At 69.1% G+C, this 57671-nt stretch carries 30 protein-coding genes and 2 pseudogenes (2 of these 32 running past the window's edge); 25 read left to right on the forward strand and 7 right to left on the reverse strand.

Going from position 1 to position 57671, the window contains the following annotated elements; translation table 11 throughout:
- The 10 genes from HQ308_RS04060 to tuf form a co-directional block, all read left to right on the forward strand.
- Positions 1-1740, forward strand: the 3' portion of a protein-coding gene (locus tag HQ308_RS04060) for a biotin carboxylase N-terminal domain-containing protein (protein WP_222645503.1). It extends 231 nt beyond the left edge of the window; the window shows 1740 of its 1971 coding nt (coding positions 232-1971); the start codon falls outside the window, past its left edge; the stop codon is at positions 1738-1740.
- A complete protein-coding gene (locus HQ308_RS04065; RefSeq protein WP_222645504.1) occupies positions 1737-2897 on the forward strand; it encodes an acyl-CoA dehydrogenase family protein in 1161 nt (386 codons plus the stop codon). Before HQ308_RS04060 ends, HQ308_RS04065 begins: the two co-directional genes overlap by 4 nt.
- Positions 2897-3745 carry an enoyl-CoA hydratase family protein gene (locus tag HQ308_RS04070; RefSeq protein ID WP_222645505.1) on the forward strand — a complete coding sequence of 283 codons (849 nt, stop codon included), beginning with the start codon at positions 2897-2899 and terminating at the stop codon, positions 3743-3745. The genes HQ308_RS04065 and HQ308_RS04070 overlap by 1 nt, the downstream gene beginning before the upstream one ends.
- Before the next feature lie 5 nt (positions 3746-3750).
- Positions 3751-4425 (forward strand): TetR/AcrR family transcriptional regulator, encoded by a 675-nt coding sequence (locus tag HQ308_RS04075; RefSeq protein ID WP_051613166.1) that lies wholly within the window; start codon positions 3751-3753, stop codon positions 4423-4425.
- 65 nt (positions 4426-4490) lie between these two features.
- Positions 4491-5024 (forward strand): DUF3558 domain-containing protein, encoded by a 534-nt coding sequence (locus HQ308_RS04080; protein ID WP_222631750.1) that lies wholly within the window; start codon positions 4491-4493, stop codon positions 5022-5024.
- Positions 5021-5542, forward strand: coding sequence for a DUF3558 domain-containing protein (locus HQ308_RS04085; RefSeq protein WP_222645506.1), 522 nt, complete (start codon positions 5021-5023; stop codon positions 5540-5542). The genes HQ308_RS04080 and HQ308_RS04085 overlap by 4 nt, the downstream gene beginning before the upstream one ends.
- A gap of 291 nt (positions 5543-5833) precedes the next feature.
- Entirely contained in the window at positions 5834-6208 is a 375-nt protein-coding gene (rpsL, locus tag HQ308_RS04090) for a 30S ribosomal protein S12 (protein ID WP_027504614.1), read from the forward strand.
- A gap of 1 nt (position 6209) precedes the next feature.
- The gene (gene rpsG, locus HQ308_RS04095; RefSeq protein ID WP_027504615.1) at positions 6210-6680 is read left to right on the forward strand and encodes a 30S ribosomal protein S7; all 471 of its coding nucleotides are present in this window, start codon (positions 6210-6212) and stop codon (positions 6678-6680) included.
- A 90-nt stretch (positions 6681-6770) separates the two neighbouring features.
- Positions 6771-8873: an elongation factor G gene (gene fusA, locus HQ308_RS04100; RefSeq protein WP_027504616.1), complete on the forward strand. Its 2103-nt coding sequence runs from the start codon at positions 6771-6773 to the stop codon at positions 8871-8873.
- 98 nt (positions 8874-8971) lie between these two features.
- Positions 8972-10162, forward strand: coding sequence for an elongation factor Tu (gene tuf / locus HQ308_RS04105; protein WP_027504617.1), 1191 nt, complete (start codon positions 8972-8974; stop codon positions 10160-10162).
- A 61-nt stretch (positions 10163-10223) separates the two neighbouring features.
- On the opposite strand, the gene HQ308_RS04110 is transcribed toward tuf, so the two are convergent.
- Together HQ308_RS04110 and HQ308_RS04115 are read right to left on the reverse strand one after the other, a co-directional pair.
- Positions 10224-10889, reverse strand: coding sequence for a hypothetical protein (locus HQ308_RS04110; protein ID WP_027504618.1), 666 nt, complete (start codon positions 10887-10889; stop codon positions 10224-10226).
- A gap of 100 nt (positions 10890-10989) precedes the next feature.
- A complete protein-coding gene (locus HQ308_RS04115) occupies positions 10990-11274 on the reverse strand; it encodes a hypothetical protein (protein WP_027504619.1) in 285 nt (94 codons plus the stop codon).
- A 113-nt stretch (positions 11275-11387) separates the two neighbouring features.
- Between HQ308_RS04115 and HQ308_RS04120 the strand changes: the two genes are divergently transcribed.
- Genes HQ308_RS04120 through HQ308_RS04130 form a run of 3 tightly spaced genes read left to right on the forward strand, consistent with a single transcriptional unit; the run spans position 11388 to position 14565 of the window.
- Complete coding sequence (locus HQ308_RS04120; RefSeq protein ID WP_222645507.1) at positions 11388-12152, forward strand: glutamate racemase; 765 nt, start codon at positions 11388-11390, stop codon at positions 12150-12152.
- Between the two features lie 50 nt (positions 12153-12202).
- The gene (locus tag HQ308_RS04125) at positions 12203-13420 is read left to right on the forward strand and encodes an MFS transporter (protein WP_308115664.1); all 1218 of its coding nucleotides are present in this window, start codon (positions 12203-12205) and stop codon (positions 13418-13420) included.
- Positions 13421-13464: 44 nt separating this feature from the next.
- Positions 13465-14565, forward strand: a complete 1101-nt coding sequence (locus HQ308_RS04130) for a HoxN/HupN/NixA family nickel/cobalt transporter (RefSeq protein WP_222645508.1) — start codon at positions 13465-13467, stop codon at positions 14563-14565.
- A 10-nt stretch (positions 14566-14575) separates the two neighbouring features.
- Here the strand turns inward: HQ308_RS04130 and HQ308_RS04135 are convergent, their stop codons facing one another.
- Positions 14576-16078 carry a UDP-N-acetylmuramoyl-L-alanyl-D-glutamate--2,6-diaminopimelate ligase gene (locus HQ308_RS04135; protein WP_308115665.1) on the reverse strand — a complete coding sequence of 501 codons (1503 nt, stop codon included), beginning with the start codon at positions 16076-16078 and terminating at the stop codon, positions 14576-14578.
- A gap of 65 nt (positions 16079-16143) precedes the next feature.
- Here HQ308_RS04135 and HQ308_RS04140 point away from each other — a divergent pair, with 65 nt between their 5' ends.
- Positions 16144-16653, forward strand: a complete 510-nt coding sequence (locus HQ308_RS04140) for a GNAT family N-acetyltransferase (protein WP_222639331.1) — start codon at positions 16144-16146, stop codon at positions 16651-16653.
- Entirely contained in the window at positions 16650-17396 is a 747-nt protein-coding gene (locus HQ308_RS04145) for a GTP pyrophosphokinase family protein (protein WP_081821128.1), read from the forward strand. The genes HQ308_RS04140 and HQ308_RS04145 overlap by 4 nt, the downstream gene beginning before the upstream one ends.
- On the opposite strand, the gene HQ308_RS04150 is transcribed toward HQ308_RS04145, so the two are convergent.
- Together HQ308_RS04150 and HQ308_RS04155 are read right to left on the reverse strand one after the other, a co-directional pair.
- Positions 17370-18956 carry an NCS1 family nucleobase:cation symporter-1 gene (locus HQ308_RS04150; RefSeq protein WP_056441786.1) on the reverse strand — a complete coding sequence of 529 codons (1587 nt, stop codon included), beginning with the start codon at positions 18954-18956 and terminating at the stop codon, positions 17370-17372. The genes HQ308_RS04145 and HQ308_RS04150 overlap by 27 nt on opposite strands.
- A gap of 133 nt (positions 18957-19089) precedes the next feature.
- Positions 19090-19791 (reverse strand): GntR family transcriptional regulator, encoded by a 702-nt coding sequence (locus HQ308_RS04155; RefSeq protein ID WP_056441789.1) that lies wholly within the window; start codon positions 19789-19791, stop codon positions 19090-19092.
- Between the two features lie 437 nt (positions 19792-20228).
- Between HQ308_RS04155 and mftF the strand changes: the two genes are divergently transcribed.
- The 4 genes from mftF (at position 20229) to HQ308_RS04175 (ending at position 25195) form a co-directional block, all read left to right on the forward strand.
- Positions 20229-21635 carry a mycofactocin biosynthesis glycosyltransferase MftF gene (gene mftF, locus HQ308_RS04160; protein ID WP_027504628.1) on the forward strand — a complete coding sequence of 469 codons (1407 nt, stop codon included), beginning with the start codon at positions 20229-20231 and terminating at the stop codon, positions 21633-21635.
- Positions 21636-21753: 118 nt separating this feature from the next.
- On the forward strand, positions 21754-23016 hold the full coding sequence (locus HQ308_RS04165; RefSeq protein WP_222639572.1) for a transcriptional regulator: 1263 nt from the start codon (positions 21754-21756) through the stop codon (positions 23014-23016).
- A 104-nt stretch (positions 23017-23120) separates the two neighbouring features.
- Positions 23121-24644, forward strand: a complete 1524-nt coding sequence (adh, locus tag HQ308_RS04170) for an aldehyde dehydrogenase (RefSeq protein ID WP_027504630.1) — start codon at positions 23121-23123, stop codon at positions 24642-24644.
- Between the two features lie 56 nt (positions 24645-24700).
- The gene (locus tag HQ308_RS04175; protein ID WP_037184728.1) at positions 24701-25195 is read left to right on the forward strand and encodes a DUF779 domain-containing protein; all 495 of its coding nucleotides are present in this window, start codon (positions 24701-24703) and stop codon (positions 25193-25195) included.
- Between the two features lie 21 nt (positions 25196-25216).
- Here HQ308_RS04175 and HQ308_RS22395 read toward each other — a convergent pair whose 3' ends face one another.
- Both HQ308_RS22395 and HQ308_RS22400 read right to left on the reverse strand, forming a co-directional pair.
- Positions 25217-25759 carry a DUF559 domain-containing protein gene (locus HQ308_RS22395; protein ID WP_308115695.1) on the reverse strand — a complete coding sequence of 181 codons (543 nt, stop codon included), beginning with the start codon at positions 25757-25759 and terminating at the stop codon, positions 25217-25219.
- A gap of 195 nt (positions 25760-25954) precedes the next feature.
- Positions 25955-26080 (reverse strand): annotated as a pseudogene (locus HQ308_RS22400) (type IV toxin-antitoxin system AbiEi family antitoxin domain-containing protein); the annotation flags it as partial.
- A 175-nt stretch (positions 26081-26255) separates the two neighbouring features.
- Between HQ308_RS22400 and eat the strand changes: the two are divergent.
- From eat to HQ308_RS04210, 6 genes and pseudogenes are all read left to right on the forward strand, one after another.
- Positions 26256-27685: pseudogene (gene eat / locus HQ308_RS04185) on the forward strand (ethanolamine permease).
- Positions 27682-29094, forward strand: a complete 1413-nt coding sequence (locus tag HQ308_RS04190) for an ethanolamine ammonia-lyase subunit EutB (protein ID WP_222645510.1) — start codon at positions 27682-27684, stop codon at positions 29092-29094. The pseudogene eat and the gene HQ308_RS04190 overlap by 4 nt, the downstream one beginning before the upstream one ends.
- On the forward strand, positions 29091-29816 hold the full coding sequence (eutC, locus tag HQ308_RS04195; protein ID WP_222645511.1) for an ethanolamine ammonia-lyase subunit EutC: 726 nt from the start codon (positions 29091-29093) through the stop codon (positions 29814-29816). The genes HQ308_RS04190 and eutC overlap by 4 nt, the downstream gene beginning before the upstream one ends.
- Positions 29817-29842: 26 nt before the next feature.
- The gene (locus HQ308_RS04200) at positions 29843-31348 is read left to right on the forward strand and encodes an amidohydrolase (protein WP_222645512.1); all 1506 of its coding nucleotides are present in this window, start codon (positions 29843-29845) and stop codon (positions 31346-31348) included.
- Between the two features lie 625 nt (positions 31349-31973).
- On the forward strand, positions 31974-40649 hold the full coding sequence (locus HQ308_RS04205) for an amino acid adenylation domain-containing protein (protein WP_222645513.1): 8676 nt from the start codon (positions 31974-31976) through the stop codon (positions 40647-40649).
- Between the two features lie 211 nt (positions 40650-40860).
- Positions 40861-57671, forward strand: partial view of a non-ribosomal peptide synthase/polyketide synthase gene (locus HQ308_RS04210; protein ID WP_222645514.1) — the 5' portion only. Its footprint extends 9697 nt past the window's final position; 16811 of the gene's 26508 nt are visible here — the first part of the coding sequence; its start codon is at positions 40861-40863; the stop codon falls past the right edge of the window.

A 57671-nucleotide genomic window follows, 5' to 3' on the forward strand; every position in this document is an offset into this window, starting at 1 on the left:
GCGATCCACCCCGGTTACGGGTTCCTGTCCGAGAACGCGGAGTTCGCGCGCGCCGTGCAGGATGCGGGCCTCACCTGGATCGGTCCGCCGGTGAAGGCGATCGAGTCGATGGGGTCGAAGGTCGAGTCCAAGGCCATGATGCAGAGCGCCGGTGTGCCGGTGCTCGATCGGCTCGACCCCGCGTCCGTCACGCAGGACGATCTGCCGGTGCTCGTGAAGGCGTCCGCCGGTGGTGGTGGTCGCGGTATGCGCGTGGTGCGTGAACTCGACGCCCTGCAGGACGAGATCGACGCGGCGTCGCGGGAGGCGCTGTCCGCCTTCGGTGACGCGACGGTCTTCTGCGAGCGCTATCTCGAGACGGGCCGCCACATCGAGGTCCAGGTCATGGCGGACCGCCACGGCACGGTGTGGGCGGTGGGCGAGCGGGAGTGCTCCATCCAACGACGCCACCAGAAGGTGGTCGAGGAGGCGCCGTCTCCGCTCGTCGAGCGCGTTCCGGGTATGCGGGAGAAGCTGTTCGAGGCGGCGCGCATCGCCACAGAGGCGCTCGACTACGAGGGGGCCGGCACCGTCGAGTTCCTCAGCGACGAGCGCGGCAACTTCTACTTCCTCGAGATGAACACGCGCCTGCAGGTCGAGCACCCGGTGACCGAGTGCACCACCGGTCTCGATCTGGTGGCACTGCAGATCCACGTCGCCGCGGGCGGCGCGCTCCCGGCCGAGCAGCCCACCACGCGCGGACACTCGATCGAAGTGCGTCTGTACGCGGAGGATCCGGCGCGCGACTGGCAGCCGCAGAGCGGCGTCGTGCACCACGTCGAGTTCGACGGAGCGCGAGAGTTCGAGGTGCTCACGCGGACAGGCCTGCGGGTGGACTCGGGCATCGTCGACGGCAGCGTGGTGGGGACCCACTACGACCCGATGCTCGCCAAGGTGATCTCGTACGCGCCCACCCGGGAGCAGGCGGCCGGAATCCTGGCGAAAGCGCTGCTGCGCGCGCGCATTCACGGGGTGCGCACCAACCGCGACCTGCTCGTCACGGTGCTGAGACACCCCGCGTTCCTCGCGGGCGACACCGACACCGCGTTCTTCGCGACGCACGATCTCGCGGTCCTCGCTCGGCCGCTCGTCGACTACCGGGGTGTGCGGCTGTCCGCACTCGCCGCAGCGCTCGCGGACGCCACCCGATCGAGAGAATCGGCGACGGTGGGCCGATCCCTCCCCAGCGGCTGGCGCAACCTCGCCTCCGTGCCGCAACGCAAGACGTACGCGGTGAACGGCACCGAGATCGTCGCCGAGTACCGGCTGTCGCGCGGAACGCTCGTCACCGACGTCGACGACTGCGCGCTGGTCCGGGCCGAGTCCGACCGGGTGGTGCTGCTGGCCGACGGTGTGCGACGCGAGTTCCACGTCGCGGTCCACGGCGACGCCGTGTTCGTCGACTCGTCGCTCGGACCGATACGGCTCGAACGGGTTCCGGTGTTCGTCGATCCGAGCGAGATCGTCGCCGCCGGATCGCTGCTGGCACCGATGCCCGGCAGCGTCGTGCGGATCGGTGCTGCCGTCGGCGACACCGTCACCGCCGGCCAACCGATCCTGTGGCTCGAGGCCATGAAGATGGAACACACGATCACCGCACCCGCGGCGGGCGTGCTGACCGAGCTCACGGTCACTGTGGGACACCAGGTGGACGTCGACGCCGTACTGGCGGTCGTCGCAGCAGAAGGAGATCAGGCATGAGCTTCATCGAGACGGATGAGCAGAAGAGCCTCCGCGCCGCGGTGGCCGGACTGGGCAAGCGCCACAACTACATCGACTATGTGCTGCCCAAGGCACGCAAGGGTGAGGCACTCACCGAACTGTGGCACGAGGCCGGGCAGTTGGGCTTCCTCGGGGTGAACCTCCCCGAGGAGTACGGCGGCGGCGGTGCCGGCATCTACGAGCTCGCACTGGTCCAGGAGGAGATGTCCTCGTTCGGTGCGGGCCTGCTGCTCGTGGTCGTCAGCCCGGCGATCTGCGGCACCATCATCGCGAAGTACGGCACCCCCGAGCAGAAGCAGTCCTGGCTGCCCCGCCTCTCGGACGGCTCCGCGATCATGGCGTTCGGCATCACCGAGCCCGACGCCGGCTCCAACTCCCACCAGATCACCACCACCGCGCGACGCGACGGTGACGAGTGGGTGCTGCGCGGCAGCAAGATCTACATCTCCGGCGTCGACCAGGCCGACGCGGTGCTCATCGTCTCCCGTACGGAGGACGCGAAGACCGGGAAGCTCGAGCCGGCGCTGTTCATCGTGCCGACCGATGCACCGGGCCTGAACAAGACGCAGATGCGCATGGACATCATCGAGCCCGATCATCAGTTCACGCTCTTCCTCGACGACGTCCGGCTGCCGGCCGAGGCGCTGGTCGGCGAGCCCGACGCGGCGTTGATGCAGTTGTTCGCGGGTCTCAACCCCGAGCGCATCCTCGGTGCGGCAATGGCCGTCGGCATGGGCCGCTACGCCCTCGACGCCGCGGTGAAGTACGCGAACGAGCGCACCGTGTGGAAGAGCCCCATCGGGGCGCACCAGGGGATCGCGCATCCGTTGGCGCAATGCAAGATCGAGCTCGAACTGGCGAAGCTGATGATGCAGAAGGCCGCGGTGCTCTACGACAGCGGTGACGATTTCGGTGCGGCGGAAGCGGCCAACATGGCGAAGTACGCGGCCGCCGAGGCCAGCATCAAGGCCATCGACCAGGCCATCCAGACGCACGGCGGTGCAGGCTTGACCGAGGAGTACGGTCTCGCGTCCATGCTCGGTGCGGCGCGCATCGCCCGCGTGGCTCCCGTCAGTCGGGAGATGATCCTGAACTTCGTGTCCCAGCACTCGCTGGGCCTGCCGAAGAGCTACTGATGGCGGGCAGGCCGGAGGCGGGGCGGGGCCCGGGCAGGCCGGAGGCCGGTCGGGGCGACGGACCACCTGTGCGGGTCGATCGGTCGGAGGGCGTGGTGACTCTGACACTCGACACCCCGCACAATCGCAACGCCCTCTCCACCGCCCTGGTCGACGACCTGACGGCGGCGCTCCGCGACGCGGGCGCGGATCGGGACGTCCGCGCCGTGGTCCTCACCCACACCGGCGGAACATTCTGTGCAGGTGCCGATCTCACGGAGGCGGGCAGTTCCGTCTCCTCACGCACCGAGCAGATGCTGACGCTGCTGCGGGCGATCCTCGAGACGCCGAAGCCGGTGATCGGCAGAATCGACGGGCATGTGCGTGCCGGCGGTATGGGCCTCGTGGGCGCGTGCGATCTGGTGGTGGCCGGGCCGAAGAGTTCGTTCGCGCTGACGGAGGCGCGGCTGGGGTTGGCCGCGTCCATCGTCTCCTTGACGGTGGTGCCGAGGATGACCTCGCGTGCGGCGAGCCGGTACTTCCTGACGACGGAGACGTTCGGCGCGCACGAGGCGGAGGCCATCGGGCTCGTCACCGAGGCTGCGGCCGACACCGCGGCCACGGTGGCCGAACTCGTCGCGGCGATCCGTCCGTCGTCACCGCAGGGTCTCGCGGCGTCGAAACGCCTCACCACCGCCGCGATGCTCGAGGAGTTCGACCGCCGGGGCGCGGACCTGGCGGAGGAGTCCGCGAGGCTGTTCGCTTCGGACGAGGCGCGGGAGGGGATGATGGCCTTTCTGCAGAAGCGCAGCCCGTCGTGGGCCGCACCGGCGGAGTCGTCCGGTGCCGCTGTGGGGAAGGAGACGTGACGGCCATGACCGTGCCCACTCGTCACCGGGTCGGTGACACCCGCAGCCCGAAGCAGGATCGCAGCCGCGCCACGCGACTGCGTCTGCTCGAGTCCACGATCGACGCGCTCGCCACCGAGGGATGGGCGGCGACGACGGTCGCCGTCGTGGCCGAGCGGGCCGGCGTCTCTCGCGGTGCCACCCAGCATCACTTCCCGACGCGGGAGGACCTCATCACCGCGGCGCTCGAGTACATGTTCGACACGCGCATGGGGGAGGCGCGAGCCGAGAGCAGTGCGCTCCCGCAGGGCGCCGGGCGGACCGAGGCCGTGGTCACCCGGCTGGTCGACTACTACACGAGCCCCATCTTCCGTGCCGCGCTGCAGGTCTGGACCGCCGCGGCCGCGGATCCCGAGATGCGAGCCCGGGTCCTGCCTCTCGAGGAGAAGTTCGGTCGCGTGGCGCACCGCACGGCGGTCGATCACCTCGGCGCCGACGACAGTGATCCGCGCACCCACCGACTCGTGCAGGCCACCCTCGACCTGGCCCGCGGGCTAGGTCTCGCCGACGTGCTCAGCGACGATTCGCGCCGCCGCGCCGAGATCGTGAAGGTGTGGGCCTCGGTGCTCGACGCGTCCCTCGCCCTCGATACCCCCACCACCAGCACCAGCACCCCCGCGAGTACGTCCGAACTGTCGTGATCGGCGCTCGCATCACGGCACTTTCGGCGTACTCGCGACAGTCCGCACTCCGATAAGCTGCCGCCATGAACTCCGTGCGGTGGGCCGGCGTGGCAGCAGTGGTGCTGCTCGGGCTCACCGGTTGCGGATCCGACTCCGACGCCGCCACCGACGACGCGCCGTCCACGTCCGCGTCGCAGGGACCCGGCCCGTTCTTCGGCGTCTGCGGCGGTCTGTCCGACGAGGAGGTCCGCACTGCGTTCGCCGTGCCGTCGTTCGCGATCGTGACCCGCAACTCGGTGGGCTGCGAGTGGGAGGTGTCGGGTCCGACCGGCCCGTCGGTCAGCTTCTCCTGGTACCGCGGGAGCCCGATCGGGCGTGAGCGCATGGGGTCGGAACTGATCGGCCGACCGGCAGCGGACATCGAGATCGAGGGTCGGCCGGGGTTCGAGGCGCGATCCGAGAACGCGACGGGTGTGACGTACCTCTGCGAGAACGGTCTGCAGTACGGCGACGACTTCGTCCACTTCTCCGTCATGTACGCCGACAGCGCTCCCACCGCGGATCCGTGCGCCGTCGCCGAGAGTCTGATGACGCTCGTCGCGGAGCGCGCGCAGTGAGGGCCGGACGCGTTCTGGCGGCGCTGTCGGTCACCGCGGTGCTCGCCGGATGCGGGTCGACCATCGAGGGCACGCCCGTGGCGGCGGGCGTGAGTGGCGCGGACGGCGAGTTCCGCTCGCTCCTCGAGGAGTGCGACACGGTGACGCCGGAGCAGATCGCCGACGTCGTGGGCGGCGACGCCATCGACCAGGGCTTCATCGGGGCCATCTGCCGGTGGGACCTGACCGGCCCGGGCGGCGCGGTCAAGGTGACGTTCGACTGGTTCGAGACGGGGTCGCTCGCGGCCGAGCGCGAGGCGAACGAACGTATGGGGTGGACGGTGAGCGACGTCGAGGTGTCCTCGCGGAAGGCCCTCGAGATCCGTCAACCGGACGATCCGGCATCGTGCGGCGTGGCGGCGCAGTCGCCCGATTCCGGGGTCATCGGCTGGTGGGTGCAGTATCGGCCGGGGAACCCGACCGACCCCTGTGAGTCGGCCACGCGGTTGATGCAGCTGTCGCTCAATCTGTCGGCGTGACGACGGAAGGGTGAACTCCTGTACCCGATGCAGGGGCGTTTTGACCATCAGGCGCGCCGCCGGGTACCGTTACAGGTCGTGCCCGGCCCAGCCGGTACGTCTGTGTGCCTATGCGAGGTACAGCCGTGTTCGAGTTCACCATCGAGCAAGAACCGCGGCTGCCGTGTGGGGGTATGCGACACACCCGACCGCGGGGTGCACGAAGCCCGCGGAAGCACTACTGGGTGAGGGGCAGCGTTCTCTTGCCCCAACTGCTAGATCCCTGTTTCTCGACACGAAGAAAGCCGGTTCATGCCAACAATCAACCAGCTGGTCCGCAAGGGTCGCACCGACAAGGTCGCGAAGCTGAAGACCGCTGCCCTGAAGGGCAGCCCGCAGCGCCGTGGTGTGTGCACTCGCGTGTACACCACCACCCCGAAGAAGCCGAACTCCGCGCTTCGTAAGGTCGCTCGCGTCCGCCTGACCACGTCCGTCGAGGTCACCGCCTACATCCCCGGTGAGGGCCACAACCTGCAGGAGCACTCCATGGTGCTCGTGCGCGGTGGTCGTGTGAAGGACCTCCCGGGTGTCCGTTACAAGATCATCCGTGGCTCGCTCGACACGCAGGGCGTGAAGAACCGCAAGCAGGCTCGCAGCAAGTACGGCGCCAAGAAGGAGAAGAGCTGACATGCCACGTAAAGGCCCAGCACCCAAGCGCCCGCTGATCAACGATCCCGTCTACGGTTCGCCGCTGGTCACCCAGCTGGTCAACAAGATCCTGCTGGACGGCAAGAAGTCGACCGCGGAGCGCATCGTGTACCAGGCTCTCGAGCAGGCACGCGAGAAGACGGGCACCGATCCCGTCGTGACGCTCAAGCGCGCACTGGACAACGTCAAGCCGGCCCTCGAGGTCCGCAGCCGTCGTGTCGGTGGCGCCACCTACCAGGTTCCGGTCGAGGTTCGTCCGGGCCGCTCCACCACGCTGGCTCTGCGCTGGCTCGTCTCGTTCTCCCGCGCTCGTCGCGAGAAGACGATGGTCGAGCGTCTGGCCAACGAACTCCTCGATGCCAGCAACGGTCTCGGCGCAGCAGTCAAGCGTCGCGAGGACACGCACAAGATGGCGGAAGCCAACAAGGCATTCGCGCACTACCGCTGGTGATCGCGTCTCGGGGGCGCCGGGAAACATCCGGCGCCACCCGAGCGTTGAACCTTCGACTCACTTCTTCCAACACCAAGGCGGGATGAATTCGTGGCACAGGACGTGCTGACCGACCTGAACAAGGTCCGCAACATCGGCATCATGGCCCACATCGATGCCGGTAAGACCACCACTACCGAGCGCATCCTCTTCTACACCGGTATCTCGTACAAGATCGGTGAGGTCCATGACGGCGCAGCCACCATGGACTGGATGGAGCAGGAGCAGGAGCGTGGCATCACCATCACGTCTGCTGCCACGACGTGCTTCTGGAACGACAACCAGATCAACATCATCGACACCCCCGGGCACGTCGACTTCACGGTCGAGGTGGAGCGTTCGCTCCGCGTCCTCGACGGTGCCGTCGCCGTGTTCGACGGCAAGGAGGGCGTCGAGCCCCAGTCCGAGCAGGTGTGGCGTCAGGCCGACAAGTACGACGTGCCGCGCATCTGTTTCGTCAACAAGATGGACAAGCTCGGTGCGGACTTCTACTTCACCGTGCAGACCATCAAGGATCGCCTCGGCGCCAAGCCGTTGGTCATCCAGTTGCCGATCGGCGCAGAGGACAGCTTCGAGGGCATCGTCGACCTGATCGAGATGAACGCGAAGGTCTGGCGCGGAGAGACGAAGCTCGGCGAGACCTACGAGACCGTCGAGATCCCCGAGGAGCTGAAGGAGCGGGCCGAGCAGTACCGCACCGAGCTGCTCGAGACCGTCGCCGAGTCCGACGAGGCACTGCTGGAGAAGCACTTCAGCGGTGACGAGCTGACCATCGACGAGGTCAAGACCGCGATTCGCAAGATGACGGTCAACTCCGAGCTGTACCCGATCCTGTGCGGTTCCGCGTTCAAGAACAAGGGCGTCCAGCCCATGCTCGACGCGGTCATCGACTACCTCCCGTCCCCGCTCGACGTCGCCGAGACCATCGGTCACGCCGTGGGCGACGAGGAGAAGGAACTCACCCGCAAGCCGTCCGCCGACGAGCCGTTCGCGGCGCTCGCGTTCAAGATCGCGACGCACCCGTTCTTCGGCAAGCTGACGTACGTGCGCGTGTACTCGGGCAAGGTCGACTCCGGCTCGCAGGTCATCAACTCGACCAAGGGCAAGAAGGAGCGTCTGGGCAAGCTCTTCCAGATGCACTCCAACAAGGAGAACCCGGTCGCGACCGCCAGCGCCGGCCACATCTACGCCGTGATCGGTCTGAAGGACACGACGACGGGTGACACGCTCTGCGATCCGCAGAACCAGATCATCCTCGAGTCGATGACGTTCCCGGACCCGGTCATCCAGGTGTCGATCGAGCCGAAGACGAAGTCCGACCAGGAGAAGCTCGGCACGGCCATCCAGAAGCTGGCCGAAGAGGACCCGACCTTCTCGGTCAAGCTCGACGAGGAGACCGGCCAGACCGTCATCGGCGGCATGGGCGAGCTCCACCTCGACATCCTCGTCGACCGCATGCGTCGCGAGTTCAAGGTCGAGGCCAACGTCGGCAAGCCGCAGGTGGCCTACCGCGAGACGATCACCAAGATCGTCGAGAAGCAGGAGTTCACCCACAAGAAGCAGACGGGTGGCTCCGGCCAGTTCGCGAAGGTCATCATCGGCCTCGAGCCCTTCATCGGCGAGGACGGCGCGACCTACGAGTTCGAGAACAAGGTCTCCGGCGGTCGTATCCCGCGCGAGTACATCCCGTCCGTGGATGCCGGCGCGCAGGACGCGATGCAGTACGGCGTTCTCGCCGGCTACCCGCTGGTGAACGTCAAGCTGATCCTGCTCGACGGCGCGTACCACGACGTCGACTCGTCCGAGATGGCGTTCAAGATCGCGGGTTCGCAGGCCTTCAAGGAAGCTGCCCGCAAGGCCGGTCCGGTCATCCTCGAACCGCTCATGGCGGTCGAGGTGATCACGCCCGAGGAGTACATGGGCGACGTGATCGGCGATGTGAACTCCCGCCGTGGCCAGATCCAGGCCATGGAGGAACGCAGTGGTGCCCGTGTCGTCAAGGCGCTGGTTCCGCTGTCGGAGATGTTCGGTTACATCGGTGACCTGCGGTCTCGCACCCAGGGCCGAGCGAACTACTCCATGGTCTTCGACTCCTACGCAGAGGTTCCCTCGAACGTCTCGAAGGAGATCATCGCGAAGGCCACCGGAGAATAGTCTCCGAAGCTGGACCCGGTACCACCGTCACACCGCACCACCCGTAAGTACATCCGTAATGCTGCATAACGCAGGCAATAACAGTCCAGGAGGACACAGTGGCCAAGGCGAAGTTCGATCGGACCAAGCCGCACGTCAACATCGGCACCATCGGTCACGTTGACCACGGTAAGACGACGCTGACGGCTGCAATCACCAAGGTTCTGCACGACAAGTTCCCGGACCTGAACGAGGCGTCGGCCTTCGACCAGATCGACAAGGCTCCGGAGGAGAAGGCTCGTGGTATCACGATCAACATCTCCCACGTCGAGTACCAGACCGAGAAGCGTCACTACGCACACGTCGACGCTCCCGGCCACGCCGACTACATCAAGAACATGATCACCGGCGCGGCACAGATGGACGGCGCGATCCTCGTCGTCGCAGCGACCGACGGCCCCATGCCCCAGACGCGCGAGCATGTCCTGCTCGCTCGCCAGGTCGGCGTGCCGTACATCCTCGTCGCGCTGAACAAGGCCGACATGGTGGACGACGACGAGATCATCGAGCTCGTCGAGATGGAGGTGCGCGAGCTCCTCGCCGCACAGGAGTTCGACGAGGACGCTCCCGTCGTCAAGGTCTCCGCTCTCAAGGCCCTCGAGGGCGACGAGAAGTGGGCCGAATCGGTTCTCGAGCTCATGCAGGCAGTGGACGACTCGGTTCCGGACCCCGTCCGTGAGACCGAGAAGCCCTTCCTCATGCCCGTCGAGGACGTCTTCACCATCACCGGTCGCGGCACCGTCGTCACCGGCCGTATCGAGCGTGGCTCGGTCAACGTCAACGAGGATGTCGAGATCGTTGGCATCAAGGAGAAGTCGACCAAGACCACGGTCACCGGCATCGAGATGTTCCGCAAGCTGCTCGACTCGGGCCAGGCGGGCGACAACGTCGGCCTCCTCGTCCGCGGCATCAAGCGCGAAGATGTCGAGCGTGGACAGGTCGTCGTCAAGCCCGGCACCACCACTCCCCACACGGAGTTCGAGGGCCAGGCATACATCCTGTCGAAGGACGAGGGCGGTCGCCACACCCCGTTCTTCAACAACTACCGCCCGCAGTTCTACTTCCGTACCACGGACGTGACGGGCGTCGTGACCCTCCCCGAGGGCACCGAGATGGTCATGCCCGGTGACAACACCGAGATGTCCGTCGTGCTGATCCAGCCGGTCGCCATGGACGAGGGCCTGCGCTTCGCGATCCGCGAGGGTGGCCGCACCGTCGGCGCCGGTCGCGTCACGAAGATCAACAAGTAAGACCACCTCACACCGAACGGCGCTCACCCTGCGGGGTGGGCGCCGTTCGGCGTGTGTGGAATCAGGGCAGCACGACGACGTCCGCGGGAGAGCGCGGATCGATCTCGTAGTGGTCCTCGTACTGGCTGCTCATGCCGGTGACGCGCAGTGTCTGCCCCGCGCGGATCGCGCTCACGTCGATGCCCGTCTGCGTGTTGACGAAAACGGTGGTCTCCCCGGTCCGGTCCGCGATCGTGAACTTGTACCCGTACGGCAGATCGTCCACCACGGCGCTCGTGACGCGTCCGACGACCGTCACCAGCGACGCCTCGGTGGACTCGCCGACCACGCGGACCACCACCGGTCTGGGTGCCACCGCATCGACCGGTCCCAGCGACACGATGCTCGTCGGTCGCACCACCAGAAGTCCGGACTGGTCCGCGAGCGACCCCGTGACACGCACCGATGTACCCGGCACGACGTCGGTGGGCGCCGAGGCGCTGATGTAGATGCCGGCGGTGCGGTCCTGGATTCCGAACCCGACGTCGAGGAAGCTCGATGCGAAGGCGCCGGGCGGTGTGGTGACCGTGCCGACCACGGTGACCGTGGCGCCGGCGGAGAGAGTGCGCACCTGCGCGATGGGCGGAGCACCGCCCGGAGCGGCCGATGCAGGGGATGCTCCGAGCGTGAGTGCCACGAGGGCGGTGAGGGTCGTGCCGACAGTGCGGCGAAGGATCGTGCGCATCATGTGAGTTCCGTTTCCGCGCCGATCCCGCGTCGGCGCGCGCGCAACCCTCGTCCTCTCGGGTCGCGACGGCAACCGTGCCGAAAAGCGTTGTGACGCCGACTCACTCGACGGCGAAATCCTCCACCGTGACCACAACGGGAATCCGGACGACACGCGCGAGCGTCTCCTGGACGGCGTGGACGACGGAGTCGGGATCTCCCGGACAGCGGACCGTGATGTGCACGGCGCAGGACTCGTGCCCCACCACCACGCCCTCGATGCGTCGACCCGGCAGCAGCGTCACGGCCTCACCGAAGAGGCCGGAGTGCAGGCCGGCCACACCGGGGACCGCGAGCACCGCTGCGGCGATGAGGTCGGCCTCATCGGGCTCGAGCGGAGCGGTCATCCGCTCAGTCTGCGCTCTGTCACATTCCGACCGGCCTCCGGCCTTCCCGCATCCATCGTGGCCGCGCGCCGACGTCCGGAGGTCGGCCGGTGCCGGGGCGGTAGATTGTCACCGTGAACGTCGCGCTGATCGACTCGGGCCTGGGGTCGTTGCCCACGGCAGCCCACCTGCGTCGACTGCGCCCGTCGCTCGACCTTCATCTGTACCTCGACCCGGACAACGCGCCGTGGGGGCCCAAGCCCACCGCGTGGACGGAGGCACACGTCGTGGAGACGGCGCGGCGCGCCGTCGACGGTGGAGCCGAGGTGGTGGTGCTGCCGTGCAACACCGCCAGCGTCATCGCGCTCGACGCGACCCGCGCGGCCCTGGGGTCAACCCCCGTGGTCGGGACGGTTCCGGCCATCAAACCCGCTGCACTGCAGTGTGACTCGATCACGGTGTGGGCGACGGCGGCGACCACCGCGTCGTCGTATCAGGCGCGCTTGATCGCGGAGTTCGCGTCGGGTCGCACGGTGTCGACCGTCGCGTGCCACGGGCTCGCCGATGCCATCGACCGCGGTGATCTCGCGGCCGTCAGCGCGGCCATCGCGTCGGCAGCGGCGCGGACGCCGGACGACGTGCAGGGCATCGTCCTGGGGTGCACCCATTATCCGCTGGTGGCGGACGAGATCATGGCAGCGCTGCCGCCGGGTGTGCGGATGTTCGACAGCGCCGAGGCCGTCGCGGCCCAGACTCTGCGCCGCCTCGACGAGGTGCCGTCGCCGCGTGAGGGACACGGGAGCGTGTCGGTGACCCTGTCGGGGCGCGACGGTTCCCTCCCCGACAGTGCGTTGCGCTTCGTGGCCGGTCGGTCGCTCGCGGTGCCCGCGACGCTCTGACGCCGTCACCGTGCGGGAATGAGGAGTCGGCGGGGGGAGTTGGACCCACGGTGACGACGACCGAGGTGCGACCCCAGTCCTGGATGACCCCCGTTCGCTCGTTCTGGGTGGTGGCCCTCGTGTTCTTCACCGTCATGGGATCGTCGGCGGCGCCGTCCCCGCTGTACCCCGTGTACCAGTCCCGATGGGGATTCGGCGCGTCGACGCTGACCATCGTCTTCGCCGTGTACGTCTTCGCACTACTCGCCGCCCTGTTGACCGTCGGGTCGCTGTCCGACCACCTCGGCCGTAAGCCCGTGATCGTGACGTCGCTGCTCGTGCTGATCGCCAGCCAGGTCGTCTTCGTGTTCGCCGACGGGGTCGGCTGGCTCATCGCCGCGCGCGTCGTGCAGGGTCTGGCGGCCGGCGCGGCCATGGGTGCCCTGACCGCTGCGATCATCGATCTGCAGCCGACCGACCGTCTCGGCCCCCTGGTGAGCTCGGTCGCACCGGCCTTCGGGCTGGGAGCAGGCGGTATCGCGGCCGGACTGCTGGTGCAGTTCGCGCCGTTCCCCACCACGCTCGTGTACGTCGTGATGATCGTCGCGCTGGTCGTCCTCACGGCGCTCGTCGTGGCGGTGCCGGAATCCGCGGTCCGGGCAGGCTTCGACGACCGTCGACACGTCGTGCGGGTGCTGACGCCGACCCTCGGTCTGCCCGTGTCGATCCGTGCCCACTTCTGGCCGGTCGTCCCCGCGCTCGTCGCGACGTGGTCGCTGGGCGGGTTCCACCTGTCGCTGGGGCCGTCCATCATGGGCACGGTCTTCGATCTCCGCGGTGCCGTCGTGGGCGGGCTGGACATCTTCACGATGTTCACGGCCGGAGCGATCGGTGCCGCGTCCGCTCGTACTCTTCTCCCGCGCACGGCCATGACCGCCGGTGCACTCACTCTCGCCGCGGGCATCGTGGTGAATCTCGTCGGGCTGCACATCGCGTCGGCGCCGCTGTACTTCGTCGGGACCGCGGTGTCCGGGTTCGGCTGGGGCGCGACGTTCCTCGGCGCGATGAGCATCATCGGCGCTCTCGCACCGCCGGAGCATCGCGGCAGTGTCTTCGCCACGACGCTCGTGCTGAGTTACCTCGCCTTCAGCGTGCCGGCCATCGTCGCGGGTGTGGCGATCCACTCGGCCGGTCTCCTCGTCACCGCGACGGTCTACGGAGCGGTCATCGTGGCGCTGGCGTCGGTTGCCGTCACGACGACGGCGCTCCGTTCACCCGTGCGCGTCTGACCCAGCACTGCGCGGACGGGCTCCATGAGGAATATTGGTGTCCCATGACGTCTGCCGACACCGTGACCGGACGTGCGCGTTTCACCCGCGACGAGATCCCCCGGCTCCTGGGCCTGGCAGCAGTGCTCGTGGCGCTGCACGTCGTCGGGTGGGGCCTGTTCCTGCACTACGACTCGATCCCGGCGATCCACGGCCTCAACCGCGCGGACGGCACTCTCGTCTACGCGGGCGCCGGGGTGTTGGCCTACACGTTGGGCATGCGGCACGCCTTCGACGCCGACCACATCGCGGCCATCGACGACACCACCCGACTGCTGCTGCAGAAAGGCAGGCGGCCCCTGGCGGTCGGACTGTTCTTCTCGCTCGGGCACTCGACGGTCGTGTTCGCGTTCGTCGCCGCGATCGCGTTCGCCGCATCGCGCGCGACGGATTTCCGGGACGCCTTCGCGGACACCGGCGGCATCATCGGCACCCTCGTCTCCGGCACGTTCCTCTACCTCATCGCGGCCCTGAACCTGGTCGTCCTCGTCGGCATCGTGCGCATGTGGCGTGCCGCGCGGCGCGGACAGTTCTCCGACGAGACGCTCGACGATCTCCTCGCACGCAGAGGACTGCTCAATCGGATCTTCCGCGGCCGCTACGACCGGATGATCAGCCACTCGTGGCAGATGTATCCGCTGGGGCTGCTCTTCGGCCTGGGGTTCGACACCGCCACGCAGGTCGGTCTGCTCGCCGTGGCGGGCACCAGCGCCATCGCCGGTGGCCTGCCGCCGATGGCCATCATCGCGCTGCCGGTGCTGTTCGCGGCCGGCATGTCGACGATGGACACGCTCGACGGCGTCTTCATGTCCAAGGCGTACGGCTGGGCCTTCGTCACGCCGGTCCGGAAGATCTACTACAACATCACGATGACGGGCCTGTCGATCTTCCTCGCCCTCGTGGTGGGCACCGTGCAGATCCTGTCGTTGCTCGGTGAGGAACTCGGACTGTCCGGCGGCATCTGGGACGCGGTGGCCGCAGTGGATCTCACCCTGGCGGGGCAGATCGTGGTGGTCGTGTTCGTGGTGGTCTGGATCGGCTCGATCGTCTACTACAAGGCGGCGCGCATCGACGACCGGTTCGAGCGGGAGACGCCGGCGAGCTGAGCCGCGGGAGTCACCGGGCGACGATCGCGTCGTGCAGTTCGGCGTGATCGTCGAAGTACACGGTTCGACTGCCGAAGTGCTGCCAGGTGTCGCTGCCTCGCCCCGCCACGACGACGGTGTCCCCGGCCGCCGCGTCCGCCACGGCGTGGTGGAATGCTGCGCGCCGGTCCGCGATCTCCACCACGCGGACGCCCCGATCACCGGACCGGGCGCCGCGGACGACGTCGGCGCGAATCGAGTGCGGATCCTCGCCGTTGGCGCTCTCGTCCGTGACGACGATGTCGTTCGCATAGGCCGCGGCGACCGTGCCCAGCTCGACGCGCTTGCCCACGTCACGGTCACCGGTCGCCCCGATGACCAGGATCAGGCGCCCCGGGGTGATGCGCCGCAGGTACGGCAGGATCGCGCGCTGGCCGGACACGTTGTGCATGTAGTCGACGAGGGCGGTGAAGTCCTGGCCGGCCGACACGGTCTCGCACCGGCCCGGAATGCTGTGCAGCGCCGAGATGCCGGCGGCCGCACGCTCCGCGTCCACCCCACCGGAGAGGAGGGAGGCGAGTGCGACCAGAGCGTTCGCCACCTGGTGGGGGCCGAGAACCTGCAGTGAGAGCGGGATGTCGCCCACCGGGGTCCGGGCGAGGAATCGGGTGCGATGCGTCGTGCAGTCGATGCGATCGGCGCGGAAGTCCGCCGAAGGATCGGACACCGAGCACGTCACCGTCGGCACCGCGCACTCCGACGCGAGCCGCCGCCCGTACTCGTCGTCGATCATGACGACGGCCCGTCCGGTGCGGTCCGGGGTGAACAGTGAGGCCTTGGTCCGGTAGTACTCCTCCATCGAGCCGTGGAAGTCGAGGTGGTCCCGGCCGAGATTGGTGAAGGCGGTGACGGCGAACTCCACTCCGTCGACGCGGTGCTGGGCGATGGCGTGCGAGGACACCTCCAGGGCGGCGGCCGTGCATCCGTTGTGGACGAACGTCGACAGCGTGCGTTGGAGCACCGTCGCCTCGGGAGTGGTGCGCACCGGGGCCTCGTCGCTGCCGGCGCCGCTGACCGCCACCCCGGAGATCATCCCCGCACGATGACCCGCGGCGCGCAGGCCGGCGTGGTGGAAGTGCGTCGTGCTCGTCTTGCCGTTGGTGCCCGTCGCTCCGAACACGGCCATCGACGAGGACGGGCTCCCGTGGAACCATGCGGCCAGCGGACCGACGACGACCCGCGGATCCGCGACCACGATGCTCGGCAACCGGGTGCCGGGCCGATCGCTGAGCACGGCCACCGCGCCGGCGCGCTGGGCGTCCTCCTCGAAATCGAGACCGTGCCAGCGTGTTCCGGGGAGCGCGACATACAGATCGCCGGGCCGCACCGCACGCGAATCGTCACAGAGATCGTCCACCGTGACCGGCTCGGCGGGGCCTGCGACCGATCCGCCCGCGCGGTCGGCGACGTCGACGAGGGACCTCGCCCCCTGGCCACCGGCATGCCGGATCGGACGGCGGGACACGACACTCACCAGGATGCGGTACCCGAAAGTAGAACGCTCAACCACCTCGGTGCGGCACCCGGGACACTGGAGGGGTGAGCGCAGCCGACGGAGACTCCACGCAGGCCCGAGTGGTGCTGAGGACCATGCCCGACGATCGACTTCCCGAATGGGTCGAGCGCAGCCGCGGCGACTACCGCGCCGATCGCGTCCGGGCGGGTGACACCCTCGAACAGGCGACCGACAACGCCGAGCAGAGTTTCTCCGCCTACTTCCCCGACGGTCGTCCGGCACCGCATCATCAGGTGTACGACGTGCTGGACGGCGAGACCGTGGTGGGGTCACTGTGGATCGGGCCCCAGTCGATCGCGACCACGACCGACTGGTGGGTCTGGGACGTCGCCATCGACGAGCGGTACCGGGGTCGCGGTCTCGGCCGGGCGGCGATGCTCCTGGCGGAGGACGCCGTGCGGGAGAACGGCGGAACGGTGCTCGGGCTCAATGTCTTCGGCTTCAACACGGCGGCGCGTCGGCTGTACGAGTCGCTGGGGTACGACACCGCGTCCCTCCGGATGCAGAAGGTTCTCCGGGAGGACGCGCGATGAGCGTGGACGAGCCGGTGGTGTTCGACCTCACCGCGGCGCGCGACGAGTTCACCCGCTTCATGATGTCCTACCGCTTCGGCATGCAGGAGCTCACCACCAAGATCGACATCCTGAAGGACGAGTTCACGCACCTGCATTCCTACAGTCCCATCGAGCACGTGGTGTCGCGGCTGAAGACGCCGCGCAGCATCGCCGAGAAGGCCGTGCGCAAGGGGATTCCGTTGACGTTCCAGGCGATTCGCGCCGGTCTGTTCGACATCGCCGGCGTCCGGATCACCTGTAGTTTCATCGCCGACACCTATGCGGTGAAGGAGATGCTGGCGTCGCAGAGCGACATCCGAGTGCTCGAGTTCGAGGACTACATCGCGAATCCGAAGCCCAACGGGTACCGCAGTCTCCACCTCACCATCGAGATTCCGGTGTTCCTGTCCGACCGCACGGAGCACGTCTTCGTGGAGCTGCAGATCCGGACCATCGCGATGGACTTCTGGGCGAGTCTCGAACACAAGATCTTCTACAAGTACGACGGTGAGGTGCCGCAACGCCTGCGGGACGAGTTGCGCGAGGCGGCGATGGCCGCGGGCACGCTCGACATCACGATGGAGCGACTGCACGCCGAGGTGGTCCGTCTCGGCGACGCCCGCACCGACGCCGGCCCCGACTACGAGGAGCTGTTCCTGCGCTCGCTCATGCCGGGACTGGCGCCGGATCCGCGGTCAGGCGGGGACGTTCCGCACCCGTAGCGAGGTCTTCGTGGCCAGCACCCAGTAGAGGGCGAAGCCGATGCCGCAGCCGATGAACCAGCTGTACTGCGCCGCGGTGTGCATTCCGGTGAGGGTGCCGCCCGTGAGCACGGGGAACATCGCGAAGACGGCACCGACGGCGGTGGCGATCAGCGCGGCCGGGTTGTAGCCCTTGGCGTAGTGGTACGTGCCGCTCTCGTCCATGGTGAACAGGTCGTCGACGATGACCTTCTGCTTGCGGATGAGGTAGTAGTCCGCGATGAGGATGCCGAACAGCGGTCCGATGAACGCTCCCAGGGTCTCGAGCGTGTAGTGGATGACGTCGGGATTGTTGTAGAGGTTCCACGGCGTGATGAGCACGGAGCCGACGGCGGCGATCATGCCGCCGGCGCGCCAGCTGATCTTCTGCGGGCTGACGTTGGAGAAGTCGAAGGCCGGCGAGATGAAGTTCGCGACGATGTTGATACCGATCGTGGCGATCGTGAAGGTCAACGCGCCCAACACGATCGCGAAGGTGCTGTCGATGCGCGCCACCGTCGTGACGGGGTCGGTGATGAGCTCGCCGAAGACGGGAACGGTGAGGGACGCGGTGACGACGACGAGGATCGAGAAGAGCAGGAAGTTGACGGGCAGGCCCAGGAAGTTGCCGCGCTTCACGGCGGCGTAGCTCTTTCCGTAGCGCGAGAAGTCGCCGAAGTTGAGCATCGGACCCGAGAAGTAGGAGACGACGAGCGCGATCGCGCCGAGCATGACGGGCACCGCGGCGAACCCCGTGTAGGTGACGTCGCCGAGGTTCAGGTCGATGGCGCTCCAGCCGGCTTCGTGAATCAAGTAGCCGCACAACAGGAACATGACGACGTAGACGGCCGGGCCGCAGAAGTCGATGAACTTGCGGATGGACTCCATGCCGCGCCAGAAGACCGCCGCCTGCAGGACCCACAGGAGCATGAAGCTGCCCCACCCCAGAGTGGACAGTCCCGCGAACCCGTGGAGGTCTCGGTCCGCCCACGGACCGAGCGCCGGGAACAGCTTGATCAACACGATGTCGAGCGCGGCGGAGGCCAGGAAGGTCTGGATCCCGTACCACGCCACCGCGATCAGTCCTCGGATGATGGCGGGAACGTTGGCCCCGAGGACGCCGAAGACCGATCGACAGATCACCGGGTACGGGACACCTGCGACCTGACTGGGCTTGGCCACCAGGTTGCAGAAGACGTAGACGATCGAGATGCCGACGAGGAGACAGACGAGCACCTGCCAACTGGCCAGTCCCAGCGCGAAAAGGCTGCCCGCGGTGACGTATCCGCCCACGGAGTGCACGTCGGACATCCAGAACGCGAAGATGTTGTAGGACGACCAGGTCTGCTTCCGCAGCGGGGCGAGGTCCTCGTTGGTGAGCCTCGGGTCGTACCCCTCCTTGATCACTCCACCCCCCACCGGATGTCCCTCTGCTGTCGACCCGCCTCCGGCGTACCCGTGTGCCTCGATCAGATCGTTCACACCGGAGCGGGACCCGGGAGGCGGGTCGAACGGGCCGGTGTGCGGAATGGTGTCGGTCATCGTGTCTCCGTCGCTGGTGCGGACCGTGGTCGGTGCTGCGGAGAAGTCTGAGCCCGTTGTATTTCCGTGTCGTGACGAAACCGATATATCTCTTTACCGGCAGGTTTCCGGGTCCGGTCTGTCCGGTTCCGGCTCAGGAGAGCAGGCCGGAACCCGCCGGAAGCGTCGCGATGACGTCGTTCAGCCGCTCGTTGTGGTGCCCTGCCGCCGCCAGGAGTGCCGCCGAGTCGCGGTCGACGAACGCGCGGACCATGACGCTGTGATCGTCGTTCAACGCCGCGCGGTCCGCACCCTTCACGTGCACCATCGGTTGGACCGGCTCCGTGACGTTCCACGCGACGTCGAGCATGTGGAGCAGGCGGTACATCCGGGACGGCGCGGTGAGGGCGACGTGGAACTCGCGGCTCAACCGGTGGTAGCGCTGGGGATCGTCGTCCGCGATCGAGGATCGGAGGTCTCGCTCGATCTGTTCGGCACGACGCCGTTCCCCGTCGGTGGCGGCCTCGGCCGCCACCGCGAGGGCGGCGTTCTCGAGCACCTCCCGAACGATGTACATCTCGCGCAGTTCCTGAGACGTCAACTGCGCGACCGTGTATCCGAGGTTGGGTCGATGCGACACCAGATTCTCGCCGATGAGGGTCTTCAGCGATTCGCGCACCGGGATGCGGCTGACTCCGAACACGTCGGCGACGTCGCCCAGGGGAATGGGCGTTCCCGGCGGGGCGTCACCCGACAGGATGACCCGGCGGAGTTCGGTGAGGATCTCCTCCTGTGAACCACCCGCGACGTCGCGGGACAGTTTCGCGAGCAGGGCCGAGCGGCGACGCGGCGGCATCGTGACCCCTTCTGCGAACCGGGACGGGACATGGCGACTCTAACCGGGGGAGTCGTCGGACGCTCGCGTGTCGCCGCATCGGTGCGACGAGAGTTGGTGAACGTTCACGTCGGCGGACGCCGGTCGATCGATCCGCTGCCGGGCAGTCGGCTCGCCTGCCCGAGCTCGCGGCGCGGGCTCCCCGGTGCACGTCGATCTGCCGTGGACGATCAGGTCGGCGGCTGCTCGATCCGAGCGAACCTCAAGTCTCGCTTGACAGTCGAGACCGGTCACACCGACCGGCCGGGGTCACGGCGCGCCGAGCAGCGCCGATGCACGGTGCGCGCGGGGCGGGTGTCCCTCGAACGGACCACAGCGCGATTCCCGCGTCGGCGGGTGTTCGGGCCGATCCTGCCCGACTTATGACAAATACCGAGAAAGGCCCTTACGATGACCCGATGCGCGACGGTCGTCTTCCCGATGGATTCGGAGTGCGTATCGATCCTCGAGTGCGGACTCTCTCGAACGGTCGAGTTCTCCTCGGCGGATCGCCCACCAGGATGGTGATGCTGGCACCCGCCGCGGCCGCGATGATCGGCGACGGATTCCTGCGGGTGTCCGATCCCGACTCCGCCACGGTGGCGCGTCGACTGCTCGACTCCGGTGTCGCGAACCCCCGGCCGATGAGCACTCCGTCCGCCGCGGACGTGACGGTCGTGATCCCGGTCCGCGACAACCACGAGGGACTGCTGCGGCTGATGCGCGCGCTGCGTGGACTCCGCGTGATCGTCGTGGACGACGGGTCCCGCGTTCCCGTCCGGCACGCCGAGATCGCCGTGGACGAACTGTGTGCCTCGGTCGCGGTGGTGCGGCACGACGCCCCGCGGGGACCGTCCGCGGCGCGCAACGCCGGCCTCGCCGCGGCCACGACCGACTTCGTCGCGTTCCTCGACTCCGACGTGGTGCCGCGCAAGGGCTGGCTCGAAGTCGTCCTCAGTCATTTCTCCGACCCCTCCGTCGGGCTGGTCGCTCCGCGCATCGTGGCGCTCGAGCCGGAGGGCAGTGCGCTCGCCCGCTACGAGCGCGCACGGTCCTCCCTCGATCTCGGTCGCCGGGAGGCCCCGGTGTTCGCGGGTGGCCCGGTGTCGTACGTCCCCAGTGCGGCGGTCGTCGCCCGGCGACGGGCCGTGCTCGACTGCGGAGGCTTCGACGAGGCGATGCACGTGGCCGAGGACGTCGATCTGTGCTGGCGACTGCAGGACGCGGGATGGCGCCTGCGGTACGAGCCGGTGGCCCGCGTCGCCCACGATCACCGCGTCACTCTGCGAAAGTGGTTCGGCCGCAAGCTATTTTACGGTACCGGTGCCACCGAGCTGGCCTCCCGCCACCACGGGAAGGTGCCGCCCGTGGCCATGGCGCGGTCGACCCTGCTCGCACTGCTGCTGGCCGCCTCGGGGACGCGTGCGGGCATGGTCGGTGCGCTGGTCACGCTGATCACCACGGTGGTCCGCCTACGGCGCCTGTTCGTCGATCTGGATCACCCCACTCGCCTCGCCGCGGTGTTCGCGGCACGCGGAACCGTCGGGGGCGCTTGGCAGTTGGCCTCCGCGGCGGTGCGGCACTACTGGCCGGTCACGCTGGTGGCCGTGCTGTTCTCCCGGCGCATCCGACGTCTGGCGCTGGCCATCGCGGTGGCGGAGGGTGTGCGGGACTGGGTCGAGCACCGGGAGCCGGGCGGCCTCGGTCCGGTGCGCTACGCGGCGTACAAGCGCATCGACGACGTCGCCTACGGCACCGGACTCTGGGTGGGTGCCGTGTCGCACCGCGACCCCCGTGCTCTGGTGCCGCGTCTCGGCAACCAGTAGTCCCTGCCAGCCGCTCTGTGAGCTGGGTTACAGTGGAGGCCGGTCGAGTGTGCCGATCTGCCGGGCGAGGCTGTTGACGGAAGCGGGGTCTGTGGTGACGGTCAATCCGTGGGTCGCGATGAGGCCCGGGGACGACGCCGCCACGCTCGCGCGCTCCGTCTCCCGCGCTCACGAGACCTTTGTCGGGCCGGGCCTGTCGACCGTGGGACTCGCCCGTCCCGTCGATCCCCAGTCGCCCGTGCGGTCCGTCGTTCTCGACTCCTGGCTGCGCAGCCGCGACATGGGCGTCGACCCCGATCGTGGTGCGGACGATCTCCTCGACGACGTCACGCTCGCGCAGTACCGCGCCGATCACCCGATGTCCGTCATCCGACCCGTGGTGCGCAAGCTCCTCGTCGAGGACGCCGCCGACACCGGCCTTCTCGTGGCCATCACCGACGCGTCGGGCCGGCTGCTGTGGGTCGAGGGCGACACCGCGGCGAAGGATCGCGCGAACGCCATGAACTTCACCGAGGGCGCTGACTGGAGCGAGGGGCGGATGGGCACCAACGCCCCCGGCACCGCGCTGGCCATCGATCACTGCGTGCAGATCTTCGCCGCCGAGCACTTCTCGCGGCCCGTGCACGAGTGGAGTTGCAGTGCAGCCCCCGTCCACCACCCCGTCACCGGCCGCATCCTGGGGGCCATCGACATCACGGGCGGTCCGCGCGTCGCGGTTCCCGAGGTGCTCTCGTTGGTCCGCGCGACGGTGGCGGCGGCCGAGTCCGAACTGCGATTGCATCTGCTCGAGTCCCCGCGTCCCGATCTCGACACCGGAGTCCGGCTGGAGGTGCTCGGAGCCGGGCGCCCGTCGTTGGTCCGCGGCGGTGAACGCGTCGCCCTGTCCGGACGGCACGCCGAGATGCTGCTGCTGTTGCGGGCACATCCCGAGGGGCTGAGCTCCGACCATCTCGCCGTGCTGCTCGACGAGAACGAGCTGGACTCGGTCACTGTTCGAGCCGAGATGTCGCGCCTGCGCAAGGTTTTCGGGGCCGACGGTGTGGCCTCGCGGCCCTATCGACTGGTGGCGGAACTGTCGTCGGACGTCGAGGACGTGCGGGCGGCTCTCGACCGCGGGGACATCGACGCGGCGCTGCGGCTCTACTCCGGCGTGGTGCTCCCGTCGTCGTACGCCCCGGGTATCGCGGAGATCCGCGAGGAGTTGCGAGTGCGCGTCCAGGCGGCGCTGCTGCGGTCCGGTGACCCGGTGCTGCTGGCGCGGTGGACGGCGTCGGTGCACGGCCGCGAGGACGCCGCCGCGTGGTCGGCCTACCTCGCCACGCTCAGCCCGTCCTCGGCGCTGTACGGGCAGGTCCAGGCTCGCCTCGCCCTGCTGGGCTGACCGAGTCGGCTCTGCAACGGTCATGCAACCGTCGTCGTTCTAGTGTCCTGCATCACAGCCCCCGATGACCGTGGGGGTGGATCACCGATGAAGGAGCATGTTCGATGACTGTCTTCGCTCGCCCGGGTACGCCCGACGCCGCCATGTCTTTCGAGGCCCGCTACGACAACTGGATCGGCAACGAGTGGGTCGCTCCGGTCAAGGGTCAGTACTTCGAGAACCCGACGCCCGTCACGGGACAGAACTTCTGCGAGATCGCGCGTTCCACCGCCGAGGACATCGACCTCGCCCTGGACGCCGCACACAAGGCCGCGCCGGCGTGGGGCAAGACCTCGCCCGCCGAGCGCGCCGTCATCCTGAACAAGATCGCCGACCGCATCGCCGAAAACCTCGACTCCATCGCGCTCGCCGAGTCGTGGGACAACGGCAAGCCGATCCGCGAGACGCTGAACGCCGACATCCCGCTCGCGATCGATCACTTCCGCTACTTCGCCGGATGCATTCGTGCGCAGGAGGGTTCGCTGTCCGAGATCGACAGTGACACCGTCGCGTACCACTTCCACGAGCCGCTCGGCGTCGTCGGCCAGATCATCCCGTGGAACTTCCCGATCCTGATGGCCGTGTGGAAGCTCGCCCCCGCACTCGCCGCCGGCAACGCCGTCGTCCTCAAGCCGGCCGAGCAGACTCCCGCGTCGATCATGTACCTGATCAGCGTCATCGGTGACCTGCTGCCCCCGGGCGTGCTCAACATCGTCAACGGCTTCGGCACCGAGGCCGGCAAGCCGCTCGCGTCGAGCCCCCGCATCAAGAAGATCGCGTTCACCGGTGAGACCACGACCGGGCGCCTGATCATGCAGTACGCCTCGCAGAACCTCATCCCGGTGACGCTCGAGCTCGGCGGCAAGAGCCCCAACATCTTCTTCTCCGACGTGCTGTCGCAGAACGACGACTACCAGGACAAGGCCCTCGAGGGCTTCACGATGTTCGCCCTCAACCAGGGCGAGGTCTGCACCTGCCCGTCGCGTTCGCTGATCCAGCAGGACATCTACGACGACTTCCTTGCACTCGCCGCGATCCGCACCAAGGCCGTCCGCCAGGGTGATCCGCTGGACACCGAGACGATGATCGGCGCCCAGGCCTCGAACGACCAGCTCGAGAAGATCCTGTCGTACATCGAGATCGGCAAGGGCGAGGGCGCCAAGATCGTCACGGGCGGCGAGCGCGCGCAGCTCGGCGGCGACCTCAACGGCGGCTACTACGTGCAGCCCACCATTTTCACCGGCAAGAACAACATGCGCATCTTCCAGGAGGAGATCTTCGGACCCGTCGTCTCGGTCACGTCGTTCACCGACTACGCCAACGCCATCGAGATCGCCAACGACACGCTGTACGGCCTCGGCGCCGGTGTCTGGTCGCGTGACGGCGGCGTCGCCTACCGCGCCGGCCGCGACATCCAGGCCGGTCGTGTGTGGACCAACACGTACCACCAGTACCCGGCCCACGCGGCCTTCGGTGGCTACAAGCAGTCGGGCATCGGCCGCGAGAACCACAAGATGATGCTCGACCACTACCAGCAGACCAAGAACCTGCTGGTGAGCTACGCCCCGAAGGCTCAGGGCTTCTTCTGATGCAGCCGAACCACGGGTCGGCACCGCCTCCGAGGCTCAAAGCAACCGCCGGGGCGATGGAGCTTCTCCGTCGCCTCGGCGGGCTCCACGGCGCGCTGATGATGCATCAGAGCGGCGGATGCTGCGACGGGTCGTCGCCGATGTGTTACCCCGCAGGCGAATTCATCGTCGGGGACCGCGACGTCCTGCTCGGGCTCCTCGACCTGCGCGCGGAGGTGGGCACCGTCGCGGACGACCTGCCGAGCGACGGCGACGCCGTTCCGGTGTGGATCTCCGGGTCGCAGTTCCAGGCGTGGAAGCACACCCAGATGGTGCTCGACGTGGTGCCGGGCCGGGGCAGCGGCTTCTCCCTCGAGACGCCGGAGGGGTTGCGGTTCCTCAGTCGTGGGCGGGCCTACACCCCCGAGGAGAACGCGGAACTCGAGTCGCAGGACCCCATCACCGGCGCGCAGTGGGAGGAGGGCGCTCGCCCGCCCGTCCCCACCGAGTCGATCGTGGTCGCCGAGGCCGTCGACGCCTGCCCGGTGCCGGGGATGGCGATTCAGGGATGAGTCGGGTGCGCTGAGCCGCGGTTACCGCGGCTCAGCGCACCGTCGGAGGGTCGCTCGGACCTCGGCGATCACCTCGTCGGGTCTCTGTGTGAGGTCGCGCCAGGTGTACCGCAGCACCGTCCACTCCTGAACGACGACGTTCTGCCGAGTTCGGTCTCGGTGAAAGGCGGTGGGGTCCGAATGGAAGGCCCAGCCGTCGATCTCGATGCAGACGCGTTCGTCGAGGAACACGAAGTCCAGCACGTACCCGCGCCACGGAAAGTTGACCAGGAACCCGGTGATGCGTCCATTGCGCATCACGGCGAGGAAGAGTCGCTCGGCCTCCGACCGAGCTCCTCCCTCCGCTGCCACGAGAAGCTTCTCGGCGGCGGGCGCGCCACGTCGCCGGGGGTTCCGATCGTGTGCGCGCCGGAGCACGGACGGCGACATCCGCCCGCGAAGGGCCACGTCGACGATGCCCATGCCCATCTCCTCGGACGCTTCGAGAACCGTGAGACCCGACGCCGTGACGCGGATTCCGCGAATTGCGACCACGTCGGCGGGGTCGAGGTTCCGTCGTCGCACCCGAACACCCGACGGCGCCCTGCTCCGTCCTCCGCGCGGGACCGTGACATCGACGATGCGTGGTGCAACCGAAACGAGTCCGTGCCAGTACGCGGCACTCGCCGACGTCACAACCGCCCCGTCGCCGGCCCAGTATGCGGCGCACCGCACCCTCGCGGCGTCCGTCCACGGTCTGTCGCAGGCGACGTAGACACCGCGCGTGACCCGGCGCCAATGGCCCGCTCGGACGCGCCGATCGATCGCGTCCTGGCTCATCCCGGCGTCGTGAGCCTGCGTCGCGGTGATGACACCGTCGTGGAGCGCGAGAAGTCGATCGATCACAGGCGTTGGACGGCCGCGTCGGCTCTCCTGGTTCCGCCGGGTGCGCCGGGTGCGCGGGGCCGCGGTTACCGCGGGTCAGCGCACCGTCCAGTGGAAAAACAATCGCAACGTCCCCGCAACACGGCAGTCCTAGCCTCACCTCACCACCCGCTCACACTCCGAAAGAGGCTCACCCATGGCCGTGAAGGAACCGCGCCCCGTGGCGTCCGATTCTCAGGCAGAATCGTCCGACTACCTGGCCAAGCGCACGCTCAAGACCGGCAGCGCGGGGTGGGTGCTGCTGGCGGGGCTGGGTGTCAGCTACGTCATCTCGGGTGACTACTCGGGGTGGAACTTCGGACTCGAGCAGGGTGGGTTCGGTGGTCTGCTGATCGCGGGCATCCTGATCGCCGGCATGTACCTGGCGATGGTGCTGGGCATGGCGGAGATGTCGTCTGCGCTCCCGGCAGCGGGCGGCGGATACACGTTCGCCCGGCGCGCGCTCGGACCGTGGGGCGGATTCGCCACCGGCACAGCCATTCTCATCGAGTATGCCATCGCCCCCGCGGCCATCGCGACGTTCATCGGCGCCTACGTCGAATCGCTCGGCCTGTTCGGGATCACCGACGGGTGGTGGGTGTACCTCGCCGTCTACGCCATCTTCATCGGCGTGCACCTCGCCGGTGTCGGTGAAGCGCTGAAGGTCATGTTCGTCATCACCGGCATCGCTCTCGTAGGCCTCGTCATCTTCGCTGTCGCCGCGATCTTCCAGTTCGACGCCTCCAACCTCACCGACATCGCCCCGACGGATGCCGCGGGCGCCTCGAGTTTCCTGCCGATGGGGTACCTGGGGATCTGGGCCGCGGTGCCGATCGCGATCTGGTTCTTCCTCGCGATCGAGGGCGTGCCGCTCGCGGCCGAGGAAGCGAAGGATCCGGCGCGCAACGTGCCACGCGCATCATCGCCGCCATGGCGGTGCTGCTGGTGACCGCCACCGCCATGCTGATCCTCGTGACGGGCGCCGGCGGAGCCGACGCGATGCAGGCGTCGGGCAACCCGTTGGTGGAGGCGCTGGGAGACAGCGGCGCCGCGACGGTGGTCAACTACATCGGCCTCGCCGGTCTGATCGCCAGCTTCTTCTCCATCATGTACGCCTACTCCCGGCAGCTGTTCGCGCTGAGCCGCGCCGGCTACCTGCCGAAGTCGATGTCCGTCGTCAACAGCCGGAAGGCGCCGACGCTGGCGCTGATCGTGCCCGGCATCATCGGCTTCGCCCTGACGTTCACCGGCAAGGGCTCGATGTTGTTGAACATGGCCGTCTTCGGGGCGGCGCTGAGCTACGTTCTGATGATGGTGAGCCACATCGTGCTCCGTCGCCGCGAGCCCGACATGCCGCGCCCTTATCGCACCCCGGGCGGCACGGTCACGACCGGATTCGCGCTCGTCATCGCCGCCTTCGCCGTGATCGCGACGTTCCTCGTGGACAGCCAGGCGGCGCTGTGGTGCCTGGTCGTCTTTGCGCTCTTCATGGTCTACTTCGGCGTCTACAGCCGCCATCACCTCGTGGCCAATTCTCCGGACGAGGAGTTCGCGGCGCTCGCCGCTGCCGAGGACGAACTCGGGTGAGCACCTACCACCAGCAGATCTCGGGATCGACCTACACCTTCGACGGTCTCGTCGAGGTCATGGCGAAGGCCACCCCGGCGCGATCGGGCGATCAACTCGCAGGCTGCGCGGCGGAGTCGGACGCCGAACGTGCCGCCGCCGCCTGGGTTCTGGCGGATCTCCCGTTGCAGACGTTCCTCGACGAGCAGGTGGTGCCGTACGAGAGCGACGAGGTCACCCGCCTCATCATCGACAGCCATGACGCGCAGGCATTCGACGCGGTCTCTCATCTGACGGTGGGCGGTCTGCGGGACTGGTTGCTCACGGTCGCAGCGGAACCCGACAGCGCCCGGACACTGCGGGACGTCGCGCCCGGCCTCACCCCGGAGATGGTGGCCGCGACGAGCAAGATCATGCGCAACCAGGATCTCATCGCGGTGGCGCGGGCGGCGACGGTGATCTCGGCGTTCCGCACCACCATCGGTCTGCCCGGAACGATGGCCACCCGCCTGCAGCCCAATCATCCGACGGACGACCCGCACGGAATCGCCGCGGCGACGCTCGACGGTCTGCTGATGGGCTCGGGCGACGCCGTCATCGGCATCAACCCGGCGACCGACTCACCTGCTGCGACAGCCGATCTGCTGTACCTGCTCGACGAGATCCGCCAGCGTTTCGAGATTCCGGTGCAGTCGTGTGTGCTCTCCCACGTCACCACCACCGTGGACCTGATCGGCAAGGGTGTCCCGGTGGATCTCGTGTTCCAGTCCATCGCGGGAACCGAGGGTGCCAACTCCAGTTTCGGGGTGACGGTGCCGATGCTCCTCGAGGCGAACGAGGCGGGAAAGTCGTTGCACCGCGGCACCGTCGGGAACAACGTCATGTACCTGGAGACGGGCCAGGGATCGGCGCTGTCCGCCAACTCCCACGTCGGAACCGGGGGCAAGCCCGTCGATCAGCAGACCCTCGAGACCCGCGCGTACGGGTTGGCGCGGGCGCTCGATCCGCTGTTGGTCAACACCGTCGTGGGCTTCATTGGACCCGAGTACCTGTACGACGGCAAGCAGATAATCCGTGCCGGCCTCGAGGATCACTTCTGCGGCAAGATCCTGGGCCTGCCCATGGGTGTCGACGTCTGCTACACCAACCATGCCGAAGCGGACCAGGACGACATGGACACGTTGTTGACGCTGCTCGGTGCCGCGGGCGCCGCCTTCGTCATCGCCGTGCCGGGTGCCGACGACATCATGCTCGGCTACCAGAGCCTGTCCTTCCACGACGCCCTCTACGTCCGACAGGTGTTGGGCCTCAGACCCGCTCCCGAGTTCGAGGCGTGGATGCACCGGCTGGGGATGACCGACGACGCGGGGCGGGTCCTGCCCGTCGACGCCGCGTCGTCGCCGCTGCGAGCACTGACGACGCCGGCATGAGCACACCGGACTTCTGGACCGACCTGCGTGTCACGACGCAGGCGCGCATCGGGCTCGGCCGGGCGGGGGACGCCCTTCCGACGACGCGGGTGCTCGAGTTCCGTGCCGCCCACGCCGCGGCGCGGGACGCGGTCCACATGCCGCTCGACACCGACAGCTTCGCTCGGGAGATCGCCGCTGTCGGACTCGGTGATCCGGTGGTCGTGTCCAGCAAGGCGTCCACCCGCAGCGAGTATCTGCGTCGTCCCGATCTGGGACGGCAGCCCGAGGACCTGTCCGGTGTCGACTCGGTCGACGCGGACATCGGAATCGTGTTGTGCGACGGGCTCTCCCCGCGGGCGCTGATGGATCACGGTGCGGGTCTGCTCGCTGCGCTGAAGGACTCGCTGGGCACGTTCACGATCGCGCCCCCGGTGATAGCGACCCAGGCCAGGGTCGCGCTGGGTGACCATGTCGGGGCGGCACTGGGCGTGTCGACGCTCATCGTCGTCATCGGTGAACGGCCGGGACTCTCGGTCGCGGACAGCCTCGGCATCTACCTGACGCACGGTCCGAAGCCGGGCCGCAACGACTCCGAGCGCAACTGCATCTCGAACATCCACCCGCCCGGCGGCATGCACTACGACCATGCGGCACGGGTGACGGCATCGCTGGTCGCGGGTGCCCGCACGCTCGGGCGGTCCGGCGTCGATCTCAAGGACTCCTCTCGCGAACTGACCTGACCCGCGCACCGTTAGGGTCTGACATCGTGCTGCTGCAACGTGTGCGCGTCGAACCCGCGCGGGACGACCTCTCGGACGTCCGCATCGTCGACGACCTGGTGAGCGAGATCTCGGCACCCGGGGAGCGCCTGACTCCCGCCTCCGCCGAGACCGTCGTCGACGGGCGCGGGGGAGTAGTGCTGCCCGGGTTCGTCGACGGGCACCTGCACATGGCGCAGTGGGCACTCGCGCGCCGCCGACTGGACGTCGGCGCGGCCACCAGTGCACGGCACCTCGTCGACCTGCTGGTGACGTCGGGCCTCACCGGCGACGTTCGTGCACAGGGCTTCCGGGGTGCCCTCTGGCCGGACGCACCGCACAAGGACCTGCTCGAGGCCGCGCTGCCGGGTGTGTCCGTCGCGGTGACGAGCATGGATCTGCACACCGTCTGGCTCTCCCCGGCGTTGCTGCGCGAGCTCGCGGTCGATCACCCCACCGGTGTCTTCCGCGATCACGACGCCATCGCGATCGCGAGTGCCGTCGACGCGCGTGTCGGTACGGGCGTGCTCGACGAGTACGTGTGCGAGGCCACCGAGGATCTCGCCGCGCGGGGCGTGACCGAGGTCCTCGACTTCGAGTTCGACGACAACCTCACCGCGTGGACGCGGCGCTTCGCCTCCGGTCGTCCGGCAGTGCGGGTGAGCGCGTCGACGTGGCCGACGTGGCTCGAGGAGACACTGGCGGCCGGCCACCGGACCGGCGACGTCGCCGCGGACACGGGCCGCATGCTCCGCATGGGACCGCTGAAGATCATGGCCGACGGGTCGCTCAACACGCGGACGGCCTGCTGCCACGACCCCTATCCCGACGCGGGGCACGCGGCGCCGGCGACGCACGACGCCGAGGCACACGGGCTGCTGCTCGTCGACCATCCGGAGCTGGTGCGATTGATCTCGCGCGCGGCGGGCGGTGGGATCGCCGCCGCGGTGCACGCCATCGGTGACCGCGCCAACACCGTCGTGCTCGACGCCTTCGAGACCGTGCGCGCGCTCATGGACTCGGGTGCTCTCCCCGTCGTCGGTGGACGCGTCGAGCACGCGCAGCAGGTCCGCCCGGAAGACCTGGACCGGTTCGCGGCGCTGGGCGTCGTCGCCTCGGTCCAGCCTCAGCACGCGGTGACCGACCGCGACGTCGCCGACGTGCTGTGGTCCGGCCGACGATCGATCGCGTACGGCTACCACTCGCTGCACCGCCACGGCGCGCTGCTGCAGTTCGGGTCCGACGCTCCCGTCTCCCCGCCCGATCCGCGGTCGGCCGTCGCCGACGCCGTGTTCCGCACCGACGACGAGCGACCGTCCTGGCATCCGGGCGAGGCGGTGGCGATGGACGTCGCACTGCGGGCGGCATCGGGTGGGCGCGCAGGTGTCGACGTCGGATCCGCCGCCGATCTCGTCGTGCTCGCCGAGTCCCCGTACGTCCTGTCGAACGCCGACCTGCGGTCCGTTCCGGTGATCGCCACGATCAGCGGTGGGCGCGCGACCCACGTGTCCTGAGCCTTCGCCACCGTGTCGGAGACACACGCGGTGGCCGAGCAACCTGACCCGTGTCGCTACCCGGCGGTAGTGTCGATGTGTGACAACAGTCTCGCGGTGTGGGTGCATGTTCCACGCCCGGTCGACGCCGCCGGGAGCGTCGCGGGCCGCATTCGGCGCGTCGGTGGGCCACGGGCGGCGCCTGTTCGGTGGAAAGTCCGACAATCCCTCCGGAAACGGGATCGTCGACCGTTTTCGTGCCATTCCTCGTGACGGGGGTGGGGACCGTGTTCCGAGGGCGTCGTCCCTGCTCACACACCCTTTTCTCGCGTCGCGCGGCGAGCGCGTTGGGTCGTACCCGACGTGGTCGACTAGCATGGAGGGCTGCTTGCCAACGAAAGGACTGTCATCGACCACGTCGATTCATCGTCACTGATCAGCGACGTAACGAGTGGCGCCCGCATTCCGGTAAGGAATGAGGTGGAAGTGGAGCACGACGCCCACGGGCGAATCGACGGGCACAGCGCCGGGTACGGATCGCGAATCGGGGGAATCGCTGTCCTGCCACCGTTCACGACGGTGGGCTCGGTCGGCCGGGGCGCGGTGCGCGAGCACGGTGTCGCGAGAGATCACGGGGAGTAGACGAGTGGATGACGGTGCACGGTTCGACGGCGGACCGGCTGACGACGACCGCTCCGACGAGACGGTGACGAGCGAGACGCAGGTGAGCTCGGCGGGAGTGCTGCCCGAGGGCGCGTTCCCGCTGTCGGGAGCACAGCGCGGCATCTGGTTCGCGCAGCAGTTGGCCGGGGACGTGCCGATCGCGATCGCGCACTACGTCGAGCTGAACGGAAGCCTCGACCTCGACCGTCTCGAGTACGCGCTGGACCGGGCGGGCCGCGAGTTCGGATCGGGCTATCTGCGTCTGGCCGAGGTGGACGGCGAGCCGTTCCAGTACGTGGACCTCAGCATGCGTGATCACATCTCCTACTTCGACCTGCGCTCCGAGTCCGACCCGGAAGCCGCGGCGATGGACTGGATGACGCGCGAGTACAGCACGCCGGTGGACATGCTCGTCGACCGTCTCGTGGTGTCCCACGTGCTGCAGTTGAGCGACGAGCGGTGGTTCTGGTACTCCCGCATCCATCACGTCGCGCTCGACGGTTTCGGCGCGATGACGATGATCCAGCGCACCGCTGCGCTGTACACGGCAGCGGTGGAGGGCAGGGAGCCCGAACCCTCCAAGGCCGTCGATCTGACCGATCTCTATGTCGACGACGCCAAGTACCGGTCGTCGGACCGCTTCGAGAAGGACGCCGCGTACTGGGCGGAGAGAGTGCGCAGCCTCCCGGATCCGCCGTCCCTCTCGGCCGTCACCGCTCCGCCGACGTCGCCCGCGCTCATCGCCGGTGGCTTCGTCTCCACCGACCTCGCCGAGCGCCTCGACCGGCGGGTCACCGATCTCGGCACCGCGTCGGCACCGTTCGTGGTCGCCGCCTTCGCCGCGTTCGTCTCCCGCATGACGGGGGCCGAGGACACGGTCCTGAGCCTGCCGGTCTCGGCGCGCACGACGGCGGCCATGCGTCGCTCGGGCGGCATGGTCTCCAACGTGGTCCCGCTGCGTCTCGCACTCCCGCCGAGCTGCACGGTCGCCGAGTCCGCGTCCCGCGCCCAGCTCGAACTCACCGGCGCCCTGCGCCGGCAGCGCTACCGCCACGAGGACATTCGTCGCGACAGCGGCGAGTCGGCGACCCAACGCGGACTGTTCGGCCCGTCGATCAACATCATGCTGTTCCACGACGAGCTGCGGCTCGGCGACCTCAACGGCTCGTACAACGTCCTGACCACGGGTCCGGTCGAGGACCTGGCGCTGAACATCTATCCCGGTGCGGACAGCCGCGAACTGCGGATCGACTTCGAGGCGAACCCGCTGCGGTACACGCAGGACCAGCTGAACGCGCATCGTGCCCGCTTCGTGCGCTTCCTCGATGCGCTGATCGATGCCGAGCCCGACGCACCGCTCGGATCGCTCGAGGTGCTGACCGACGACGAGCGGCGGCGTTTCGTCCCCGCACTGGGCGGCGAGAGCTTCCCGCAGGTCACTTTCGGCGACATCATCGCCCGCGCCGTCGACGCCGCTCCGGACACGGTGGCCGTCACGTGCGGGTCGGAATCGGTCACGTACGAAGAGCTCGACGCGCGCTCCAACCGTCTGGCCCGGCTGCTGATCTCGCGGGGCGTCGGACCGGAGAGCGTCGTCGCGGTCGCACTCGGTCGATCGGTCGAGATGATCCACGCGACGTGGTCGATCGTGGCGTCGGGCGGCGCCTTCCTGCCCATCGACCCGGCGTATCCGCTCGAGCGCATCGTGCACATGCTCGGGGACTCGGGCGCCCGGATCGGCGTGACCACCCGACGACACGTCGCGGACCTGCCGGACACGATCGACTGGCTCGTCGTCGACGACGACGAGCTGTGCGGCGATCTCGAGGTCTGCTCGCCCGCCCGCATCACCGACGCCGAGCGATCGGCTCCGGTCCGACCGTTCACCGCTGCGTGGATGATCTACACCTCGGGATCCACCGGCTTGCCGAAGGGCGTCACCGTCGGCCACGACGGACTGTCGAACATCATCGGCGAGATGACCGTCTCGTACGGGGTGTCGACGAAGTCGGTCGTCCTCGGTGTCGCGTCGCCGAGTTTCGACGCGTCCATCTTCGAGCAGCTGATGGCGCTCTCGTCGGCGACGACGCTGGCTCTCGCTCCGTCGGGGGTGTTCGGCGGAGAGGAACTCGCGGACTACATCCGCGAGAAGAACGTCACGCACGTCGTCATCACGCCGGCCGCGTTGGGATCGTTGGACCCGGACGGTCTCGAGCAGATCGAGTCGATCATCAGCGCCGGTGAGGCACTGCCGTCCGAGGTGGCGGCACGCTGGGCTCCGCGCACCGCGCTGCGGAACGCCTACGGCCCCACCGAGACCACGATGATCGGATCGATCTCCGATCCACTGGTGCCCGGTGCTCCCGTGACCATCGGGTCGCCCATCCGAGGAACGCGACAGGTGGTGTTGGACAACAGGCTCCGGCCCGTTCCCGTGGGTGTCGTGGGTGAGCTGTATCTCGCCGGTGTGGACCTCGCCCGCGGGTACGCCAATCGCTTCGCGCTCACCGCCACGCGCTTCGTGGCCGGACCGTGGGCCGAGCCGGGCGGGCGCATGTACCGCACCGGTGACCTGGTCCGGTGGACCGAGGACGGCGACATCGTCTACGTCGGTCGCGCCGACTCGCAGGTGAAGATCCGCGGCTTCCGCATCGAACTGGGCGAGATCGACGCGGTGCTCGCCGAGCATCCCAGCGTCCGTACCGCCGTCACCGTGGCGCACCGGCAGTCGTCCGGAGCCACGGTGCTCGCGGCGTACGTCGTGCTGCGTCCGGACACGACGCTCGAGCACACCGAACTGCTACGCCATGCCGCGCAACATCTTCCGTCGCACATGATCCCTGCCGCCGTCGTGGTCCTGGACCGCCTGCCCGTCACCGTCAACGGCAAGATCGACCACCGGCGGCTGCCCGAGCCGGTGCTCGCGACGCGCGAGTTCCGCGCCCCGACCACCGTGGTCGAGGAGATCGTGGCATCCGTCTTCACGCAACTGATGGGTGTCGACCGGGTCGGACTCGACGACGACTTCTTCGCTCTCGGCGGCAACTCGCTCATCGCGACGCGCGCCGTCTCCCGTCTGGGTGCCGCACTGGGGACACAGGTCTCGGTGCGCACGTTGTTCGAGGCACCCACCGTCGAGTCGCTCGCGTCCCGACTGCAGCAGGGTGGCCACGGCGAGACCCGCACGCCGCTGGTGCCCCGCGAGCGGACCGGGCCGGTGCCGCTGTCGCTCGCGCAGCGCCGCATGTGGTTCCTCAATCAGTTCGACCCGTCGTCGGTCGCCTACAACATCCCGTTGGCCCTGCGCCTCGAGGGTGATCTGGACATCGCCGCGCTGCAGGTCGCGATCATGGACGTCGTCGACCGCCACGAGGCGCTGCGGACGTCCTACCCGGACACCGAGAACGGACCGGTCCAGGTCGTCCACGATCCCGAGGCCGTGGTGCCGGACCTGACACCCGTGCCGGTCGACGCGGGGGATCTGCACGGCGTGCTGATCTCCTTCGCGATGACCACCTTCCAGGTCACGGAGCACGTCCCGCTGGTCGGTCGCCTGTTCCAGATCAGCGAGACCGACCACGTGCTGGCCATCGTGGTGCATCACATCTCCGCCGACGGTGCATCCCTGACACCCCTCGCGCGCGACCTGATGGCGGCCTACAGCGCCCGCATCGCGTTCTACGCGCCCACGTGGACCCCACTGCCCGTGCAGTACGTCGACTACACGTTGTGGCAGCGGGAGGTGCTGGGGTCCGAGGACGATCCCACGTCGCTCATCGCGCAGCAGGAGCGCTACTGGGTCGAGACCCTGCGCGACGCACCGGATCTGCTGCCGCTCCCGATCGACCGGGCCCGTCCGTCCCGGTCGTCGCTCAGCGGCGGAGCGCACGCGTTCGAGATCGATGCCGAGCTCCACGCGAAGATGATCGACCTGGCCGGGCGCCACCGCACCACGCTCTTCATGGTGGTGCACGCGGCGCTGGCCGTGACGCTCGCCAAGATCAGTTCTACCGACGACATCGTCATCGGCACCCCGGTCGCGGGACGCGGCGACGCGGCGATCGACGACCTCGTCGGCATGTTCGTGAACACCTTGGCGCTGCGCACCACCGTGGGCAGTCGCCAGCCGTTCGACGCGCTGCTGGACCACGTCCGCGAACGCGACCTGCAGGCGTTCGCCAACAGCGACGTTCCGTTCGAGCGTCTCGTGGAGGTGCTGTCCCCGGCGCGGTCGGAGTCGCGTCACCCGATCTTCCAGGTGATGCTGGCGTTCGAGAACATGGGTCACTCGACGGTGGAACTCACCGGACTGCGCCTGTCCACGGTCGATCTCGACCTGCAGGTGGTCAAGTTCGATCTGCAGCTGACCATGACCGATCGCACCGACGACGCGGGCCGTCCCGCCGGTATGCCGGCCACCTTCTCGTACGCGTCGACACTGTTCGACGCCTCGACCATCGAGGCGATCACGCGCCGGTTCGTGCAGGTGCTGACCACGATCGTCGACGATCCCACCGTGTCGGTCGCCGACATCGACGTGCTCGACGCCAGTGACCGCGTGGTCGCCGAGAGGTCGATCCAGCGCGTGTCCGAGGGCCGTCCCGTGGGCGACGACACCATCGTCTCGCGGGTGCTCGATCACGCGGCGAGCCACCCCGAAGCGAGTGCAGTGCGGTTCGGCGAGGTGTCGATCACTTACGGCGAGTTGGACTCTCGTTCGCGCGCCGCTGCAGCGAGGCTGTACGCGCTGGGGGTGCGGTCCGGCGATCGGGTCGCGGTGGTGTGCGACCGGTCGGTGGATCTGGTCGCCGTGCTGTTCTCCGTCATGAGGGCAGGCGCGACCTACGTGCCGATCGACCCCGAGTATCCGGGCGACCGGGTCGACTACGTCGTGGCCGACTCCGGTGCGCGCTTCGCCGTGGTCTCCGCTCGGCTCGAGGACCAGGTGCGGCGCGACGGCCTGACCGTCGTCGTGGACACCGATGTCGTAGCGGCGGAATCGGATTCGGAGTCGGGGTCCACCGCGCTGCTGCCCGTGGCGCGGCCGGACGACGTCGCGTACATCATCTACACCTCCGGATCCACCGGTAACCCCAAGGGTGTGGCGATCCCGCACACCAACGTGGTGACGTTGCTGACGAACACCGAGCAGTACTTCGGCTTCGGACCCGACGACGTCTGGACGATGTTCCACTCCTACGCCTTCGACTTCTCGGTGTGGGAGTTGTGGGGCGCGCTCACCACGGGCGGCAGCGTCGTCGTGGTGGACCACTGGACCGCTCGCTCGCCGGGCGACTTCCTCGACATGCTCGCCGACCGGGGCGTGACGGTGCTCAACCAGACACCGTCGGCGTTCTATCAACTCGCCGAGGCCGAGCGCGACCGTGCGGGCACCGAGCTGTCCCTGCGCCACGTCGTCTTCGGCGGTGAGGCGCTGGATCTGTCGCAGCTGCAGCGCTGGTACGCGCGGCACGCGGACGACAGTCCCCGGCTCGTGAACATGTACGGCATCACCGAGACGACGGTGCACGTCACCTACCAGGAGTTGACGGCGGCATTCGCGGCCGCGGCCCAGGGCAGCGTCATCGGCGTTCCCGTCCCGGGTCTCGGCGGCATTGTGCTCGACGACGCCCTGCGGCCCGTACCCGTCGGGGTTCCAGGTGAGCTCTACGTCCTGGGTGCTCAGTTGGCGCAGGGCTACGTCGGTCGCCCCGACCTGAACGCGACGCGTTTCGTGGCCAACCCGTACCTGGCCGGTCAGCGGATGTACCGCTCCGGCGACGTCGTGCGGTGGAACCGCGACGGCGCGCTGGAGTACCTCGCACGTGCGGACGCCCAGGTGCAGATCCGCGGATTCCGCGTCGAACTGGGCGAGATCGAGACCGTCGTGGCGTCCACGCCCGGTGTCGCGGGCGCCGCCGCGTCGGTGGTGCGGCGCCCGGCCGGCGACGTCCTGGTCGCGTTCGTGGTGCCCGAATCGGGCTCCACGGTCGACGCGGCGGCAGTCACCGAACACGTCGCCTCGCTGTTGCCGGCGTACATGGTTCCCGCGCGCATCGTCGAGCTGGACCGTCTGCCGCTGACCGTGAACGGCAAGCTCGACCGCAAGGCACTGCCCGAGGTCACCGAGGACTCCGATCGCACGTACCGCGCACCCGAGACGCGGGTGGAGAAGGCGATCGCGGGTGTCTTCGAGGACATCCTCGACGTCACACCCGTCGGCCTGGACGACGATTTCTTCGGACTCGGCGGCAACTCGCTCGTCGCGACCCAGGTCGCGTCCCGCATCGGTACCGAACTGGGCGTGCACGTTCCGGTCCGCGCCGTGTTCGATGCGACCACCGTCTCGCGTCTCGCGGCGGTCGTCGCCGAGCTCGGTGCGTCCGATCGACCCGCGCTCGTCGCGGGTCCCCGTCCCGATGTGATTCCGCTGGCACTCGCACAGCAGCGCATGTGGCTGAGCAACCGGCTCGACCCGTCGTCGCCGATGTACAACCTGCCGTTAGGTATCCGGCTCGAAGGCCGTCTCGATCTCATGGCACTGCGTCGTGCTGTTCGTGACCTCGTCACGAGACACGAGATCCTCCGCACCGTGTACCCGCAGACGGACGGCGTACCGCGGCAGGAGATCCTGACGGTCGACGAGGCGGGCGTCGAGCTCGCCGTCCAGGATGTTCCGTCCGCGCGGTGGATCGACGAGTTCGTCGCCCTCGCGACGCGCGGCTTCGACGTCACCACGGCGGTCCCGCTGCGGCTCGCGGTGTTCCGAGATCCGGAAGTCTCCACCAAGGCCGTGCTCGCGATCGTCGTGCACCACATCGCCGCGGACGGCGTGAGCCGCGTGGCGCTGACCCGCGACCTCGTCACCGCCTACCTCGCACGCACCGAGGGCGTCGACCCCGCGTGGGCTCCGCTCCCCGTCCAGTACGCCGACTACGCGGTGTGGCAGCGCGACGTCATCGGCTCGCCCCGCGACGCCGAGTCGGTCGCGTCCGCCCAGATCGCCTACTGGAAGCAGGCTCTCGACGGCCTGCCCCCGGAGCTGGACCTGCCGCGTGACCGGGAGCGGCCGGCGTCGCCCACCCGCGAGGGTGCGTCCGTCCACTTCGCAGTGGACGGGTTCGCGGCGGACCGGGTGGAGGCACTGGCGCGCGACCACAACGCGACGCGATTCATGGTGGTGCACGCGGCACTCGCCGTCGTCCTCTCCCGCCTGTCCGGATCGACGGACATCGCGATCGGCACCGCTCTCGCGGGCCGCGGAGATCCGGCGCTCGACAACCTGGTCGGCATGCTCGTCAACACGGTGGCCCTGCGTCTGCGGGTCGACGAGGATCTGAGCTTCGCCGAACTGGTGGCCGCAGCCCGTCGCGTGGACGTCGACGCGTTCGCGCACTCGGAGGTGCCGTTCGAGACCGTCGTCGACGCCGTCGCGCCGCAGCGCACGGGATCGGTGCCGCCGCTCTTCCAGACCGCACTGGCGTTCCGCAACATCACGCCGGCGCGGGTGGAGCTGCCCGAGATCACCGTGTCCGAACTGGAGAATCCGTTCGAGCCCGCCAACTTCGATCTGTTGCTCACGGTCGACGACGACGGCTCGCGGAAGCCGGGCGGCGACATGACGATGATGTTCACGTACTCGACCGAGCTGTTCGACGAGGAGACGGTGGAGACCTTCGGCCGGCATCTGGCGTCGGTGCTGCGGGCCGGGGTCACCGAACCCACGCGCGTCGTCGCCGATCTGCCGCTCGCCGAGGTGGTCACCGCGGCGCCCGTGGTGGAGCCCACGACTCCCGCGGCGTACTCGGGACCGTCGGTGGTCACGTCGTTCGCGTCGGCCGTGGAATCGGATCCGGACGCCCCCGCCGTCGTGATCGGCGAGAACGAGGTCAGCTACGCCGACCTCGACGCTCGTTCCAACCGCCTGGCGCGCTGGCTCGCGGGGGCAGGAGTCGGTGCCGGGTCGACGGTCGCGGTCCGGTCCGGCGACTCCGGCCTCGACACGGACACCCTGGCCCTGTGGTGGGGGATCCTCAAGGCAGGCGCGGCGTTGGACATCGGCCGAGTCGCACCCGACGTGATCGTGCTGTCCGGCGCATCCCGCAACGGGAGTCGGGCGCCGCTGATCCTGTCGGTGGACGACGCCGCCGACGACGTGGCGCAGTTCTCCGCGCGCCCCGTCACGTACGCGGATCGGGCACGCCCGCAGAACGGAGCCGATCCGGCGCTGGTCCTGCCGACCGGGACGGGCTCGGTCGGCGTGCTCACGTTCGACGAGCTCTCCGGCATCGTGTCCGCCGAACTCGATCGACTCGCCGTGGACTACGAGTCCCGGTTGTTCGCGACGGCGGCGGTCTCGACCGTGTCGCAGGCGCTGCGGGCGCTGGTCGCCGGTGTCGCGGGCGCCGCTGTGCTGGTGCAGGACGGTGCGGCGGAGTCGCTGACGGACGTGCTGCTCGATCAGTGGGTGACGCACCTGTTCGCCACCCCGTCGGACCTGTCGGCGGTGGACGCCGGGGAGTTCGAGGATCTCGCCGTGGTGGTCACCGACGCGGGCCGGGGCGACAGCGAGTCGTGCGACGGCTTCGCCGACGGCACCGAGATCGACGTCGTGCCGTTGACCTCGACGGGTATCGGACTCGCCATGCGGAGCTCATGACGGGATCCGTCCACGCCACGGAGACAGGCGCCGTTCACACCACCCGGGTGAGCGGCGTGCGCGCCGCCCTGCTCGATAGGGTGGATCAGATGGGGCGACGGCCCATGAAGCACGCGTGCGCGCATCCGCGGGGAGTGTCGCGAGTACGCAGCGGGATCGTCGGTGGGCAACCACGGGCGAGGCTCGGTATCGATTCACGAGGAGCACGACGATGACGGATGGCACTCCCGACGAGACCTCGAACGAGGACCGGTCGCGGGCGGAACGTCCGGGACGCGCGGGGGCACCCCGCCGCGAGCGTCCGACCAGGGAACGCCCGCGTCGCCGGCAGCGTCCTCGCGCGGCCACCCTGCCGCAGATCCTCGCGGCCGCCGTGGAGGCGAACGCCGACGGTGTGGCTCTCGTGTTCCGCGACGAGTCCGGCGCGACCACCGAGTGGACCTACCGCGAGCTCGACGCGGCGTCGTCGAAGCTGGCGCGCGAGCTGATCGCGCGCGGCATCGGCGCCGAGGACGTGGTGGCGCTGGCCGTCACGCGGTCCGCCGAGTCGATCCTGTCGATCTGGGCGGTCGCCAAGACCGGTGCGGCATACGTGCCGGTCGATCCGAAGTACCCCGCGGACCGCATCGAGTACATGCTCACCGATTCGGGGGCCACCCTCGGGATCACCACCACGGAGCACCGCGAGACCCTGCCGGAGGGAGTGGGCCCCAGCTGGCTCGTCCTGGGCGACGCTGACCTGGACGCCGCCGTCGACGCACGGTCCGCCGAGCCGGTCACCTACGCCGATCGCGTGCGGGTGCTCGGCCCCGCGAACACGGCCTACATGATCTACACGTCCGGATCGACGGGTCGACCCAAGGGCGTCGAGGTGACGCACGCCGGCCTCTCGAGCCTGGTCGCCGAGCAGCGTGAGCGCTTCGGTATCGACGCGTCCGCCCGCACCCTCGCCGTCGCGTCCCCGAGCTTCGACGCCTCGGTCTTCGAACTGCTCATGGCCGTGGGGTCCGGAGCGACGATGGTCGTCTCGCCGCCCGACGTCTTCGGCGGCGACGATCTGACGGCTCTGCTGCGCGAGCAGCGGGTGACCCATGCCGTCATCACCCCGTCCGTGCTGGCCTCGGTCACGCCGTCGGAGTTGCCCGACCTGCGGGTCGTGGTCACCGCCGGTGAGGCGTGCCCGCCGGAACTGGTGTCCCGCTTCGTGACCGACACCCGCCGCATGTTCAACGGCTTCGGTCCGACCGAGGCCACCATCATGACCAACTGCGCGGAGCTGTTCCCGGACGCGCCCGTCTCCATCGGCGGAGCGATCCGCGACTTCCGCACGCCCGTGCTCGACGGCCGCCTGCGCGACGTCCCGGCCGGCGTCGCCGGTGAGCTGTACGCGGCCGGCCCCGGTCTGGCCCGCGGGTATCACGGTCGGCCGTCGCTCACCGCGGAGCGTTTCGTCGCGGATCCCTTCGGTGAACCGGGTTCGCGCGTGTACCGCACCGGCGACCTCGCCCGCGTGCGCAGCGGCGGCGCGGTCGACTACCTGGGTCGCTCCGACTTCCAGGTGAAGGTCCGCGGGTTCCGCATCGAACTCGGCGAGATCGACGCCGCCCTGACGGCGCACCCGGACGTCCGCTTCGCCGCGGCGGCCGGTCATCAGCTGCCCGACGGCTCGACGGTGCTCGTGGCCTACGTGCAGCCCGAGCCGGGCCACGAGATCGACGTCGACGACGTCACGGCCTTCGTCGGCCGGAGCCTCACCGCGTACATGGTGCCGTCCGAGATCATCGTCATCGACGCCGTGCCCCTCACACCCGTCGGCAAGCTCGATCGCGCGGCGCTGCCGCAGCCGACCATCGGCACGTCGACGAAGGAGTACCGGGCTCCGGAGACCCGGACCGAGATCACGGTGTCCGAGGTGCTGGCGGACCTGTTGTCGGCCGAGCGCGTGGGTCTGGACGACACCTTCTTCGAACTCGGTGGCAACTCGCTGCTCGCGACCCAGGTGGTCGCCCGGATCAACCAGGCGGCGCAGTCCCGCATCGCGGTGCGGGACGTGTTCGAGGCGACCTCCGTCGCGGATCTCGCTGCGCGGGTGGATCTCTCGCTCGGTGCCCCGGAGCGGCCACCGCTCGTGCGTCGTGATCGCTCGGGTGACCTGCCGCTGTCCTACGCCCAGCAGCGGATGTGGCTCACCAACCAGTACGACGTGACGTCGCCCGCGTACAACCAGCCTGTCGTGCTGCGGATGACGGGTGCGCTGGATCTCGAGGCGCTCGGCCACGCGTTCGAGGATCTCATCACGCGGCACGAGACGCTGCGCACCGTCTACCCGCAGACCGACAGTGGTCCGGTGCAGCGCATCGAGCCCGCGTCGTCGGTGTCGGTGGTGCTCGATCCGGAGCGGATCGACGAGAGCTCGGTGTACGAGCGACTGACCCCGGTGGTGCTCGACGGCTTCGACGTGTCGTCCTCGGTGCCCTTCCGTGCCAAGCTGTTCCAGATCGCGGATCAGGACTACGTCCTCGCCGTGGTCATGCACCACATCGCCAGTGACGGTGGATCGCTCGCCCCGCTGGTGCGCGACCTCACCACGGCCTACGTGGCGCGCAGCGCCGGTGCGGCTCCCGAGCTGCCCGAGCTCGAGGTCCAGTACGCGGACTACGCGATGTGGCACCGTGAGCTCCTCGGCGACGAGAGCGACCCGGAGTCGTTGAGCGCCAAGCAGATCGACTTCTGGACGCGCGCCCTCGCCGGCACTCCCGAGGTCATCGAACTCCCCACCGACCGGCCGCGACCGGCGCAGCCGTCGTCCCGCGGTGCGACGGTGCCGTTCCGACTCGAGTCGGACGTCGTCGAGGGTCTGAACGACCTCGCGCGACGCACCAACTCGACGCTGTTCATGGTGGTGCACGCCGCCCTGGCCGTGCTGCTCTCGCGCATGGCCGCGACCGACGACGTGTCCGTCGGCACGCAGATCGCGGGCCGCGGCGAGGAGGCGCTCGATCCGCTCGTCGGCATGTTCGGCAACACGCTGGTCCTGCGATCGCATCTGGAGCCGGGGGAGTCGTTCGAGGACTTCCTGCTCCGCACCCGCACCGCGGACCTCGATGCACTGGGCAACTCGGACCTGCCGCTGGACCGGCTGGTCGAGATCCTGCGACCCCAGCGCTCGCTCGCCTACGCGCCGCTGTTCCAGGTACTGCTCATGCTGCAGAACTTCGAACGCACCGAGATCGAGCTGCCCGACGTCACCATCGGTCTCCTCGACTCGGACGTGCCGGTCGCGAAGCTCGACCTGACGCTGACGCTCATGGAGCAGGTGAACCCCGACGGGTCGCCCGGTCCCATCGACGGATCGCTGCTGTACGCCACGGATCTGTTCGACGAACCCACCGCACGCACCATCGCGGAACGCTACGTCGGCATCCTCGCCGCCGTCGTGGCCGATTCCTCCACCGCCGTCGGCGATCTCCCGCTGACCACCTCCGGCGAGCAGACGCAGCTCGCCGCGCTGCGCGGCATCGACGCTCCGCTGCCCGCCGAGACCCTCGTCGACGCGTTCCGCCGCGGCGCCGCACAGGATCCGAGTCGGACCGCGCTCGTGTACGAGGGGACCTCTCTCACGTATGCCGAGTTCTCCACGCGGGTGAACCGGTTGGCACGGCACCTCGTCGCACTGGGGGTCGGTCCCGACGCCCGCGTGGCCGTCGGCATGCGCCGCTCGCTCGAGATGATGATCGGGATCTACGCGGTGCTCGAGGCCGGTGGCGCCTACGTGCCGGTGGATCCGGACCACCCGCACGAGCGCACCGAGTACGTCCTGTCCAGCGCCGCACCCGTCGTCGTGCTGACCACCACGCGCGATCACCGGGACCTGCCCGAGCACCACAACGTGATCGACGTCGACACGGTCGATCTCGCCGACGTGTCCGCGGAGCCGCTGACGGACGCGGAGCGGACGGGCACGCTCGTGCCGTCCAACATCGCCTACATCATCTACACATCGGGCTCGACCGGCCGCCCCAAGGGCGTGGCGGTCTCGCACCGCTCCGTCCTGAACCAGATGCTCTGGATGCACGAGACGTACGACCTCACGGTCGGCGACACGATGCTGCAGAAGACGCCGGTGACGTTCGACGCGTCGGTGTGGGAACTCTTCCTGCCCTTGCAGCTCGGAGCCACCCTCGTCGTCGCGCGTCCGGACGGCCACCTCGACGTGCAGTACCTGCTCGACCAGGCGCGCTCGCACGGCATCGCGATCCTCGAATTCGTACCGTCCATGCTCGAGCTCTTCATGTCCGATGCCGGTCTGGCCCTGCCGGGATCGCTGCGCTACCTGTCGGTGGGCGGCGAGGCGTTGTCCGCCGATCTGGTGCGTCGGTTCGCGGCCTCGTCGGCCGCCGAGCTCGACAACACGTACGGCCCCACCGAGGCGACGGTCACGTCCACGCTGCACCGGACCACCGACGCCGACGTCCGTACCGTGCCCATCGGTCGCCCGATCCGTAACACCGGTGCGCGCGTGCTGGACTCGCGTCTGCACGACGTTCCGGTCGGTGTCCCGGGAGAGCTCTATCTCACGGGCGCGCAGCTGGCTCGTGGGTACTTCGGTCGGCCCGACCTCACCGCCGATCGCTTCGTCGCCGATCCCCGCACGACCGGTGAGCGGATGTACCGGACCGGCGACCTCGTCTCGGTCACCGCGTCCGGTGAGCTGGAGTTCCTCGGCCGCACCGACTTCCAGGTCAAGCTCCGTGGTCTGCGCATCGAGCTCGGCGAGATCGAGTCCGCTCTCACAGCGCACCCGGACGTGGCCCGCGCCGTGGCCATCGTGCACTCCGACGAGCGCACCGGCGAAGCTCTGGTGGCGTACATCGTGCCGGAGGCCGGGCGCGCACCGGAACTGGCGAGTGTCCTCGACCTGGTCGCCGAGCGCGTCCCCGCGTACATGGTGCCGTCACACCTGACGGTGCTCGACGAGATCCCGCTCAGCCCCAGCGGCAAGCTCGACCGCCGCGCTCTGCCCGAGCCCGTGGACGTGTCCGGACCGCGGGAGTACCGGGCTCCGGAGACGGTGTCCGAGAAGGTCGTCGCGGACGTCTTCTCCGCACTGCTCGACGCCCCGCGCGTCGGCATCGACGACTCGTTCTTCGAGCTCGGCGGCAACTCGCTGGTCGGCATGCGCGCCGTCGCGCGGGTCAACGAGGCGCTGTCCAGCTCCATCGGCGTCCGCGATCTGTTCGAGAAGCCCACGGTGACCGCGCTCGCCGCCCGGATCGACGCCGCGGCACACACAGGCCGTACCCGGCCCGTGCTGGCGCCGAGGGAGCGCCCGGAGCGAATTCCGCTGTCGCTCGCGCAGTCCCGCATGTGGTTCGTCAACCAGTTCGACACCGAGTCGGCGGCCTACAACATCCCGCTCGTCATCACGCTGCGCGGTGCGCTCGACGTGGGCGTGCTGCGCGCGGCCGTCGGCGACGTGCTCGAGCGCCACGAGTCTCTGCGTACTCTCTACCCGCAGGTGGACGGCACGCCGTACCAGGTGATCCTGCCCGCCGACCGGGTCGCCGGACAATTCGCCGTGACCGAGGTCGCCGCGGACGACGTGCAGGCGCGCGTCCTCGACATGGTGACCTCCGGTTTCGACGTCACCGCGGAGGTGCCGCTGCGCGGCGCACTGCTGCGGACGTCGGACACCGAGGCCGTGCTGGCGTTCGTCGTGCACCACGTCAGTGCCGACGGATTCTCGATGGGCCCGCTCGCCCGCGACGTCATGACCGCCTACGCGGCACGTCAGGCCGGCACGCCGGCGTGGTCCGAGAACGGCCCGCTGCGTCCGCTGACCGTGCAGTACGCCGACTTCTCCCTGTGGCAGCGCGAGATGCTGGGCTCCGAGTCCGACCCGGAATCGCTGGCGTCGCAGCAGGAGTCGTACTGGGTGACGCAGCTCGACGACCTGCCGGAGGTGCTCACGCTCCCGTCGGACCGCCCGCGTCCCGCGGTGTCCACCGGGGCCGGGTCCGCGGTCCACCACACGATCGATGCCGAGATCCACACTCGCGCGGCAGACTTCGCACGCGCCCACGACGCGAGCCTCTTCATGGTCGTGCACAGTGCGCTCGCCGTCGTACTCGCCCGACTGTCGAACACCACCGACATCGCCGTCGGTGCCCCCATCGCCGGTCGCGGCGAGGAAGCGCTCGACGACCTCGTCGGCATGTTCGTCAACACCCTCGTGCTGCGCACGCAGGTCTCCCCGCACGCCACGTTCACCGAGCTGCTCGCCGAGACGAAGACCGTGGACCTCGGCGCCTTCGGCAACGCGGACATCCCCTTCGAGCGGCTCGTCGAGGTCCTCGCTCCGGAGCGCTCGACATCGCACAACCCGCTCTTCCAGGTGGCGTTGGCGTTCCAGAACCTCGAGCGCACGACGTTCGAGCTCGGTGGCCTCGAGGTCGCCCGGTACGACGCCGGCATTCACTCCGCGAAGTTCGACCTGTCCATCGAGATCACCGAGACGGTGGAGGACGGCGGGCAGGCCGGAGGCCGGTCGGGTGACGTACAGGCCGCGGGCATGACGATGGAGGTGACGTTCTCGACCGACCTGTTCGATGCGGAGACCGTCACGCTGTTCTGCGAGCGCTTCGAGCGCGTGCTGGCCGCGGCGATCGAGACGCCCGACCGCGCCGTCGGCGACATTCCACTGCTCGACTCCGAGGAGGCGGCGTCGTTGGCACCCGTCACCGGGGACGACGCGGTGGCGGAGCGGACGCTCGGCGACCTCCTCGTCGATGCCGTCGAGAGCAACCCCGACGGCCCGGCGCTGGTCTTCGACTCCGCGGTCCTGTTCGACGGGACGTCAGTGTCCTACCGCGAACTCGGCGAGTTCTCGGCTCGACTCGCCCGCGTGCTCATCGACCGGGGCATCGGAGCCGGATCCGCCGTGGCGCTGTCCGTCCCGCGCTCCGCGGAGTCGGTCGCGTTGATGTGGGCGGTGACCCGTACGGGTGCGGCCTTCGTCCCGATCGACCCCAACTACCCGGCCGATCGCATCGAGCACATGGTGACCGACTCGGGCGTCCGTGTCGGCCTGACGCTCGGCGTGCACCGGGCGTCCCTGCCCGACGAGATCGACTGGCTCGTGGTCGATTCCGACGAGATCCGGGCACAGGTCTCGGCCGAATCGGCGGATCCGATCACCGACGCCGACCGCCGGACGGCCGTCACGCCGGCCGACCGCGCGTACATCATCTACACCTCCGGTTCCACCGGTCTGCCCAAGGGCGTCTCGGTGTCCCATCGTGGTCTCAACCAGCTCGGGGTCTCCCAGCGCGAGCAGTACCGCGTCGAGAGCGACTCGCGGGTCATGCACTTCGCGTCGCCGAGCTTCGATGCCTCACTGCTCGAGCTGCTGCTCGCGGTTCCCGCTGCCGCCGCGCTGGTCATCGTTCCCACCACCGTGTACGGCGGTGAGGAGCTGGCGCAGTTCCTGCGCCGTCACGCGGTGACGCACGCGTTCATCACCCCGGCCGCGCTGGCCTCGGTGGACCACTCGGGTCTCGAAGCGTTGCAGACCATCTCGGTCGGCGGCGAGGCGTACTCGCAGGACCTGGTCACCAGGTTCGCGCCGGGTCGCCGCATGCTCAACGTGTACGGACCGACCGAGACCACGATCGTCTCGCACATCGGCAAGCCGATGGTGCCGGGTGGCCCGATGCCGTTCGGTGGCCCGATCCGCGGCGGTCGCGCCATGGTTCTCGACGCTCGGCTCAACCCCGTCCCCGTCGGTGTTCCCGGCGACCTCTACACCGCGGGCCCCGGTGTGGCGCAGCACTATCACGAGCGTCGCGCACTGTCCTCCGAGCGGTTCGTCGCCGATCCGTACGGCGAGCCCGGTGCTCGCATGTACCGCACGGGCGACGTCGTGCGCTGGTGGCGCCGCCCCGAGACGGGTGACCTCGAACTCGAGTACGTGGGTCGTGGCGACTCGCAGATCAAGATCCGCGGGTTCCGCATCGAGCCCGGCGAGATCGACGCCGTCGTGTCCTCGCACCCCGAGGTGCAGTTCGCGCTGACCACTCCCTTCACCACCGCTGCCGGGTCCAAGGTGCTGGTCACCTACGTCACGCTGACCGCGGGATCGTTGCTGCGCGAGTCGGACGTCACCGAGTGGGCAGCGGAATCACTTCCCGCGCACATGGTCCCGTCCGCCGTGGTCGTCATGGACGAGGTGCCGCTCGGTGCCACGGGCAAGGTCGACCGACGGGCTCTGCCGACGCCCGAGTTCGGTACCGACACCGACACGTACCGCGAACCCGCCACCGAGACCGAACGCGCGCTGGCAGCGGTCTTCGCCGACGTGCTCGGCGTCGATCGGGTCGGCGCGGACGACGACTTCTTCGCCCTGGGCGGCGACTCCATCGTCTCCATCCAGTTGGTGTCGCGTGCTCGCGCTGCCGGACTCTCCCTCAGCCCGCGTGACGTCTTCGAGCGCCGCACGGTGGCAGCCCTGGCGGCCGTCGTGTCGTCGGGGGAGAACGCCGTGCGCATGCTGCCCGAACTGGAGGGTGGCGGCGTCGGATCGCGTCCGCTGACCCCGGTGGAGCACTTCATGACCCGCCGCGGCGGTGCCTACGAGCGCTTCTCGCAGAGCGTCGTACTGGACCTGCCGACAGGTATCGACGAGGCCGGTATCACCGCGACACTGCAGGCCGTGCTGGACCGTCACGACATGTTCCGCGCGCGCCTCACCGGGTCGCTCGACGACGGCTTCGAGATCGTCACCGCGGCACCGGGTTCGGTGGACGCCGCGTCGCTGCTCACCCGAGTCGACGTCGACGCCGACGTCACGGGCGACGACCTCGAGAAGGTGGCCCGCACGGCACTCGACTCGGCACTGGATCGCCTCTCGACGGCCGACGGTCGTCTCGTGCAGTTCGTCTGGCTGGACCGGGGGCCGTCGACCGGCGGCCACCTCGTCGTCGCCGGCCACCACCTCGCCGTCGACGGTGTCTCGTGGCGCATCATCGTGCCGGACCTGGTCACCGCGTGGTTCGGCGTGTCCTCCGGGACCGAGCCGACTCTGCAACCGGTGGGCACGTCGATGCGTACCTGGGCGCACGCGCTCGTGGACCAGGCGCCGTCCCGTCGCTCGGAACTGCCGTTCTGGAGTTCCGTCGTGCGGTCCGAGGACGTGTTGCTCGGCGACCGCGATCTCGACCCCGCCGTCGACGTGCAGGCCACGCTCGACAAGGTGCGCGTCACCGTCCCGGCGGACGTCACGACCGCCGTCGTCACCGCTCTGCCGCAGGTGTTCCGGGGCGGCGTGAACGACGGACTGTTGTCCGCACTGGCTCTGGCCGTGGCGAAGTGGCGCCGTGAGCGCGGCACCGAGACGTCGTCGCTGCTGCTGCGCCTCGAGGGCCACGGCCGCGAGGAGGACGTGCTCGGCGACGCCGGACTCGCGGATCTGTCGCGGACCGTCGGCTGGTTCACGTCGATCTTCCCCGTGCTGCTCGACCTCACCGACGTCGACCTCGACGACGCGTTCGCCGGTGGCGCCGCGGCCGGCCGAGCTGTCAAGGCCGTCAAGGAACAGCTGCTCGCGGTGCCCGATCGCGGTATGGGCTACGGCATGCTGCGCTACCTCGACGAGACGGGACGCTCGGTTCTCGCGCGATCCGTCGGCCAGATCAGCTTCAACTACCTGGGCCGCCTGTCCGCGGGCGAGCTGCCCGAGGGTGCGGAGGGTCTGGGCTTCCTCCCGTCGTCCGACATCACCACCCTCGCGGACGTGCCTCTCGATGCCGACATGCCGGCGATCGCCGTGCTCGACATCAACGCAGTCCTCGCGGACGAGCAGCTCGGTGCCACGTTCGCCTTCCCCCGCGGCATCCTGTCGTCGGAGGACGTGTCCGCGCTCGGCACCTACTGGGTCGAGGCGCTCACGGCGCTCGCTCAGCACGTCGGGAGCGGCGATGCCGGCGGCCTCACGCCGTCGGACGTACCGCTGGTACCGGTGTCGCAGAAGGACATCGAGGTCTTCGAGAACGAGATGTCCGATGCCGGGTCTCATCTCGAGGACGTCTGGTCCCTTGCTCCGCTGCAGGCGGGTCTGCTGTTCCACTCGTCGATGCAGCCGGCCGGCGCTCCCGACGTCTACGTCATGCAGGTCGTGATGGACCTGACCGGCGACGTCGACCGGGACCGGTTCGTCGCCGCGGCCGGTGCGCTGCTCGCGCGCTACGACGGGCTGCGGACCTCGTTCCGCACCACCGCGGACGGTCGTGCGGTGCAACTGGTTCCGAGTTCCGCCGAGGTTCCGTGGGTCGACGTCGACCTGCTCGGCCACGACGACATCGAGGGCGACCTGCGCGTCGAGCTCGAGACCGAGCGGGACCGCCGGTTCTCGATGGACAGCGCGCCGCTGGTGCGCTTCCGGATGATCCGCACCGCCGACGACGCGGTCACGCTGTCGTTCATGGCGCACCACATCGTCATCGACGGATGGTCGATGCCGCTGGTGCTCAAGGATCTCCTCACGCTGTACGCGCTGCGCGGAGATGCGTCGCTGCTTCCCGAGGTCCGGTCCTACCGTTCCTTCCTGGAGTGGCTGTCGGTCCGCGACCGCGCCGTCTCGGTCAAGGCGTGGACCACGGCTTTCGCCGGGGCGGAAGAGCCGACACTGTTGTCGGGCATCACCGATACGTCCGGGGTCTCGACCGACACGGGTCGGGTCGAGGTCGTCATGGACGAGAAGGTCACGTCCGAGCTGACCGATCTGGGGTCGCGTCTCGGTGTCACGCTCAGCACGATCGTGCAGGCGGCGTGGGGCCTCGTGCTCGCGCGCCAGCTGGGCCGCGACGACGTCGCGTTCGGTGGAACGGTCTCCGGTCGCCCCGCCGACCTCGAGGGCGTCGAGACCATGGTCGGCCTGTTCATCAACACGCTGCCCGTCCGCGTGCGCATCGACGAGTCCGACAGCATCGAGTCCTTCCTGCTCCGGTTGCAAGAGGAGCAGACGGCGTTGCTCGACCACCACTACCTGGGGCTGGCGGACATCACCACCGCTGTCGGCCCGGGCGCGGTGTTCGACTCGATCACCGTTCTCGAGTCCTACCCGGTGGACGAGGAGGGCCTGAAGGCCGCCGCGTCCATCGACGGCATGGCCGTCACCGGCGCTCAGGTGCTCGACGCGACGCACTACCCGATCAACGTGGTCACGTTCGCGGACACGCAGATCCGCATGACGCTGCGCTACCTGCGCGACCTGTTCTCCGACGAGTACGTGTCCGCACTGGGCAGTCGCCTGCAGGCCGTGTTCGCGGCGTTCGCCACGTCACCGGGTGCACCCGTCGGCCGCATCGAGACGCTGCTGGCCGACGAGCGCGCCGACCTGCTGTCGCGCCGCGGATCCGCCGACGTCGACGAGCGCACGCTCGTCCGAATCCTCGAGGACGCTGCGGATCACGCTCCCAGCAGACTCGCCGTCCGCCAGGGATCGGTGCAGTGGACGTACGAGGAGCTCGACGCTCGTGCCACGCGCCTCGCGCGCGTCCTCGTCGACACGGGTGTCGGACCGGACGTCGTGGTGGCCGTGGCGGTTCCGCGGTCGCCCGAGTTCGTGCTCTGCGTCTGGGCAGTCGCCAAGGCGGGCGGTTACGTGGTGCCCGTCGACCCGGCACACCCTGCCGAGCGCATCGACTACATGGTGCACGACTCGACGGCGGCGCTCGGCATCACGACGGTCGCCGATCGCCCCGCCGACGTCGACGGGCTGCGGTGGCTCGTCCTCGACGACGAACAGTTCGCGGCCGACGTCGACTCCCGCTCGCCCGAGCGCCTCACCGACGGTGAGCGTCTCGGCACCGTACGCATGAGCAACGCGGCGTACATGATCTACACGTCCGGATCGACCGGTCGCCCCAAGGGTGTCGTCGTCCCGCACACCGGTCTCGCCAATCTGGTGGCCGCACAGACGGACTCGCTGGGTATCGACCACGCGTCGATCGTCCTGGCCGTGGCGTCGACGAGCTTCGACGCGTCGATCTTCGAGATCCTGCTGGCCGCCGGCAATGCCGTGCCGCTGGCACCGGCGCCCGCCGGGTTCTACGGCGGACCCGATCTGGCGCGCTTCGTCACCGACGAGGGTGTCACCCACATGGTGATCACGCCGTCCGCGCTGGCGACCGTCGAGCCGGACGCGGTGCCGTCCGTGCGCGCCGTCATGCCCGTCGGCGAAGCTCTTCCGCCGGATCTGATGGCGGCGTGGGCGACGTCCGGCCGCACCGTCGTCAACGGGTACGGACCCGCCGAGACGACGATCATGATCAACGCGTCGGTGCCCCTCTCCGCAGGCGATCCGATCACGGTGGGCGGTCCCAGCAAGGGCACTCGCGAGTACGTGTTGGACGGCCGACTGCGGCCCGTGCCCGTCGGCGTTCCCGGTGAGCTCTACGCCGGAGGACCGGGTGTCGCGCGCGGCTACTTCGGCCGCCCGACGCTCACCTCCGAGCGCTTCGTCGCCGATCCGTACGGTCCCGCGGGGAGCCGTCTGTACCGCACCGGCGACGTGGTCCGCTGGACCGAGGCCGGCACCGTCGAGTACATCGGCCGCAGCGACTTCCAGGTCAAGATCCGGGGCCAGCGCATCGAGCTCGGCGAGATCGACGCCGCGCTCGCGGCGCACCCGGACGTGGACTTCGCCGTGACGGTCGGCCACCGATCCGTCGGTGGCGTCACCGATCTCGTGTCCTACGTCCTGCCGGCGGCGTCCCTGCTCGAGGCGGGCGCGACCCTGGACGTCGCGGCCGTGCACGCCTCCGTCAAGGAGAGCCTGCCCGCGCACATGGTGCCCGCGGTGATCATGCCGCTCACCTCCGTGCCGCTGAACCCGGTCGGCAAGCTCGACCGTGCCGCGCTGCCGGAGCCCACCCTGGTGCGGCAGCAGGCCGAGTACCGCGCCCCCGAGACGCCCGAGGATCAGGCCGTCGCCGAGGTGTTCGCCGATCTTCTCGGCGTGGAGCGGGTCGGTGTCGACGACAGCTTCTTCGATCTCGGCGGCAACTCGCTCGTGGCCACCCAGGCCGTCGCGCGTATCAACGCGGCACTGGACACCCACATCGGCGTGCGCGACATCTTCGACGCGTCGACCGTGGGCGAACTCGCGGCGCGCGCACTCTCGGGTGGAGTCGGTCGTCGCCCCGCGCTCGTCGCGGGCGAGCGGCCCGATCCGGTGCCGCTGTCGCTCGCACAGCGCCGCATGTGGTTCCTCAACCAGTTCGACACCAGCTCGCCCGCGTACAACATCCCGCTGGCGGTGCGCCTCACCGGCACGCTCGACGTCGCCGCGCTGGAGGAGGCCGTCCGCGACGTCCTCGCCCGGCACGAGACGCTGCGCACGGTGTACCCCGGGTCGGAAGAGGGTCCCTACCAGGTCATCCTGGGTGTGGACGACGTTCCCCTCGACCTGGCGCCACGTCCGGTCGAGACCGCCGGTGTGCCCGGCGCGTTGTTCGAGTTCATCGCGTCCGGGTTCGACGTCACGGCCGCCGTGCCCGTGCGCGGTCTGCTGCTCGAGGTCGTCGACCCGGCCGGCGACGCGGCGGAGTACGTGCTGTCCATCGTCGTGCACCACATCTCCGCGGACGGATTCTCGCTCGGCCCGCTGGCACGCGACGTCATGGTCGCCTACTCGGCGCGCGTCGCCGGAGCGATCCCGGAGTGGGCACCCCTGCCCGTGCAGTACGCCGACTACGCGCTGTGGCAGCGCGAGGTGCTGGGATCGGAGAGCGACCCGGAGTCGTTGACCGCCCAGCAGATCGCGTACTGGAAGCAGCAGCTCGCCGGTCTGGACGATCCGATCGAGCTGCCGACCGACAGGCCGCGCCCGGCGGTTCAGTCCATGCTCGGCCATTCGGTGCAGTTCGCGCTGACCCCCGAGCAGACGGCCGGACTGCGCGCCGTCGCCGCGTCGCGTCAGGGCACGCTGTTCATGGCCGTGCACGCGGCGTGGTCCGTGCTGCTCGGCGCCCTGTCGGGCTCGCGCGACATCGCCGTCGGAACCCCGATCGCCGGACGTGGCGAGCGCGAACTCGACGACATGGTCGGCATGTTCGTCAACACGCTGGCACTGCGTCTCGACGTCGACCCGGATGCGTCGTTCGCCGATCTGGTCGCGGCCGCCCGCTCGGTCGACCTGGCCGCGTTCGGTCACGCCGACGTGCCGTTCGAGCAGCTCGTCGAGGCCGTCGACCCGCGTCGGTCGACCGCGTACCACCCGATCTTCCAGGTGGGCTTCTCGTTCCAGAACCTCGCGCCGGTGACGTTCGAGCTCCCCGACCTCACCGTCGGGGACGTCGGGCTCGAGGCCGCGGTCTCGCAGTTCGATCTGCACCTCATCGTCAGTGAGGGAGCCGAGGACGGCTCGCTGCAGTCGGTGCTCACCTTCGCCGAGGCGCTGTTCGACCGTGCCACGGCCGAGTCGTTCACCGAGCGCTTCTCCCGCGTGGTCGACGCGCTGATCGCCCGTCCGGACGCACCGGTGCACACCGCGGACGTCCTGAGCGCGGACGAGCGTCGGTCGATCCTGTTGGACACCAACGACACTCGTGTCGCGGGTGCGCCCACCTCCGTCGCGCGAATGTTCGCCGATCGGGTCGCCGAGCGTCCCGACGTCGCGGCCCTGACCGAGGGTGACGTCTCACTCACGTACGGCGAGTTCGGCTCTCGCGTCGCACGGCTGGCGCGCAGGTTGCTCGCCGACGGCGTGCGTACCGGTGATCTCGTCGCCGTGGCGATGCCGCGGTCGACCGAGTCGATGGTCGCGATGTACGCGGTGGTCCAGGCCGGTGCGGCCTACCTGCCGATCGACCTCGACCACCCGGCCGAGCGGACGGAGTACGTGCTGGGTGATGCCCGGCCGTCGCTGATCCTGCTGGGCGGTCGAGCTCTGTCGGCGCCCTCGGACGTCCCGACGATCGACGTGCTCACGGCGGAGCTCTCGGACTTCTCCGACGCTCCCGTCACCGACGACGAGCGCAGCCGCCCGCTGTCGGCCGAGGACCCCGTGTACGTCATCTACACCTCGGGGTCGACCGGACGTCCCAAGGGCGTCGCGCTGCCGCATCGCGCTGTGGCGAACCAGCTCTGGTGGATCCAGAACGAGTTCGAACTCACGGCGGACGACGCGATGGTGCAGAAGACACCGTCCACGTTCGACCTGTCGGTGTGGGAGCTGTGGTGGCCGCTGACCGCGGGCGCCCGGTTGGTGATCGGCTCGCCCGAGGCGAACCGGGACCCCGCCGAACTCGCGCGACTGATGCGCGAGCAGAACGTCACCGTCGCCGACTTCGTGCCGTCGCTCCTCGGTGCGTTCGCCTCGGTGGCGACGGCCGAGGACGTCGCGTCACTGCGAGCGGTCCTGTGCATCGGCGAGGCGCTGCCGCGCGATGTGGTCACCGCGTTCGGCCGACTGTCCGACGCTCCGGTGGTGAACCTCTACGGACCGACGGAGGCTGCGGTCTCGGTCACCGTGCACCACATCGCGTCCGACGAGACGGGTCCGGTGTCCATCGGTGGACCCGAGGCGAACGTGCAGGTCTACGTTCTCGATTCGCGACTGCGGCCGGTACCCGTCGGTGTCGCGGGTGAGCTCTACCTCGCGGGCGATCAGCTGGCGCTCGGCTACTTCGGCAACACCACCCTGACGGCGGAGCGCTTCGTCGCCGATCCGTTCGGGTCCGGCAGGCTCTACCGCACCGGTGACGCGGTCCGCTGGGTCACCCGCGGTGACGCACGGGTGCTCGAGTTCGTCGCCCGCACCGACGACCAGGTCAAGGTGCGCGGTTTCCGTATCGAACTCGGCGAGGTCGAGGCCGCGCTGACCACCGCCGACGGTGTCGCCGCATCGGCCGCCACCGTCGCCCGTACCGCCGGCGGCGAGCTGCTGGTGGGCTACGTGGTGCCCGAGAAGGACGTCACCCTCGACGTCGACGCGGTGCGATCCGCTGCGGCCGAAGCGGTTCCGGGCTACATGGTTCCCGCGCGCATCGTGGTGATCGAGGAGTTGCCGCTGAGCGTCAACGGCAAGCTCGACCGTCGCCGATTGCCCTCGATCGATCTGGACGTGGCGCGGGAGTACCGCGCGCCGTCCACCCCGGTCGAGGAGATCGTCGCCGCCGCGTACGCCGCGGTGCTCGGTGTCGAGCGAGTCGGCATGGACGACAACTTCTTCGAGCTCGGTGGCAACTCGCTGTCGGCGACGCAGGTGGTGGCGCGGGTCAACGCCCGGCTGAACACCCGCATCGGCATCCGTGAGATGTTCGAGTCGGCCGACGTCGCGACGTTCGCGGCGCGCGCCGAGTCGGCGTCGACGTCGGACACCCGTGCACCGCTGGTGCCCGTCGAACGTCCTGCTCACGTGCCACTCTCGCTCGCGCAGTCGCGCATGTGGTTCCTCAACCAGTTCGACACGTCGTCGCCCGCCTACAACGTGCCGCTGGCCATCCGCCTCGAGGGTCGCCTCGATCTCGACGCACTGACGCTCGCCGTCCGGGACGTCCTCGACCGCCACGAGTCGCTGCGCACGGTCTACCCGCAGACTCCGGACGGCCCGACCCAGGTGGTTCTCCCCACTCGCGACGTGCCGCTCGACCTCGCGGTCGAGGACGTCACCGAGGAGAACATCGCCGCACGGTTGTTCACCTTCGTCTCCGGCGGCTTCGACGTCACCGCGGAGGTGCCCGTCCGCGGACTCCTGCTGCAGGTGACGGACGCGGCGGGAGACGCCCCCGCGCACGTGCTCGGCATCGTGATCCACCACGTGTCGTCGGACGGCTTCTCGCAGGGCCCGTTGGCCCGTGACGTCATGGTGGCCTACACCGCCCGCGTCCGCGGCGAGGCTCCCGGCTGGACGCCGCTCCCGGTGCAGTACGCCGACTTCGCGCTGTGGCAGCGGACCGCCCTGGGATCGCTGGACGACGACACCTCCGTCGTCTCGCGGCAGGTCGCGTACTGGCGGACCCG

The sequence above is a fragment of the Rhodococcus sp. BP-241 genome, from assembly GCF_019836145.1.
Lineage (GTDB): Bacteria > Actinomycetota > Actinomycetes > Mycobacteriales > Mycobacteriaceae > Rhodococcoides.

Bases quoted from the DNA above. Each gene is read 5' to 3' on its own strand.
- HQ308_RS04065 (WP_222645504.1), top strand. From the start codon at position 1,737: ATGAGCTTCATCGAGACGGATGAGCAGAAGAGCCTCCGCGCCGCGGTG.
- HQ308_RS04070 (WP_222645505.1), top strand. From the start codon at position 2,897: ATGGCGGGCAGGCCGGAGGCGGGGCGGGGCCCGGGCAGGCCGGAGGCC.
- HQ308_RS04075 (WP_051613166.1), top strand. From the start codon at position 3,751: ATGACCGTGCCCACTCGTCACCGGGTCGGTGACACCCGCAGCCCGAAG.
- HQ308_RS04080 (WP_222631750.1), top strand. From the start codon at position 4,491: ATGAACTCCGTGCGGTGGGCCGGCGTGGCAGCAGTGGTGCTGCTCGGG.
- rpsL (WP_027504614.1), top strand. From the start codon at position 5,834: ATGCCAACAATCAACCAGCTGGTCCGCAAGGGTCGCACCGACAAGGTC.
- rpsG (WP_027504615.1), top strand. From the start codon at position 6,210: ATGCCACGTAAAGGCCCAGCACCCAAGCGCCCGCTGATCAACGATCCC.
- HQ308_RS04110 (WP_027504618.1), bottom strand. From the start codon at position 10,889: ATGATGCGCACGATCCTTCGCCGCACTGTCGGCACGACCCTCACCGCC.
- HQ308_RS04115 (WP_027504619.1), bottom strand. From the start codon at position 11,274: ATGACCGCTCCGCTCGAGCCCGATGAGGCCGACCTCATCGCCGCAGCG.
- HQ308_RS04130 (WP_222645508.1), top strand. From the start codon at position 13,465: ATGACGTCTGCCGACACCGTGACCGGACGTGCGCGTTTCACCCGCGAC.
- HQ308_RS04145 (WP_081821128.1), top strand. From the start codon at position 16,650: ATGAGCGTGGACGAGCCGGTGGTGTTCGACCTCACCGCGGCGCGCGAC.
- HQ308_RS04150 (WP_056441786.1), bottom strand. From the start codon at position 18,956: ATGACCGACACCATTCCGCACACCGGCCCGTTCGACCCGCCTCCCGGG.
- HQ308_RS04155 (WP_056441789.1), bottom strand. From the start codon at position 19,791: ATGCCGCCGCGTCGCCGCTCGGCCCTGCTCGCGAAACTGTCCCGCGAC.
- mftF (WP_027504628.1), top strand. From the start codon at position 20,229: ATGCGCGACGGTCGTCTTCCCGATGGATTCGGAGTGCGTATCGATCCT.
- HQ308_RS04165 (WP_222639572.1), top strand. From the start codon at position 21,754: ATGAGGCCCGGGGACGACGCCGCCACGCTCGCGCGCTCCGTCTCCCGC.
- adh (WP_027504630.1), top strand. From the start codon at position 23,121: ATGACTGTCTTCGCTCGCCCGGGTACGCCCGACGCCGCCATGTCTTTC.
- HQ308_RS04175 (WP_037184728.1), top strand. From the start codon at position 24,701: ATGGAGCTTCTCCGTCGCCTCGGCGGGCTCCACGGCGCGCTGATGATG.
- eutC (WP_222645511.1), top strand. From the start codon at position 29,091: ATGAGCACACCGGACTTCTGGACCGACCTGCGTGTCACGACGCAGGCG.